Here is a 56,992-nt window from a genome sequence, read left to right on the forward strand (position 1 = left end):
GGTGGCAACAGCTACTAATGTTTTAGTTTCAGCACCACGGCCTTGCTTGCCATTACCGATCTCCGCTCCTCCAATATAAGTTTCATCTATTTCCACAGTTCCTGTTAATTGGTCTCGCCCCGGTCTCACCATTGCCCTGCGAAGTTTTTGAAGCCATGACCATGCTGTCTCATATGAACCAAAACCCATAAAATCCATCAAATTGTATGCGCTGGTTCCTGTCTTTTGGGCAACAACCCACCATATAATATGAAACCATAATAATAAAGGCTTCCTTGTTCCATGAAATATTGTTCCCGAAGTAATTGAGGTTTGATAGCCGCAGACAGAACAATGAATCAGATTTTGAGCGGTCAGCCAATACTTGGCTCCATTACATTTGGAACATCTAAAACCATCCGGCCACCGCATCTCAAACAAATAGCTATAACAGGAATCCTCATCTTTGAACTGAGCAAGAAATTCCTGAAAGTCTTTTGGATATTGTTCTTCTTTCATCTTACAAAATTAGCTATTATTTCTTACTTGACCGAAGGGGATAAGCAGTTTTATTTTATTCTGATTTATATCTACTAGTTCCAGCGGAGGGAACTCTTTGCCTAACTGCAATTCCGGATATCTTTCCTCCGAATATCTTTTCTTTAATTGAATCCCTATACCACCGGGTATCTTCATAAATGATACATCGTATTTTCCTGTCTTCAAAGAGTCTTGATATAGATTTTTATCTAAATGGTTCCCTGATGAATCGAGATATATCATCGTATCAGCAATAATGGACACACTACCATCTTCATTCTTTATTATTTCTTGTGAAAACAGAAAAACAGGACAGATGAAGAGTAAAAAAATGAATTCTAATCTCATTATGTTGTTGTTTGATTATATTTATTGCGTAACTGCATTATTTTTCGACAAAAAAATCAATCATTATTCTTCCTATTATCTGTTTGTGCAGTTAATCACCAGCTTATGTTTGTTCGGTACCATTTTGAGATCATATTCAGCCTTATCCCCCTTTTGAATGAATCCCTGTTCACAGATGACCTTATAAGGAAATCCTTTGAATTTAGCTCTCAGTACAGTCCCCTCAAACGATTCAAAAGGGAGCCGGTCTTTCCTGCTTTCCGGGACTTTTAGCGCCATCATCCATGTAAAGTCTTTTTTGTCTCCCTGGTATGATATATCGATTTTATTTTCATAAAATACAATTTCAAATCGATTACCCTTGCCGTCCGATGCCGATACACAGAGCACGTCCATTGCAGGTTCAGTCACGACAGGATCTTCCAGTATGACCTCTTTCAAAGTGCCATCATCCTCCAGTTGCATAATTCGAAGTCCGTTTTTTTCTTCAGGAGTGCTCCAGTAGAAACGATCAATAACCGGCAGTGTTTGATAGAAAAATTGATTGCCTGTTCCCGGTGTAGTCAGATAGTCCGATTGAAGATTTTCGTCAAACAAATGGATATCCCTGAAACAGAAACCATCTTTCTCCCATAGCAGACTCGCACGATAAAAACGGCTGTTGAACCAGACTGTTTTGTTCCCTTCCTTTTTGATATCTGTTAAAGTGGTAACGGCTGTTGCAGGGGTCACCGTAAAGTGGTCTTTGAACCATTTGCCCGTGCTCTCCAGTGTTTCGATCTTGATTTTCCCCTTTTTACGTAAAGATTCGAATAAGGGGAACTGCATTTTTAATCCTTCTTCCATGTTACTCCATGTGAACGAATTTTCCTGGCCTGCCTGCGCATAATTAAAAGCGAGACTCGGTTGATTGGTGATTGATTCGAGGAAATATTTTACCCATTCCCTGTTTTTCCCGGACTCCCTGTAAACCGGTTCAAGCGAGATCACGCCTTGGGCATTTGTCCCTACGCCTGTTTCATATTGATAAATCGGATCACTTCCCAGCATTCGGAATATAGGAACCGGTATTTGGTTCTCTTCTGTTTGTGCGGGCATGTAGGCATTGTATCGGCTGGGATAATAGGCCTGGTTCCAATAGCCGCCCCACAGCGTATATCCATCGGTCCCTACCTGGTCTTTACAATTAGAAGAAGCCACAATTTTGTATTTTTCAACCATATACGCCAGTGTATGGGCATCAATAAACCATGACCCAACCGATCTGGGATATTCTCCGTAGATGTCTTTAAATTTAGACATATAAACATCAACCAGTTTTTCCCTCTCTTCGGGGGTATAGCCTGTTGTAAAAGCAATATTTGCATGAGACACCCAAGAGTGCTCCCCACGCCATTTTATTCCCGCAGCTTCTACATGGGGTTGTGTAATCTCCCACCATGCCCCGATTTCGCAATTGGGACTCAACTGAGTTTTCATCAGCTTCTGGTATGCAGGATTGATCAATGCATCATACTGGAAGAGGAATGTTGCCGGAAAATTATATTCATTAACCAGTTTAATCTGATTTTCCACAGCTTCAAACAACAGATTTTCCGAGTTTTCGATCCTATAATCGGTCTGCCGGATAAAATTGATTATGTTGATAATCCGTGGAGAGTCTGAAAATGATTCCCCCGGTATCCCAATTTCAGAGGAGTGGCTGTTGCAGTTAAGATGCACACCGAGAAATACTGTTAATAATAAATAGATGTATTCGTATTTTACAAAAACCAACGTTGAATTTTTTCTATTTTTATTTTCCATAAATTTCAATTTAAGATGCTTGGATTTTTTAATTTGTAAGATGACGCTATGAAAAGGCTTCTTTTTTTCTGATAATAAAATATTTGGCACCTGAAAGAATTATTTCCTGCAGGCAATATGAATTATTTAGAATAAATATCAAATTCTCCGATAGACATTATATTTGTTCCATTTAAACCGCTGGGTGCATACATTTTTAAATATCTGACAGGTATAGGGTTCTCAATAACAAATGTTTGTTCGCCGCCCCTATTTTCATAATAATACTCTCCTAACTTAGTCCAACCCATCTCATCAATCAGATTTCCGTTTGGGGCGTCATTCCTTCCCCAAAGGGAAAATTTATCAGGCAGTCTTACGTCATAGGTTTCTCCTGCATTTAAACCGAATATGGAAGGCCATATCGAAAATCTACTAAAAGGTACATCTCCACCTAAATCAAATACCATCCAGTGCGGGTAATTAGCCGAGACCAGTGTGTGCCATCTATTATTATAATTATCATCCAGCACATTTTTTGCTGCATTGTCACCCGAATCATGCTGGTTTGAATATCCTAAGATGATAATTTCAGATTTTATCATTGAGTAGTCACCGTCGTATGTAAGAGTGGTTTCTTTGAAATCAGTATAGAACACTTCAAAAGCCATTTCATCAGGTATATATATTGTTCGATACTTCGGCATATTCCCAGGCTTGAGGTCTGTTATAACAGACCTTTCGTCAGAGAGAGGTACCTGTAAAATAACATTTTCGTTCTCATTGTTAATATAGGATACTTCTGTATATTTGGCATCTGATGATTCATCTACGTTTCCCCATATCAAGATTCTGTTTCCGGAACTATTTGTGCGAATGGAGGTAATCCGTCTATCGATCATGGTACTTTCGTATTTTTCTCCTAAAGTTCGTCCTGACACTTCATAAGGTAAAGATCTATTCCCATACTGATCTATATTCACCAAATTAAACACATAACTTTGCTCAGGCAGGTTTTCTATGATTTTATAGAAGACACCGTCTTTATTTTCTATTTCCACATCTACTGAATCGGTATAGTTATTCCAATAAATACGTGTTGTTTTTACCCTATTCGTTTGTATGAATATTTCAAATTGTAAACGTTCTTTCCCAGCTCCAATGGTAACAGAATCGGGTAGAACTGCATAGGTGATCTCACCGTCTTTTAAGAACTTATCACTTAGTTCGTTCATGTCTGAACAGGAGACCAATAGAAATATCCCTATCGCAGTATAAATTGCCTTCATTAAATTCTTCATATGTATTGTAATTTGTAAGCTATGAATATTTTTTATTATTGTAAGACGGACGGTCGGTTATCCCCATATATTTCCACCTCGCCGATTTGAAAATTTGCACCATTGGCCCAGGTCCGTTTTGCTAATATTCTTATATAGCGGACCGGCGGGTTATTGGGGTCATTTATAAAATCCTCTCCGTTTCGAGCCTGTTCTTCATCTTCAATGGACAGTTGTCCAAGAGGTAACCCTGAGGGTTTAATAGATTCACAATCCATTAACTTGGTCCATTGTTCCCAGCCTGATTCTGCAGGGTTATAGGCTACACATCCCCATACTTCAAAGTTTCTCAAATTCCCCTCGTGAAAAATGTAATTCGTATTCGATGTTCTTTGAAACAGCCGTAAACGACTAATCTTTCCTGTTACTCCCAAATCAAAAGAGACAGATTGAGGCCATATACCCGTTCCGGCCGGAGAACTATAGCACGGGTCTCCTCCATTGTTTCCATCCCATATTCTATGGATATCGTAATTCGAATTATATGGGGGGATATCTCCTGCTGTGGTTACTTTAGCAAATTTCAATTTATCAAATTCCGTTTCGTAGATAGGAGTGATTGTATCGTATCTGAAAGTACTTTTATTTCCCCAATGATCCTGAAGATAAGTGCGAAAATAGGAGGGAATGGTATCCATACCTCTGATTGTACCTTTTCCATTGATTGTGGAGCTATAAAATATTTCTTTAGGGACATACTCTTTGTTATCATCCAATACTTCGATATTAACGGAAATATCCGCCCTGCCGGGATTTTTCCAGATGGCCAGTAATCCCCCGAAATCAGGTACTATGGACAATGTTTTCGAGATCGAAATAATATTAGGAGTGAGTGGCTTTATCATTTCTATATGAGCCGGCGATTCATTCCGGCTTTTATCCACTGCAATTAATTTTACTTGATATTGGATAGTATCTCCAAAACCTTGTACGACCAGTGAATCCACAAAAGCAGAAGCTTTACTTTCTACTTCTGTTTCTTCATTGATAGAGTAAACTGCTTTAATATATAATAAATCCTCATCTGCAGGAAGTGTATAACGAAAAACTGCTCCTCCTGCAATGCTTTTCACACTTACATTCGTTACTATTCCTGGTGGAACATTGTCTATAGGTTGTTGACCCACAGTCTCTTCATTTCCGCACGAATAAAGAAATATTGTCCCTAAAAATCCAGATAGAATAATTTTTTTCAATTTCATATCTTTATAATTATAGTATGTGCTTAATTAATTTACCAACCGTAGTTTTGGACGAGATTCTTATTCACAAACAAATTGGACTCTTTTATCGGCCAAAAATAATCTTTTACAGTAAATCTCACTGATTCGTTTCTTAAAGGAAGGATGACATAAAAATCTTCCGGAGTCCCCCCCATGATATTCCATCCTAAAGGATCCGAATTATAAATATCGATCTCTTTCCATCTGCGTATGTCCCAGAAACGTTTTCCTTCAAAGGCCAGTTCTATGGATCTTTCTCTGTGTATGATGTTTCTCCGGCCATCTTTTGTGTTGACTTTTTCCGGGTTGGTAGAATATTTTGTCCATGAATCAACTATTCCCTCCAATCCTGCACGGGCACGGATCATATCCATATATTTGAATATCTCTTCGGCGGGACCATCAGCTTCATTGAGAGCTTCAGCATACATGAGATACAGGTCAGCCAACCGATATATTGGAAATGGATAATATTCCCACGTGGTCCTATCATACTGTTGCGTATTTTTGAAATGACTCATTTTTTTTGCACCATATCCTGTAATAGAGTTCGCTTCCCCGGCCTGGAAACCAGATATCTGAGTATCCATGAATTCACAATGCTTAGCATCTTTGAACATGTTATATCCTGCTCCCAGATAAATACCTTTATCAAAAGCAATGCTTGCATAAAAACGAGGTTCCCTATTATAATGCAGATAAACAGTCTTTTCACCTTCTTTTATATAGTATACCTCATCCCCGGAAGAAGGCTCCGAACGAATGGAATATCTATTCTGATACCAACCTTTCGCTTGCCAATCTTTATCTTCCTCTATAGGAACACCGTTAGATGAATAATACCTGTTAACCAATCCCAGAGTAGGCGACCACTCACTTGTAACAGTAGTTAAAGTAGTAGGACTCATTCGGATAATTCTCGTTGAAGCATCTCTTGCCAGAATTCCACAATCATTATTAGTTCCACCCCATATTAATTCTGAATTCCATCTATCACAAATTGCCTGTCTGTAGTTTGTTTGCAATTTCAATACTTCCGGCTCATTGATTAATAATGGCTCAACTTGGTTATACAGCCTCTTTCCCTGGGCATGGCTGGCCTCTATAGCTTCGAGACAGGCATCAGCAGCTATTTTCCATTTATTTGGATCATAATTCTGAGGAAATAATTGACGGTCCTTATTATCCTTCATTCCAGAGAAATCAGTGTTACCGTTAAATAATGGACTTGCAGCAAAGAGCAGAACCTCCGCTTTTAACGTCATGGCAACTAATTGATCAACTCTTCCAGCTTCGGTTCCTTCTACTATTTCTTTTGCTTCAGGAAGATCAACCATAGCCTCCTCTATCAGCCCTGTGATATAGTTTACAACATCCTCAACAGGTTCTCTATAAACTTGTACATCCTGTACATTTGCTGAGACGGGAAGATTTACATCCACAATGGGGATAGGTCCATATCTCTTCATTAAAGAGTAATGATAATAGGCTTTTAAGAATTTAACTTCTGCAATCCATCTTCTTCGATTATGCTCCATCAAATCCCTCACATTACCGATATTTTCAAGAAAGATATTGCAGTCACGAATACCTACCCATAATGAGCGATTACCATCCCATGTATTCATTATAGGATCATTAGTGTTCTGAAGTCCGCGTGTTATCCTTGTTCCACCCCATGTGACAAATCTTGTTCCCAGTTCTGACTGAACGTATCTTTGTGTTGTTTCATCGGAACCGGTCATCGCAGGATCATTTTGTATGTCTCCAATGGCTGGTCTGTAGCTGTAACACCCGTATAAATATTTTTCCGCAGCAATACTATTTTTAAATGCATAATCTATTGTTGCGACATTGTCGGGGACAACATCCAGATAATCGCAGGACAATACGGTAAATGCTATTAGAATATAAACCAGTATATCTTTTATTCTTTTCGTTTTCATTTTTATTTCATTTTAAAAATTTAAAAACTTAGCTGGATACCTACATTCGCTACTCTCTGAACCGGATAGCCTAAGCCATTGCCTCCCATTTCCGGATCCCACAGCTTGAATTTGCTGAATGTCAGTAGATTTGTACCACTTATATATATGCGTAGATTTGACATATGGGCTTTGGACGCAATATGATTGGGTAATGTATAACCCAATTCAACGGATTTCAGACGAAGAAAAGTTCCATCCCGCATTAACCATGTTGAGGTCTTGTTATTGTTCTCTATAGGAGTGGGCGAAAGACGTGGCCACATAGCATACATATCCCTGTTTGTTTCTGACCAGTGACTATCTGCAATTGCTTTTAGTAATCCCTGTTGGCCGCCAATGAAAGGAGTTACATCAACCACACCATTATTAAAATCATTGTAGGTTGCCAACCAAAATGAAGTCCGTGCATTTCCCTGGAAAAAGAAGGAGAAGTCGAACTTTTTATATCCGGATGACAATCCGAATCCGTATGTTATTTCAGGAGTCGTGGGATAACCTATTGGCGCCATATCCAATTCTGTAATCTTGCCATCGCCGTTCAAATCCTTATATTTGATATCCCCGGCTTTATAATTTCCGAACTGTGCCGGAGAATTACGCACTTCTTCTTCATCTACAAACAAACGTTCCGCAATATAACCCCAGGTTTGAGTCAATGGATAACCTATACGAGATCTCCAGGGTGCATTGGGGTAATCGGGTTCTTCATATACTTTAAATTCGCTTGTGGCATAAGTGAAATTTGCAATACCGCTTATCCATGCATTTTTATTGAAAGAATGATTCAGGTTGATAGAAATATCAATCCCATGGGCTGCGGCCTCTCCAACGTTTGAGCGAGATGGAGCCTGGAGGCCCATAGTGGAAGGAATGAAAGCCCTGTTCATCAGTATATTGTCTCGATCTTCCTTGAAGTATTCTGCTTGGATATCTATTTTTTCAAACAAGCCAATTTCCGCCGAGACATTGAACTTCCTAGAAGTTTCCCAGGTAATTAGATCATTCGCATATCGACTCACAGATATACCACTTTTAGTCAAACCTCCACTATTTCCAAATGTTCCAAATGAAGAACGATGGCTGTCACTATTCATATTCACATTGGAGAGGTAAAAGAATCTGTCATTGGCATCACCTATAGCATCATTACCTGATAACCCGTATGTAGACTTTAATTTAAGGCTGCTAACTATTTTTCGTAATCCATCCCCATAAAAAGTTTCGTTTGAGACATTCCATCCGATACCGGCAGAAGGGAAAAATCCAAAACGTTCTGCTTTTGAAAAACGCTCCGAGCCATTGTATCCGAAATTACCTTCAAACAAATACCGGGAATCATAACTGTAGGTGAATCTGCCGGCAAGATTCATGTTCCGATAGGGAAGGGATTTTTGCAGATCTCCTGCATTGCCAACCAGTTCATTGCGTATGGTATATACTAAAAGTGCCCCCACATCGTGTATTTTATCAAACTCACGGTTCCAGGTCAGGGCACTCTCGAAGTAAGTTACTGCATGTACATTTTTTGGACCTTCGTTATATGAGAGATAATCTGTTCCTTGTTCTTCATTGAGGGGAGAAAGGGTATATGTGTTTTTTTCCTTATTATAACTTCCGACGGTATAGTAAAACGGAGTGTATTGCCTTACCACGTCGAAATAAGCATATCTGTTTGTATTAAACATGGCCCTGAATGAAAGTCCTTCTGTGATGAGAGTAAGATCTTGTTTTAGCTCAATTTGGGCACTCATCTGGCTTTCCGAGTATTCCTTGTATCCTTTCACCATTTCGGCATAAGGGTTATAATATTGCATGTTGTCATAATTTCCGAACAATACGTGTTCCGTATATTCATTTGCCGCGTCAGGAGTATAATAAGGAGGAAACAACACGGGATTTGTATGCATTACCATTTGAAAAATACGTTGTCCGCCTTCGGGAGGTCCTTTATAGTCGTCAAAGGCTCCGGATAGGCGTACGATAGCCTCTGTTGTAGGAGTGATATTGATGTTTACGTTCGACCGTAGCATGTATCGATTCAACTTGACATTATTATTGAAATTATTTTTCTTGTCAACATTTAAAACGCCATTATCGTTAATAATACTACCTGCAAGATAATAACGGGCAATTTCACCTCCCCCGGACACGTTAAGATTCAGACGGTGATTATTGGAATAATCCTTAAATAACATGTCATACCAATCGGTTGCCGGATACACATAGGGATTGGTGCCGTCTATGGTATTTTGTATTTTATGCTCCGAATACATCAATTTGCCAAGGGGATCTCTTGTCCTGATAGCTTCGTTATGTAATTTCATATAAGTAATAGGATCCGCCATTTCAACCATTTTAGTGGGCTGTGAGAAGGCTTCTTCAAATCTGATATTTATTTTTGCTTTTCCTTCCCGGCCTTCTTTAGTAGAAACGAGGATTACGCCGTTAGCCCCTCTTGAACCGTAAAGAGCTGTTGCCGTCGCATCTTTCAATATCGAGAAACTCGCGATATCGTCCGGTTGCATTCTTGCCAATTCTGTACTGGACGATTCATTATTATCTATAAGGATCAAAGGATCTTTTTTGTATCCAAAAGTCGTTACTCCGCGAATGAAGAATTCGGCATTGTCCAGACCCGGTTCACCGCTTCTCTGATAAGCTATTAAACCAGACATACGTCCTGCTAAGGCGGTTGTTAAATTGCTTGAAGGTACTTTTAAATCATCCGGTCTTACTGTTGTAATAGATCCAATTACACTCTCTTTCTTTTGCTTCCCGAAAGCTACAATTGTGACCTCATCAAGTTCACTTGTAGCTTGGCTCATGACTACCTCAATGTATGTTTGTGATCCTACTGCGATGGTTTGAGATTCCAATCCGAGGAAAGAGAATACCAGTTTATTAGAGGGGGCAGCCCTTATCTCAAAAGTTCCATCGATATCGGTAGTAACTCCCCGGGTTGAATTTTCAATCTGAACCGTGGCACCCGGCAAAGGTTCGCCTGTTGCCGATTCTATCACTTTCCCGCTTACCTGCTTCTCTTGTGCAGATAAATAGAAAGGGAAAAATAGCAAAACACACAGCAAAAAATTTAGCTTCTTTTTCATCTTAAACTTCCATTTGTATTAATAATTGAATTTCACCTAAAATATTACAGAAGAGTTGGTATTGAAGAACGAATTTATTTATATGTAAACATCTTTATATTAGAATATTAATGTGCAATAACGGGAAACAGAACCCTACCTCTAATATTTATTTATTTGGGGAAATATTAGAAATTTAAACACATAGCAAAGATAGATAGGCCTAATTGCGCATAGATGCAAAAAATGATTTAAAAACAGCGTGATGTGCTGCTTTTGTGTTAAATTACATAATATAAAGATTGATTGTCACCTACCCAAATAAACTTCTAATAATCAGCTATTTTCTGTAGTTAGAGGGTGACTGGCCTGTTCTTTTTTCGAAGAAGGATAGAAAGTAATCATAAGTGCCAAAGCCTAGTTCATCGGCAATCTTTTTGAGCGGTTTAGAAGTCTCTGTCAGTAATTTTTTTGCTCTCCTCAATTTTAATTCATGAAAAAACTGTAATGGAGCATAACCTGTGTATTCTTTAAATACCTTTCTGAATGCTGAATAGCTGATACCTAAACTCACCGCAATCTCTCTCATATTGATATTTTCATTGAGATGTTCAATCATGATGATTTTGGCTAGTTCAATCTTTTGGATTGATTCTTTTGACCGGAAGTTCTTATTTTGACTCAATGATAAAACAGTCCCCAATATATTAAGGGCAATACCGGCCAAATATTGCTGGCTGGCTCTTTTATCCTCTTTTGCTGCTTTTATGGCAGTAGTATATAAATTTACCAAATCTCCATTTACCCCTACGTTGAGGATCTGATTCGCAGGGGAAATAAAATCATGGGTAACAATGTTGTCTATAATCTTTCCGGTAAACCCAATATAATATTCGTCCCAGCCATATTCTTCCGAGGGATTGTAAGTGTGCCACTGCCCCGGAAACAGAAGAATAACCTGGCCTTTGGTGATATCTGTTTTTCCGGTTGTGTCGGAGGAAAATGAACCTTTGCCTTTACTGATATATACGATGTGGTATGATGATAAAATACGACCTCTATCAGGTCTGAAAAAATGGCTTTTAGGATGTTTGGTGGGAGGATAGGGTGTATGGGGAAGGATTGTTTGGAACCCAACTGAATCGACCGTTAGTCCAAACTTCTTATCCTTTTCATTGACTAATAGATATTTAAAATCTATGCCTGAATCATTATATCCCATAATTTTTCAATTGAAAATTACAAAGTTATAACTTATTTAAATAGATTATTCATTAATTATTCGAATTATTTTAGAGCAGATCGTAAGGAAAAAAGAACAAAAAACAGAGTTCTTCTTGCTCAAAAAGGCGTAAATTGCGTCTTTTTACATTATATGATTACACGCTAAACATAATTTAAAAGCAACATGGATAAAAATAAGTATTCCTTTTCCAGACGTTCATTTATAAAATCCGGATTAGCCCTAACCGCGCTTCCTCTTGTAAATCCATCCTCTTTATTTGCTTATGAAAACTCGACAGAGGTGAAAGATAATTTGTATGATCTATTTCAAGATCCCCCTGTAACAGCCAAACCCTTTGTGCGATGGTGGTGGAATGGTAATAAACTTACGGCAAAAGAAATATTGAGAGAGTTGGATATAATGAAAGAAGCCGGTATAGGAGGTGTGGAAATAAACCCAATAGCTTTTCCGGGGGGTGATGATTTGGGTATTCCTTCCTTACGCTGGCTCAGCCCGGAGTGGATAGAAATGGTAAAAGCGGCATTAAAAGGAGCTGAAGAACGTGGTATTGTGTGTGATATTATTGTAGGTTCAGGTTGGCCTTTCGGAGGGGAATTCTTACAAACGGAAGAACGAAGCCAGTTGATGACCATTGTCAGTTACCATGTGAAAGGTGCCGGAGTGCAAAAGTTACTTGCGAAGGATATATTTAAAGAAGCTACCCCTGTTATTCATTCGCCCTATGATAAACCCTCTTACGAGATTTATTCGGCTTATCTGGCTCCTACAAAATTAGACCGTTTTGTTGCTCCCTCGGAGATCCCCATTGATCAGAATGCAGATTCACTTAATTTTGAAATTCCTGAAGGGGAACACATATTGTATATTCTGGTAAAGATATCCGGCTTTCAGGCTGTCATAAACGGTTCACCGGGAGCAGCCGGACCGGTGTTGAATCATTTTGACCGGGAAGCAGTTGAGACTTTCCTGAACCGCATGTCTGACAATCTGTTTCCTGCCCTGAAAGGATTAAAAGGATTCAGGGCCCTGTTTTGCGACAGTATGGAATTGGAAGGAGCAAACTGGTGCAAAGATTTTAAAGAACAGTATATCACGCGTAGAGGGTACGACGTCACACCTTATCTCCCTTTTATTTTATATAAAGTAGGCCATATGGGGCATGCAGTGGAGGGTGGTGCAGTAACTGAATTGACCGGAGAAGCAAAAGAAGAGGTAGCCAGAGTTAAATATGATTTCTATGTGACTTGTATGGAAATTATTCGTGATAACTTTGTGAAGCCCTATACAGCGTGGTGCAATAAGCATGGCTTCCAATCGAGGATGCAACCTTATGGCCGCGAATTTCATCCGTTAGAAGGATCGTTGTATGTCGACATTCCTGAATGTGAGACATGGCTTTTTCAGGCAGGCACAGACGAAGAGAGAAAGTTTATCGGCCGGACAGCCTATACCAATGTGAACAAATTTGTAGCGTCGGCAACACGTTTGTCAGGAAAGAAGATTATTAGTTGTGAAGAAGTCACCAATACGGATGATGTTTTTAATGTACCCTTGCAGACTGTTAAATTAGGGGGTGATCAGAGTAATTTATCAGGAGTAACGCATTCTATTCTACATGGTTTTAATTATAGTCCGGTAGAGGCCCCCTTCCCCGGCTGGGTACGTTATGGCACGTTTTTCAACGAACGTAATACGTGGTGGCCTTACTTCAAGCTATGGTCGGCATATAAAACACGACTTTCTATCTTATTGCAGGAAACAGAGCCTTACGCTGACATTGCCGTTATGCACCCCTTGGCTGATATGTGGACTATTTATGGTCCACAACGTGATCCATTTCCGTCTCTTCATTATCCCAAGTACCAATATAGGGTATGGGAAGCAATCCACCAAAATGGATGTAGTTGCGATTACACCTGCGAGAGCGTAATACAACAAAGTGTGACGAAAAACGGATTCCTTCAATACAACAGCAGAAAATATCATACCCTTATCCTTTTAGAAGTGGAGTCGATGCAGCCTGAAACGGCAAAAGCGTTGGAACGTTTTGTAGAAGGTGGCGGTAAATTAATTTTCGTGGCCAAAGAACCTTATAAATCGACCGGATTAAAAGATTACCAACAGAGAGATAAGGAAGTCAGCGATATCATATCTTCGATGAAGCATAACTATCCTTCGCAAATTTACCATATTCCTGCTCCTGAAGATGATATGCATGCATGGTTCAGGATGATGCAACAACAGTGCGGCATTGTTCCCTATGTGAAGATCGAGAATCCCAATCCATTTATAAGTCAGATCCGTCATATGGTAGATGGAAAAGAGATTTTCTTTTTTGCCAACTGTCACATATCAAAAAGCTTCCCTCTCACATTGGCTTTCCCATACAAAGGAAAGACTGTGTGGTTATGGGACCCTGAAACAGGTGAACGATTTATCTGTCCGGGGGTCTCGAAGAATAATACGACAACGGTATCCTTTGAAATAGAGCCTGCAGGCTCTAAACTACTTGTATTTGAGAAATACGATAAAGGTAAAAAGTTACCGGAATATCCGAAGGAGAGAAGAGATTACAAAGAATTAAAAAACTGGAATGTACGGATGGAGCATATTAACGGAAGTATAGAGGAACGGAATATTGTAGAGATGATAGATTGGTCGAAACAGGAAGATACCCATTCTTTTGCCGGAGATATATTCTACGAAAAAAAGATGGAAGGCAGCATCTCACCGTATAATTACATCGATTTAGGCCTTGTTGTCGGTATTTCGGAGGTAAGTATAGGAGGTGAAAAAATCGGGACTAAATGGTACGGGAGACATCTGTATCGCATACCTGAACATCTGGCCGGAAAAAAGGACCTTACTCTTCAGGTAAAGATTATCACTACGGTAGGTAATTATTTAAAATCGTCAGAAGATAATAAGGTCGGTCAGAACTGGACCAGGCGTCAGCAATGGCATCGCATGGGAATGCTGGGACCCGTGAGGTTAATATAGAATATTGCAGTGGAATCACGAGGGAAGCCCATGTGTAGCGTGATGATAAAAAGAAAGCTGCCTCGTTTTGAGACAGCTCCCTCCACTTTTCATCTTTACGGTTTTGGTTATTGTAATCTAATAAGCCTGTAAAGGAGCTGCTGAATAGCTTCTTGAATATCATCTATAATCGATTCAGAAAAGTCTTCACTGAATAATTCACGTTTTGACTCCACATAATCATAGAATCCCGAGGCATGTTTTACTATATCACCCGGAATGGAGGTCTGCGGGATTACGACGTTCAAATCACCTTTCAACGCATAAGTGGTTTCGGTAAGCCGGTCAAGGCAGTCAGGTAAAACCGCCAACGCTTGATCCAATGCGATATGCTGAGCGTAACTTCCTTTTCCTGACACATGCCAATGATACAGTTTTAAACTGTTATTAAACGAATAGAGTTCTCCTATAAACGCTCCGAGTTCTTTATTTCCTGTGTTGGTCTTTGTCTTGGGTTCTTTTACTGTTGTTGTATTCATAACTATTATTTTTTAGTTTGTTAATATATATCTAACAATCGACAAGAAAAAAAGTGCTCTTATTTTCATTGAAGATATTGATATTTCATTATTTTCATCTATACATTTGAATCCTTCTTTTGTTTTTAGTTATTTTTTATTCTTCTTAACGTCCCAAATCGTTTCTGTAACAGCATTATAATTTAATTTTATATCTTTGGGTTATATTTGAGAACCAGGAATAGTATTACATTATATTTTTAAGGATGGGTTATAAATTAGAAATTTGTGCTAATTCTGTCGCCAGTTGTATAGAGGCACAAAAGGGAGGTGCTTACAGGGTAGAATTATGTGCAGCCATTCCCGAAGGGGGCACTACCCCCTCATACGGCAATATTGTCATGGCGAGGAAATTAGCGAATATCAAGTTGAATGTGATTATCCGCCCCCGGGGGGGTGATTTTCTCTATTCCCCCCTCGAGCATAAGATTATGCTAAAAGATATTGAAATGTCCCGTCAACTGGGTGCAGATGGTATTGTAATAGGTTGTCTCACGGCAGATGGCGAAATAGATATGGTCCGAAACCGGGAGTTAGTCAATGCCGCAGGAGGTATGAGTGTCACCTTCCACCGCGCATTCGATATGTGTCGTGATCCATTCGATAGTATGGAAAAGATTATCTCTTTAGGGTGCCATAGGATACTCACTTCTGGACAACAGCCTGATGCAGAGCAAGGGATTCCACTCCTGAAAGAATTGGTACAACGTTCTGGAGACCGCATTATCATCATGCCCGGAAGTGGTATCAATATGCACAATATAACCACCATTGCAAAAGAGACCGGTGCCCGGGAATTCCATCTTTCTGCAAGAAAACCCATTGAAAGCGGGATGATCTACCGCAATTCTCATATAAAAATGGGAGGTACAGCGGTAGTAATCAAGGAATACGAGCAGCAGATTACCTGCTCAGAAGTGGTAAAAAACACGATTCAAGCACTGAATAGGTAAGGAGCCGGCAAACTGCCCGGTTCTTCCCGTCCTGAAATGATGAGGAACACTTATTTCTGCAGCGAATAAAGTAATTTAATTTCCTCGGGCCAGAGCGACTCGACGGGCGTCTCAAGGATGAGGGGCATGTCGTCAAGCCGGGAATCATTCACAATAAAAGAAAAAAGATCCATAGTCATCAATCCTTTTCCAAGACTGTCATGGCGATCCACCCGCGATCCCAGTTCCTTTTTCGAGTCGTTGATATGTATTCCTTTCAAATAACGGAATCCCACTATCCGATCAAACTGACTCATTGTTCCATCATACCCCTCTTCCGTCCTGATCTCATAACCGGCAGCAAGCGTATGTGCCGTGTCGAGGCATACCCCTACCCTGCTTTTGTCTTCCACTTTGTCAATAATATGGGCTATTTGTTCGAAAGTATACCCGAGATTAGTTCCCTGGCCGGCGGTATTCTCTATGACGGCCGTCACGCCACGGGTCTTTTCGAGTGCGATATCTATTGATTCGGCAATCCTGTCGAGACAAGCATCAATCGGTATCTTGTGCAAGTGGCTTCCCGGATGAAAGTTCAACCGGTTAATACCCAACTGCTCGCATCGTTTCATTTCATCATTGAAAGCATTCCTCGATTTATTCAGCCCGTCCTCTTCCGGATGTCCCAGATTAATCAGGTAACTGGCATGTGGCAGGATGTGATCGGGAGAATAACCCAATTCCCCGCAACGCGACTTGAAGAGATCGATATTTTGCTGTGTATAAGGAGAGGCAAACCACTGGCGTTGATTTTTAGTAAAGAATGCAAATGCCTTTGCCCCGATGGCATATGCATTAAGCGGTGCGTTTTCTACTCCACCCCCTGCGCTGATATGAGCTCCGATAAATTTCATATTGTTTATTTTATTTTGATCGTATATTGGTGATTGAATGTATAATGTGTCGAAAACAGTGATCGGCATCCGACAAAGATACAACGTTAAGGCCAATTACGAAAGAAGTACGCAAATGCTTCAGAAAAAAAGAGTCCGCATAGAAAATATTTTTTCGCCTTTTATCGCCGAGTTGAAATCCTCGATCATTTCAGGATAATTGTTTTTCAGATGTGATCTCACAACCGACAACGACTCCGAATACTTATTGTATACTGTTTTCTTACTTACTGCCAATACTTTTGCAGTTTCTTCAACCGACCAATCATTGATCCGTAACCAGAAGGTCTTCCGCACCACATAAGGCTGTTTATCCAATGCTTCACGGATTACCACTAACAATTCCCGTTCATCCAGACCGGCAGTAATATTGTTATAATCCAATTCCATAGTTTCTTCCAATTGATCTATGGAAATCATATTTTTTAATGTTTCCCGATATACATTCATCACCCTGAAACGAAGGTTCTGTAACATATAGGACTGTACAGACCCCTCTTGATTACATCTCAGAAAAGAAGGATCTACCCACACTTTCATCCAAAATTCCTGAATAAGATCATCAGTACGTTCCTGATCTTTCAATGCTTCATAAACAAACTTATAGATTAGTTTAATGTAACGCTCATAGAACAAAGCAAAGGCCTTTCGATCCTTTTCAGAAATTAATTTAAGCAATGAATAATCCGTATCTCTCATCATCATTTACTTTCCATTCACATATCTTATTCCATTGTACAAAGAAACATATTTCATCTATAAAAAAGAAGATGAACCCTATTAAGTTTTTACTAAGAAAAAATTACAAAAATGCCATTATTTTTCACTCATTGAAAATATTTTGACCTGAAATTACCACAATGATAAGGATTATGACATAAACACAATCATTAATTAATTTTTATTAACTAAAAATCCAGGGAAAAATAGTAATTAAATTATTTAATATATATAGAGAGAGGGAGTATCTGCCTAAATTTATAAGATCTGCATATATCAGTTTGCTACAGCCGGCGTTAAAAAGTAATAATTGGAATGCACCTGAAAATGAAAATGAGTAAAAATAAATCGCCTGAAAAAAATTTGCGACACTATGAAGAGAAAATTTTACTAAAATATTTTCTTCGACACATTCATAACAACGAAGCGACCCAAAAGGAGAAAAATGTCATTGAGTTATTGAAGGAATCCTATGAGCCGGCAGGAGGCGTAAGAGAATTAACTGACAAGGAATTAAAGAAAGCTATCGCCAGAAACCGGAAAGAAATCATGAGAAAAATTGGGACATCCCCTTCTTTCTCGAAAAAGAGTGTACGCCATGCTCTTTTAATTATAGGGAGCAGCGCTGCTGCAATAACTTTGCTTCTCATCGTATTGACATCACCATTTACGAAAGATTCTTCACGTATAAATACCACAACGGCACAAAACGAACTCCCGGTAATTGAGAGACAATTTATTACCGGCAATGAAATGAAAAAGATCGTACTACCCGACGGCTCCGCCATTTTCCTCAATCAGGGCACTACCGTCAGCCTGCGGCAGGGAAGATTTAATGCACATACCCGTGAAATATGGCTGGATGAAGGGGAAGCATTTTTCGAAGTAAAAAAAGAAGTAAACAGGCCTTTTATTGTTCATATCCCCCATGGAGTCAGCACACAGGTATTAGGTACTTCCTTCAACATAAGAACATATGCTCAACTGGAAGAACAGGTAATATCGGTCAATACGGGGCGCGTTCAGGTATATGATGAGAAAGAGAACATTATTCTGGATCCCAATTATAAAGTCTCTATTAAACAAGGCAATGAACTCATTTCCAGCAAAACAGATGCCGCAAACATATCAGCATGGCGGTCAAGAACAATTATGTTGGACCAGGCCACTATCCGAGAAGTGGCTTTCAGGTTAAAGCAAGCTTTTAATATTGACCTGATCTACAATCAGGCCGTAAGTGAAAACGAAAAGATAGTGACCTCATTTACCATGGATACACCACAAGAAGAAGTACTCACCACCATCTGCAAATTATATAATGTTCATTATAAGAAAGATAATAACAGAGTTGAATTGATTAAATAAGACAAAAATTATGGGAATAAAAATGGATAAAATGCGAAGGATTATTCTCTCAGTCGCACTATTATGCTGGGTAGGCATTGGAAATTTGTCTGCCATGATACAGAATATCGCCAGTTTTCCGGCTGAGTCGATGCTGCACAGGCTGGAACGGCTCAATGAAATAGGAAAGGCTACCGGACAGTCGGTATCGTACAATGCCACTGAAATTCAGAATGAAAATGCACCGGCATTCAATGCCGAGACCAACAATATGGAAGAATGGCTCTATAAATCACTGGGACAGTCAGAATTTACTTATGAAAAAAGAAACAATAATCACTATCTTGTAATCCGTAACAGACAGGCGAAGCCCGAACCTGAAGAAATACAACAGGTATCTGTGCTTTCCGGACGTGTGACGGATATTCAGAACGAACCCCTTATCGGTGTAAATATTGTAGAAAAAGGTACTTCGAACGGTACCGTGACTGATATAGACGGACGATATTCTTTATCCGTCCCTGCCGACGTAGTGATCGTATTCTCTTATATCGGATACACTACTCGGGAAACTCCCCGTAATGGACGGAATTTGATCGACATTGTACTCAACGAAGATTCCGAATTGCTTGAGGAGGTAGTCGTAGTTGGATATGGCACACAACGAAAAATTAATTTGACCGGAGCCGTAGCCTCCCTTGATGGTAACACTTTAAGCGACAGGTCGGGTTATTCTGTAAGTCAAATGATTCAGGGAAAGGTGCCCGGTCTGACCATCACTCCTACGTCGGGACGCCCGGGTGCCGGATCAGGAATCAATATCAGGGGAGTAAACTCTATTAATAAAGGAAATCCCCTTGTGATTGTTGACGGTATAGAAGGTGATCTTGAAACCATTAACGCCAATGATATTGAGAGCATATCTGTGTTAAAAGATGCTTCGGCTTCAGCAATATATGGAGCAAGAGCAGCTTTTGGTGTAATTCTTGTGACTACCAAAGCCGGTGAAACAGGAAAGACCCAGATAAAATATAATGGACAGTTTGGTTGGTCAAAAAACACCACCTCCACCGATTATGAAACCAGAGGATATTATTCTGTCTATTTAAATGATCTGTTTTGGAGATCCTATGCAGGTAATTCCTATACTTTATACAATGAAGACGATTATAACGAATTGTGGATTAGAAGAAACGATAAAGTAGAGAATCCAGAAAGACCATGGGTAGTAATAGACCAACGCGATGGTCGCGACTCCTACACCTATTATGGCAATACCGATTGGTATGGTTACCTATATAACAGAACACGCCCTTCAATGAATCACAATATATCATTAAGAGGAGGAACGGAAACTGCTTCTTATTTTGTATCAATAGGCTATCATCAATCCGATGGTATCATGAAAACCAATACCGACAGGTATAGAAAATTTGACTTCAGGGCTAAGATGAACTTCAAGATCAACGAAAAAATGGACTTCTCTACCAATGTCAGCTATTTGAATAATTCGTACAAGTACCCCGGTGTGGGAGGGGTAAACACAGCCTTCTCACTGGACAAAGTGCATGGTCTCGCCAGTATCGTCCCGGAAAATCCGGATGGATCGATGGTATATTCAACCTCTTTATCGAGATATGTAGTCATGGACGGACTACCCCTTGTACTGAAAAATCCGGGGAATAAGAATGAAGATAAAAGGGATCAGACATCTTTAATCGGTGAATACACCTATCGCCCTATTGAAGGATTGCAATTAAAAACTAATTTTAATTACCGGTATAATAGCCAAGGATTTATGAACCGGCAAACCAATGGGGTTTATTCCAAGTATCCGGGAGTAAAAGAAACATTAACTACCGGACGTTTTGAGGATAAGCTTTATGAAAGGATAAACACCCATAACTATTATGCTTTCAACGCCTTCAGCACATATACCAAATCATTGGCAGAGAAGAATAATTTTCAATTGATGTTGGGTTATAACTGGGAAAAACAGACCTACAAGGACCTCAAAGCAACGGGGTGGAACCTGACGGATGATTCGTTAAGTGACCTGAACCTTGTAGGACAGGATGCAGACGGCAACAAGCGTACTGAAGTAGGCGGTGGTTATAACGAATTCTCTATCATGGGTTTCTTCGGACGATTGAACTACAATTATGACGGTAAATATCTTTTTGAATTCAGCGGGAGATATGACGGCACCTCACGCTTTAGACGGGATAACAGGTGGGCATTCAGTCCTTCGGCATCAGCCGGATGGAGAATCAGTGAAGAAGAATTTTTTGGAGGAGCTAAAAAATGGCTCGAAGATGTGAAAATAAGACTCTCTTACGGAACATTGGGAAATCAGCAAGTGGGTTATTATGATCATTTAAGGTTGATTACTATCGAAACCCAGAATAATTATCTGTTTGGTGGTGATAACAAACCCGTACAGGCCAAAATCGGCGCCCCCACCACTGCTGATTTAACTTGGGAGAAAGCCATACACTACAATGCGGGAGTAGACATGTCAACCCTAAGGAACAGGCTGAATTTCACGGGTGATTTTTATATCAGGGATACCAAAGATATGCTCGGGGAAAGCGTTGCATTACCAGGAGTATACGGTGCTTCTGCACCACGTGCCAATTCGGCCGACCTCCGCTCCAGGGGATATGAACTGACCCTCAGTTGGCGGGATTCCCACACGGTATTGGGCGAAAAACTATCCTATGGAGTTACACTGACATTTAATGATTATATTAGTTTTATTACTAAGTATGACAATCCTGATAAATCTTTTGCTAAAAAACATTATAAAGGAAAACGCCTGGGAGAAATCTGGGGTTACAGGGTCGGAGGACTGTTCGCTTCGGATGAAGAGGCTGCCCAATATACTTCTGTAGTAGATCAAAGTTATGTAAACGAAATCATCCTTCAATCCCCGGGACCGGAAGGAAAGCCAAGAGGTGGTGATCTTAAGTTCCTGGATCTTGATGGAGATAACATAATCCTGCCGGGGACTTCGGTGAATAACCCGAGAGACCAGGTTATTATTGGTAATTCAGAACCAAGGTATCATTATGGCGCTACATTTAATGCGTCGTGGTATGGTATGGATTTTTCAGCGTTCTTTCAAGGAATAGGTAAGAGGGACTGGTATCCGGAACCCAATACTATGGCGTTCTGGCACATGTATGCCCGTCCCTATGCGACTTACATACCCAAAAACTTCCACACACAATTCTGGACTGAGGAAAACCCCGGTGCATACTTCCCCCGCCCCAGAGGATATACGGCGCTTCAAGGAAGCAAAAGGCAACTTACTGCAGTGAATGACAGATATCTTCAAAGTCTGGCTTACCTCCGGTTAAAAAATCTTACGATTGGATATACTTTGCCCAAAAGGTGGACAAAAGCAGCAAAAATCGAGAACATGAGGATATACATTACCGGAGAGAATCTGGTAACCTGGTCCCCCGGACTTAAATCAGATTACATTGACCCCGAATCGGTAGTAACGAACAGTATTTATGGAGACGAAAGCAATCTCGCACGGAATTATCCCTGGTCAAAAACATATACTGTGGGAATTGATATAAGCTTCTAACTAAAAAACGATTGTAAAGATGAAACGAGCATAAAATGATTTCAACCCAGTTCATAATTATCGCAAGTTCCATTACAGCAAAATAAAAAATAAAATAATCGTATGAAAACATTGATTAAAAATCGACTGCCACTCTCTATATTCACACTTGCACTGATACTGAGTGTAGCATCATGTAACGATGCGTTGGATGTAATGCCAAAGGACAGGAAGATTCCTGAAAATTACTTCAGGAATGAGAATGAATTGCAAATGTTCAGCAATAAATTTTACACACAACTTCCGGATGAAGCAGCCATTATAAGGGAGGGGGTGGATCATATTGCAAAGAGCGATATGAGCGACGAACTCAAAGGAACCCGTATTATTCCCGGATCAGGAAGCGGTTGGACATGGACACAATTGCGGGATATCAATACCTTATTGGAATATTCGGTCAATTGTCCCGATCGGGATGTACGAAATAAATATAATGCGGTTGCGCGTTTTTTCAGGGCTTATTTCTATTTCGAAAAAGTGAAACGTTTTGGAGATGTACCATGGTACGACACTCAATTGGCTTCAAACGATCCGGAACTGAAGAAACCCCAAGACTCACGTGAATTTATCATGGCTAAAATGATGGAAGACCTCGATTTTGCCATTCAATATCTTCCCGCTCAAAAAGAATTGTATAAGATTACCAAATGGACTGCACTTTCCTTAAAATCAAGAGTTTGTCTTTTTGAAGGGACATTCAGAAAATATCACGAACTGACGATAGAAGGCGTTGGATACGAATATTATCTGGAACAGGCTGTGAAAGCAAGTGAAGATTTTATCAACCAGAGTGGCTACGGACTTTATAAAGGAGATACTAAAACAGTATACAGAGATTTGTTTGCATCATTGAATGCCCGCGGAGAAGAAATTATCCTGGCAAGGAATTACAATAAGTCGTTAGGCCAGGCTCACAACGCCAACTTTTATACGTTGGGCTCTACTTACGGCAGGCCGGGGCTCACCAAACGGATGGTGAACAGCTATTTAATGACAGATGGATCCCGTTTCACGGATAAAGATGGCTATGAAACTTACAGTTTCGCAGAAGAGACTAAAGATCGCGATCCCCGTTTGTCACAAACCATCAGAACACCGGGATACACACGTATCGGAGGAACGACCTCACTTGCTCCGGATTTGCTAACCAGTGTAACAGGTTATCAACCCATCAAATATGTAATGGAAACTAAATATGACGGACCCAATACCGAGAGCGAATGTGACTTGCCTATCTTCCGGACAGCCGAGGTATATCTGAATCTCGCAGAAGCAAAAGCCGAATTGGGCACACTCACCCAAGGTGATTTGGATAAAACAATAGGCCAACTCAGGGCTCGTGTAGGCATGCCGGCACTGGATATGGCTGAAGCCAATACAAATCCCGACCCTTATCTGATGGATACCAAAACAGGTTACCCGCAGGTAAAAGGGCAGAACCAGGGAGTTATCCTGGAAATAAGGAGAGAACGGACCATCGAACTTATTATGGAAGGATTCCGCTACTACGACATGATGAGATGGAAAGAGGGTAAAACCTTCGAATCTGATTATTACGGAATATATATACCCGGTCTTGGACTCTATGACCTGGATGGCGATGGGAAAGACGATGTATACTTTTACAAAGGATCTCAACCAACCATTCCCGCCGGTGTCCTCGGACGAAAGGTGGACGAAGAAACTTTCCTTTCCAATGGAGAGAGTGGATATATATCTCCCTATGAAAACTTTGTGGCAAAATGGAACGAAGAGAGGGATTATTTATATCCCATACCTACCGACGAAAGACAATTAACGAATGGGAACCTGAAACAAAACCCCGGATGGAATGACGGGTTGGAATTTTAATAACAACATATAAATAAAGTAATGCAATGAGAAATAATATAAGATTCTATATTCTTTCAGCGCTATCAGCACTTGTGTGCTTTAGCGCTTGCGGTAACAGTGACAAAGATATGGATTTCGAAATACCGCCCCATATCAAGAATGTAAAAAAGCCGGAAGGCGCCATCCGGTTAATGACTTATAACGTGCTCCGGTTTGTGTATGACAAGGGTAACCCTTACAACTACCAAACTATTGCCAATATGGTGAACGAAAAAGAAGCTGATGCTGTATGTATCAACGAATTGGATAAAAACACCACCCGGTCAAGAGGCGACTACCAACTCGAGATATTTGCGCAAGCCCTGGGTAATTGGGATTTTGAATTTGGCAGTGCCATGCCTTACTCTGCTGGCGACTATGGAGAAGGGATTGCGACCAAAGAAAAAGCGGTAAGGAAATTTTCAGTCCCCCTTCCTATTGGTGTGGGGGCGGAACCACGCGTATTGGTGGTGATGGAGATGGAAGATTACGTAATTGCTACAACCCATCTGGATCATGTGAGTTCAGTAGCCCAGATCGATCAGGTAAGAACCATTACTACGGCTATAGAGGAGCAGTATAAAGAATCGGACAAGCCGGTCTTCCTGGGAGGCGACCTCAATGCCAAGCCGGATAGTGAAACAATAGCACTTTTCAAAGAAAACTGGATCCTGCTTTCCGGTACACAACCCACATTCCCTTCACATAATCCCAGCAGCTGTATCGATTATATATTTCAATACAACAATGGGGTAAAATGTGAAGTATTACATGCAGAGGTAATAAGATTCCTCAAATCAGGAAATCCGGCAACTGCATCAGACCACTTACCTGTCATTGTAGACGTAAAGATTATAGGAAGGGAATAATAGGTGCGCCTTAATATAAAACAGAAGAATCATATGAACAGAAATACAATATTAAACTTCATCCTTGGTATAGTACTGATCAGTACAATCATAGGCTGTAATGATGATAAGAATATATATGAGACAGGGCAAAAGAAGGTATCACTGATCGCAACGGATGAAGGCAATGAGATAGAAGTCGTTGTGGATCCCGCCAAGCAGAACAGGATCACACTGCAAGCCCAAATAGATCAATCCAGTGCCTTTGGGATTGTTGTTGGCGTAGAGGCCAAATCCAACCTGATAGAGGAGTATAATAAAAAACATCAAACCAATTATCTGGAACTCCCTCCCAGTGCTTATTCCATTGAGGTGGCTGAATTTATATTTCCCAAATATAGTAATGTTTCATCTCACGTAAATATTTCCCTGACTTCTACAGGAATGCAGGATGACATTACTTATTTATTACCCGTACAAATGATTCTGATCAGCGGGGATGAGAATGCCTCGATAGATCCGTCACAAGATGTGATGTACCTTGTGGTATCCAGACTACCACCCCCAAAACTGATCCATCTTGAAGACGTTGAATTGACGACAGAGATAGGACCGGATAAGAAGAACTGGTTTGCCGCTTATGCAACAAACAGCGAAGGAGAGCATACATTTACTATTGAAGAAGCCGCAGAGCAATCGCAGATGATGGATTTTGTGCTTCTGAAACATGGTACAAACCTACGGTTGCATCCATCCATTATAGGATGGCAGCATGGGGGTGATTATATGAGATATGTCCTACCTTATATCAAAGGGTTCGAAAAATTGACGATGACCACCAATATGAATAAGTTGTACACCACATCACTGTTCAATGAGATAAATACTACCGAAGAATTGATCAACAAAATAGCTGAATTGACAAAGACGGATAAATATAATTTCAACGCATCGGACAGGATGACCAGCCACAACTTACAAAGTCAGATAAGCGGAGAGGATCGGGTTCTTATTCAAGGATGGGGTCCGAGAATCGGTCAGAATGAGCAATACTCACTACTGTACATCAAAGAAGTCACTTCTCTCCCCGGAGGAGAATATACAATAAAATTTGACATAAAATATGTCGATCATGATATCAGGAGCGAAGTGGCCAACGTAAGCGGACAAAACGTGGTAATAGACAATCCCGGCTATGATCCATCCAATGAAATTATGGAATACAAAGGGGTTGAACTTACCACGGAAATCGGGACCGGCAAGAAAAACTGGTTCTCTGCCTATGCCGATAAAAACATGGTCGCTTTCACCCAGGAAGAAGCCAAGACAAAATCCCAGATGATGGATTTCACGGTAGTTATTGATAAACCCGATGAGATAAAACTTTACTCGGCCTATATCGGCGTTAAGGATGCCAATTATAAGGATCGTATTGCGCCTTATACCCAAGGTTTCTCCAAGTTAACCTATTTAATGATAGGTGGATGGAGAGAGGGGTCAGCTGACGCGACAAAACCGGAACATTACGATGGTGTGACCGACGTGAATTCCCTCACAAGTTTAATTGATTTTTACAGCAAAACTTATGCATATCCCTGGGGAGCCGATAGAGTGCTTAGCGATAAGTTGGCCAAAAACGCTGTCGGTGTTATTGGCTGGGGACATAAAGTAAAATTCAACAACAGATTTGGAATTTATATTGTACGTGACATTCAACCTACTACAGGAGGGAATTATAAGGTGGTATTGGATATCAAGGTTCCAAAGTCGGACGCAAGAACTCCCAATAATGACAGTACGGTTGCCAACACTGTCAATTAATCAGTTGAATATATGAGAATAAAAGAGGCTGTCCCTTGCGAAACAGCCTCTTTTATGTTTATTGTATGATCTTCGGGAAAGTCATCAGGAATTGTAATCCCCCTTCGGGGCGATTCTTTGCCACTATACTTCCTTTATGGAACAATATGGCGTTCCTGACAATGGAGAGTCCCAACCCCGAACCGCCGGTATTACGAGTCCGTCCTTCATTCACCCTGTAAAAACGCTCAAAGATACGCACCAGGTGCTTTTCATCAACGCCTATACCGGTATCGTAGAACTCAAAGAAATAACTATCCTCATTTTCATTGTAACAACGCACCACAATCTCTATATTTTCGCCACCATAGGAAAGGGAGTTTTCAGTCAGATTCCGGAAGATAGAATAAAGAAGAGTGCGGCTACCGTAAATCACCACGTTGTTATTCACCTCTATTTTGAATGTATTATCTTTCTCCCGGATCTTATCGGACAGATCATTTTTTAGCTCATCCAGCAATTCACTGATGTTCACCTGTTCCAATTCGAACCTGTCGGATGCTTCTTCGATCTTGGTCAGCATACTGATATCCTGTATCAGTTCCGAAAGGCGGATAGTCTGCAAATAAGCCCTGTCGAGAAAACCGCGGATACGTTCCCTGTTATCGCCCTTATCATCATAAAGAGTAAGGATTGTTTCAAGATAACCGCGAATACTGGTAACCGGCGTACGAAGTTCATGTGCGATATTATTGGTCATCTCTTGTTTAAGCAGGCGCGTCTTTTCAGATTTAGTGATATCACTGATATAGAATTCAAAACTCTCATCCTCAAAAATAATAATCCGCACATTAAATTGCCTGCCACTTTTTTCTATCCGTTTAGAAAAAATATTCCCTTCCCTGGGTTTTACATTGAGAAAAGCAACAAATTCCTCAAAAACAGGATTGTCGAAAATCAGTTCAGTCTCCAATGTAGGACTGTCTAATATCATATTCAGGAATTGCAGGAAATGAGAGTTGGCATAAATCTCCCGGCGATCTCTCGAAAAGATAGCAATTCCCTCTTCCGAAAGCTGAAAATGTTGCAGCAGCTTTTCACGCTCTGCGGCCAGTCTTCGTCGGTTTTCCTGCAACAGATTATAATTTTCGACAATATCAGCACTCACTTCCCCTACCTCATCATCGGCAAAAGCAAAATCAGCAGGTATATTTGAGCCGTTCTTCACATTGAGCGAGAATTCCTTTAGCTCCTTCAACGATCTTGAAAACCGGTTGGAAAAATAAAGCATCATCAATATACACAACACGAAAAAGAGGAGAATATAGATGATAAACGAGCTGCCGGAATTGATGAACGATTGCAGTTGTATATTGTATGGCATTGCCAGCCGGATGAAATAACCTTCATTGTATTTTTTAGAGTAATAAAGGTATTTGATATTGTTACTGGTAGATACACGAATATTGGCACCTTCACCAAAACCAATTGACTTCCGGATTTCGGAACGTTGAAGATGATTCTCCATCTGACTAGCATCCAATGAATTATCATAAAGGACTTCTCCTTCCCAACTTATCAGAGTAAGCCGTATATCCGAAGGCATATAGTGCAATAATTGACTGATCTGTGCAGGCTCTTTTCCCGGGTCGATATTATTGACATGTATATATCGATGTATAATATCGGCATTATTCTCGAGTGTCCTTTCCAGATTGTGCGTACGCTCATTTTTGAATTGTTGCTGCTCAAACAAAATGATTCCTGCAGTAAAAAGGGCAATAATTACTGTGAATATGAGCACAATACGTGTTTTAAAAGATATTTTCCGTCGCATTTTTTCCAGAGATTTTATTTTTTGCATTCACCTCTCCACTTTTTCACTCAAATACCGGAGTCGATATTCAAATAATAGCCGAAGCCGGAACGGTTCACAATAATAGAGCCATAATCTCCCAACTTTTTTCTCAAACGGGTGATATGCACATCAACTGTACGATCGAGAACAAACTCATTCATCCCCCATACATTGTTCAGTATTTCCTCACGGGTAAGGACACTGGGTGAAGTCCGTGCCAACAGTGAAAGTATTTCAAATTCTTTTTTCGTGAGAGCCACCTCGTTACCCCCGATAGTCACGCGGGTACCGGACAGATCAATATTCAATTCTTTATATTTCCAGTTTGTTTCCACAGGTTCTGCCGGAGGAACTGTGGAGAGTGAGACACGTTTGAGCAATGCTTTGACACGTACAAGCACTTCTTTTACAGAGAACGGTTTGGCAATATAATCATCTCCTCCTAATGAAAAACCTGTCAGCATATCATTTTCCCTGTTTTTGGCGGTAAGGAAAATGATGGGTACAAAGTTCCCCGATTCACGTAATTTTCCGGCCACTTTAAACCCGGATATGCCTCCCATCATCACATCGAGTATGATAAGCCGGTGTATATCGGTAATCATCTTCAGAGCCTCCTCTCCCGAATTAGCCACATCTACGATATATCCTTCGCTCTCCAGATTGAATTGCAGGATATCACAAATATCTTTTTCGTCATCGACCACAAGGATCCTTGCCTTCATTTCTTTCATCCTATTCACCTCCCGACTTTCCTCCGTTAGCCGTCTTTTTTGACTCCTTCACATGACGTATGTCTCTCCCTTCAATCACATAGACCGCCGATTCGGCTATGTCAACCGCCTTATCACCAATTCGTTCCAGATAATAAGATATACTATTCAGATTCATAATATTGACCAGTGACTGTGTACTTTGTACTTCGTTGTGAAAATCTTCCGCCAGCCTACGTTCAATTTTTTTTTCCAGTTTATCTACTTTGTCATCCATCTGTATTGTGTCATAAGCCATTTCGTTACTTACGCCGGTAAAGGCGAAAAGAGCATTCTTCATCATCTTGTCGGTTTGCACAAACATCTTATCGATCGGCTTTTTATATTTTTCAAAACCTGTCAGTGAGAAGTCAATTTCTTCCAATGCAAAAGCGATATTTTCGATCAGGTCACCCACCCGTTCCATCGATATAGTCATATCATGATAGGCCATCAACCGGCGCAGGTCGGAGGCACGGGGTGTAAAAAGCATGATTGCGTTAATCACCTTTTCCTTGATAGTCACATCCAACGAATTGATAATCTTCTCATTCCGGTTCAATTGAGGGATAATTTCCTTATTCCGGTTATCGTGTACCAGATCTGATGCCAATTTTATTTGCGTCAATACCATTTCAGAGATCAATTGAAAATCGCCATGCAACTGATCTATGTAGTTATCTTTTATCCCCTTCACATAGGGGGCATCGCCCTTTTCATTCCCGCTATTCATCGTTTTTCTTGTTTATATTAATACATAGAAACAGGATAATCACCGACCTTCCCACGGCAAAAATAATTGTTTTTATTTATCCTGGCACAACAACGGCGCCTAACGTTAGTCATTTTCCTGTTTTATTATCCAAATACACCCGTCAGGTATTCTTCAGTACGTTTATTCCTGGGCTTGGTAAACATCTGCGTCGTATTTCCATGTTCCACCAACTCCCCCAAGTACATGAACATGGATTTGTCTGATATACGCGCAGCCTGTGACATATTATGCGTCACTATAATAATGGTGAAATCTTTTTGCAATTGTAATAACAATTCTTCAATCTTGTTCGTCGAGATCGGATCGAGTGCCGAAGTAGGTTCGTCCATCAACAACACTTCCGGATTCAATGCAAGTGCACGGGCTATACAAAGTCGTTGTTGCTGTCCTCCGGAGAGGAACGATCCCCTTTTAGTCATTACATCCTTCACCTCGCCCCACAATCCTACACTCTGCAGGCTCTGTGCTACAATTTCTTCTTTCTCACTCTTTTTTAATCGGATTCCGTTGAGTGTGTAACCTGCCAGCACGTTATCATAAATACTCATCGTAGGAAAAGGGTTGGGCTGTTGAAATACCATACCGGCCATACGGCGTACTTCCATCGGATCCATTGCCAATATATTCCTTCCTTTTAAAAAGATCTCGCCGGTAGTCTTAATATGGGGATAGAGATCATGCATACGGTTGATGGCACGTAAGAGTGTACTTTTTCCGCACCCCGACGGTCCCATGATCGCTGTAATCGTATTGGGATAAATATCGGCAGTTACTCTGTTCACCGCAAAACTACCGGGAGAATAGGAAACCGATACCTCCTTCAATTGAAGGACAGGATTTTCCTTGCTTATATTATTTATATTTTCCATTTGCGTGCTACAATTTTGGCGATCCAGTTTAACAGGAATATAACGATTAATAAGAGGAGTGATGACGACCAAATCAGATCTACCAGGTTGGGATCATTATAGAAATCCCAGATCAGCAGAGGAACAGCGCTGGTAGGTTCCATCACTTTCCAGTTCACAACGGATGCACCGAGGGCAGTCAGCATCAACGGTGCAGTCTCTCCCATCACGCGCGATACAGCAAGAAGTATCCCTGTAAAGATCCCCCCGAATCCGGAAGGAATCAATATCCTGAATACCACATTCGTATAAGAAGAGCCCAAAGCAAGTCCCGCCTCTTTATAAGCCGGGGGTAACATTTTCAAGGTCTCTTCGGTAGAGCGTACAATCATGGGTAACATCATAATAGTGAGTGCCACGCTACCCGCCAAGGCCGAATAACCTCCTAATGGTTTCACAATCCACGCATAAGCGATAATACCAATCACGATGGAGGGCATTCCCTGTAACAGGTCGGTCAGATAACTCACTACCGCTGCAAGCTTTTTTCCCCGGTTATCGGCAAGATAAATCCCAATGAACAGGCCCAAAAATACAGAGAAGAGAATGGCCATACCCACAATTAGTATCGTTCCTGTGATTCCGTTCAATATTCCACCGGGAATAGGCTCTCCGTTCATCTTTGCCAGCATGGCGTCCATTGATGAAGGGGTTACCTCGGTAAAAAGGCGGAGGTTGAAATTCTTATATCCTTTTGAGGCAACCTCCCATAGGATAAAGAACAAGGGAAACATAGCTATCAATGAAAAGAGGCAAACCAGCACAAAGGCTATTTTATCTTTTCCTTTCCGCCATCCCATGTATGTTGTTTTATTTCGACTCATACCCTTGCTAATTTTTTCATTACCATCTTAGCTACCAAATTGATAAGTGCTGTAATGATAAACAGCAGCAGGCCGATAGCGATCAGTGCACTGAGTTTCAAACCATCAGCTTCACCAAATTGGTTGGCAATCACGCTCGCCATGGTATTTCCCGTATCACGTAAGCCTTGTGGTATCTTGTTGGTATTCCCGATCAACATAGTCACCGCCATGGTTTCGCCCAATGCACGTCCTAATGCCAAAATGAATGAGGCCAGTATCCCTGATGCCGCCGTGGGCAGGTTAATATGTCGTACCACCTCTAAACGTGTGGCGCCAAGACTATAAGCCCCCTCTTTCAGTTTGTTGGGAACCATAGACAAGAATTCGGTACTCAACGACGAAGCATAAGGAATAATCATAATAGCCAGTACGACTGAAGAAAGAAAAATCCCAAAACCCTGCGCATTTATCCCCATTTCAATAATGATAGGGCGAACCGTATAGAACCCCCACAAACCATACACAATGGAAGGAATACCGGCCAACAAATCGACAATGGAACGGACGAAGGAAGATAGTTTACTACCTCTGAAGTATTCACCATTCAACAGTGCCACTGACAATGCGAAAGGGATACAAAGCAAAAGGGAAAAGAATGCCGTATAAAACGTTCCCATAATAAAAGAGAATGCTCCATACTCTTCCGTGACCGGACGGGGATCCCATTCCGCATTCGCCACAAATCCCCAGATGCCATATTCTCCGAATACTTCCAAAGAACGGTTCACCAGTGCGTAAATAATCCCTGCCGATAAAAACAGGATCGCCAATGCCGCTGCAAATAATAGTATCCGGAATATTTTATCTTTCACAAACTATAAATTACAAATTACTAATCATCTGTTAACCAAGCATCCAATCTGATCCATTGTCATATTGACATTACTTGACCCTACTTATCGAGATTAATTACATTGGTACATTAATTACTTCCTCCCCGTAATGAATCTCCTCCATCAACTTTCTTGTCTTTTCCACCGCCTGTATCGAAAGCGGCGCATAATTTATTTGTACAGCCACTTTTTGTCCTTCGTCGCTGATTATATAATCCAGAAGACTCACAAGTGCTTCCGCCTCTTTTTTAGTTCGGTTTCCATATTGCTGATCTTTATACACAAGAATCCAGGTAAATAGGCTGATAGGATAAGCACCGGGATCATCTGAGTCGGTAATAGTAGCCCGTATATCATCGGGTAGCTCTACATTCGCAGCAGCAGAAATAGTTTCAAGGGTAGCATCCACATAGTTCCCCACCCTATTTTTAAGCTTAGCTACCGGAAGTTTCAGCGTAAGCGCATATTCAGAGCCGATATATCCGATGGCACCTTCAGTCTGCTGTACAATACCCGCCACACCGGGATTTCCTTTTGCCGCGATACCCGCTTCCCATTTCAAAGCTTTTCCCTTTCCCATGATGGTGTTCCATTCAGGGCTTACTATCGACAGGTATTCTGAAAAGTTATAAGTAGTACCGCTGCCGTCGGATCGATACACCGGTGTGATATCCAAGTCGGGGAATGACACGCCCGGATTCACGGCTTTTAGTCTGGAGTCATTCCATTTCCTGATTTTCCCCAGATAGATATCGGCGATAAGAGGTCCCGTGAGTCGGAGGCTATCCACCCCTTCGAGCGTATATGCCATTACCACCGCGCCCATGCAAGTAGGTATATGAATCACTTCCCCACTCATTGATGCGATTTCTTTGTTATTCAGGAAGGCGTCACTTGCACCGAAGTCAACCGAACGGTCACGTAAGCTGCGGATTCCCCCACCACTACCAATGGCTCCATAATTGACTGTCACCTTGCCATTCAAACGCATATAATCCCGAAAAACTATATTATAAAAAGGATAGGGAAAAGTGGCACCGGCACCGGACAAGGTGGCTTCTGAACTACCGCTATGAACATGGGCAGAATTGTTGTTACAAGATATGAGTAAAACGACAAGAAGTATAAACAGATATATTCGTTGCATCAATAAATGAATTATCTTGTTCGGATATTTGACACAAATGTACGATAGCAATGTTACAATGCGGTTACAAAAATGTTACATATTTGTTAAGTCTGACATCTTACCTTGGCTTGCCTATAATCCGATAAAACGTAAGGCGCTGTATGATCTCAATACTGTTAATTTGAACTCAGCCTTCGATGGTAGCTGAATTTTCGATTGATTGAACTGTTTTCTTTACAATTTTTTCGTACTTTTGTAGTGAAAGTGCGACATGAGTATCTTTTGCCGCTTTTCTGTGTAGCTTAGGAAACCACATAAAAAACAAAGAAGAATGAAAGATTATAAAGAACAGGATGCTCTTGTCCTCTTTTCCGGTGGTCAGGACTCCACTACATGCCTCTATTGGGCAAAACAACACTTCAGGAACACTTTTGCGCTTTGCTTTACTTACGGACAACGTCACTCCCAGGAAGTAGAGAATGCGCGCCGGATTGCAGATATGTCCGACACTCCTTTTCAGGTATTGGACGCAAGCATTATCTCCCGATTAGCCCCCAACTCGCTTACCGATTTCACGGTACAAATGGATGAAGAGAAGCCGGCTGATTCTTATCCCAACACCTTTGTGCCGGGTCGGAACCTGCTATTCCTCACTTTTGCCGCTACAATAGCCTATGCAAAAGGGATCCGACATCTGGTGACCGGCGTTTCAGAAGCCGATTATAGTGGTTATCCCGATTGCCGGGATACTTTTATCCGATCTGCCAACGCCACTCTTAACCTCGCCATGGATAAACAGTTTGTAATCCATACGCCGCTTATGTGGCGTAATAAAAAGGAAGTATGGCATCTGGCTGATGAACTGGGCGTATTTGATATGGTAAAAAATGAAACCCTCACCTGCTATAACGGTGTATTGGCCGAGGGTTGCGGTCACTGCCCGGCCTGCCGACTAAGGAATAAAGGTCTACAGGACTATCTTGTGGAACGAGGAAACAAATTATAAAATCTCTCAAAAACAAAAAAACGGTATGCAGTACGAAGGATTGAGCCATCTGGGTGGCAAAACAGAATACAGGCAGGATTATGCGCCGGAGGTGCTGGAAGCGTTCGAGAACAAGCATCCCGGAAATGACTATTGGGTTACATTCGATTGTCCCGAATTCACCAGCCTCTGCCCTATCACGGGACAACCCGATTTTGCCACTATCCGCATCGATTATATTCCCGATGTGAAGATGGTCGAAAGCAAAAGCCTCAAACTCTATCTTTTCAGTTTCCGTAATCACGGTGCATTTCATGAAGATTGTGTAAATATTATCCTGAAAGACCTAATCCGGCTTATGGATCCCAAATATATTGAAGTGACCGGTATATTCACTCCGCGTGGTGGCATCAGTATCTACCCCTATGCCAATTACGGACGTAAGGGTACGAGATTTGAAAAACTGGCCGAAGAACGGCTTTTTAATTATTCGTTTCCGGCTCGTAATACCGTACCCAGTCGATAAACAGATCCACCGGTAACTCTTCCGCATTGACCTCTTTGTTCAGCCTGACACCGATAAAAAGATCGAGATCCAGGTCATTGAATGGGAACTGCCCCGGTATATCGGTCAATATGCGGGGATATTTTTTTGTACGGTTATTATCGACAAAGAATACGACACTGTCGGGATAGGTCTCTACACCATAAATATGGTATTGATTCGGATTTATTCCGACTAATGCGCTGGAAGGAGGGTTATCAGGCATTCCCTGGGTAGTGGTGTATTCCGAAGTAACCGATTGATAAATAAACTCATCATATCCATACCGTTCCATAATTTCAATGGAAATATTTTCGGTAATATCTGAAGGCAGCAAGGTAATAAATGGCACTGCTCCCGTAACCGGATTCATGCGAGCCCTTACCTCAATCCTGTTCACACTGTTTCGTTTTACCCCTTCCCGGGTAATTCCTCCTGTAAGGAAAGGTACTTCCGCATTTTCTCCCACATTTTCTACCCCCCTGAGTACAAGTAGTCCATCTTCCAAAACATAAAGCGCATCGTTATTGCTCATGTATTTATTCATGATTTGTTTCGTCCGTGAAATTTTCGACCAGTGAGCCAATCCGGCCCCCTTGTCAAAATTGTCTTCCCATGTTAATGTCCATCCTTTTCTGAATTTTTCCTGACCATCATTTTTTTGTCCTCCACAAGAGGCCAACCCGACCGCAAGTACAAAGACCATTCCCAAGATTGTGTTATTTTTCCGCATACAATTATTATCTCTTATCCTTTTTAATTGAAAGATGCAAAATTAGGCATAATCCTTTTCATATGACTTACAACGCCGTGATATAAATGTTAATCATTCGAAAAGTCAGTGAGAAGCGCTGCTCTTTCTCCACTTTCATCGGTTTCATACAATCATTACTACTCGTCCCGATTTATCGGGATCAATAAATCATCACATCAACCATTTTTTTTACTACCTTTGCCCCTATCGTGTTAAAGGAAAAAAGATTTATACAAGGTTACACTCAACACAAATAAATATGCCTCAGATATCACAACGGGGGATTGATATGCCCCCCTCACCCATACGAAAGCTGGCTCCGCTTTCTGATTCGGCCAAAGCAGAGGGAATCAAGGTTTACCATCTGAATATCGGCCAGCCCGATCTTCCTTCTCCCGCATCTGCCATTGAGGCCATCCGGCACATCGACCGTATCACATTGGAATATAGTCCCAGCGATGGTTACCGTTTTTACAGAAAAAATCTGGTGGGATATTACAAGCAGTTTGATATTGATCTTGCTCCCGAAGAGATTATAATAACCGCAGGCGGATCAGAAGCAGTGCTCTATGCCTTTATGGCCTGCCTTAACCCTGATGACGAGATTATCGTTCCTGAACCGGCTTATGCCAATTACATGGCTTTTGCCATCTCTGCCGGAGCGATTATCCGCACGATCCCCTCTACCATGGAATCGGGGTTTGCTCTCCCGCCGGTTGAAGAGTTTGAAAAGTTAATCAACGAGCGTACCAAAGGAATACTTATCTGTAACCCCAACAACCCCACCGGCTATGTCTATACCCCCCGGGAGATGGAACAGATCAGGCAACTGGTGAAGAAACATGACCTTTATCTTTTTTCCGATGAGGTATACAGAGAATTTATATACAACGACACGCCATATATATCGGCCTGTCACCTGAAAGAAGTAGAAGAGAATGTGGTGCTGATCGATTCGGTTTCCAAACGGTACAGCGAATGTGGTATTCGTATTGGAGCGCTTATCACCAAAAACCGCAAAGTACACGATACCGTTATGAAGTTTTGCCAGGCCCGTTTAAGCCCTCCGCTTATAGGACAGATCGCCGCCAATGCTTCATTACAGGAAAACGGTGATTACACGCAACGCAATTTCGAGGAGTATAAGAGTCGCCGCGATTTCCTGATAGAACGGCTGAATAAAATTCCGGGGGTTTATTCGCCCATGCCGCAGGGTGCTTTTTATACGCTGGCGAGGCTTCCCCTTGAAGATGCCGATGCTTTCTGTTCGTGGTGTCTCTCCGATTTTCGATATGAGGGACAAACCGTTTTCATGGCGCCTGCCTCCGGCTTTTACGTTACTCCCGGTCTGGGCAGGAATGAAGTCCGTATTGCCTATGTGCTCAATAAAGACGATTTAAACAATGCGCTCACCGTGCTTGAAAAAGCACTGGAAGCATATCCATATACTAACAGAACATGAATGCGGAGCTCTTTATAGCGAGGCGAATTTATAAAGGCGATAAGAAGAACGACAAACAGGTTTCACCACCTGCCATCAAGATAGCCATTGCCGGCATCGCGCTGGGGTTGGCTGTAATGATTGTGGCAGTATGTATCATCGTTGGCTTTAAGAAGGAAGTACGGGCCAAAGTGGTTGGTTTCGGTTCACATATCCAAATTACAGCGTTCGAGAGCAGCTCTTCTTATGAACATACGCCCATTTCCTTTTCCGATACCCTTGCCAATAAATTAAAAGCCAACTCCGATATCCTTCACTTCCAGGAATTCATCACCAAACCTTCTATTATCAAAACGGATGATGATTTTATGGGTGTGGTATTAAAAGGAGTATCAGAAGAGTATAATTGGGATTTTTTCAGGAAAAACCTGACAGAAGGAACCATTATTCATCCCGATGATACCACTGCCGGCAATCAAGCCATCATCTCGAACGTAATTGCCGACAAACTCCGACTGAAGACCGGCGACAGTTTTACCTGTTATTTTGTGCAGGAACCCGTGCGTGCCCGCCGTTTTCATATCAGTGGTATCTACAGTACCAATTTTGAGGATTACGATAAGCTCTATATAATCGTGGAAAAAAAAGTACTTGCCAACCTCAACGGCTGGGAGAGCGATATGGTGAGCGGGATTGAAGTACTGGTACACGATTATGATAATCTTGACCGTGTAGCACAGGATCTTTTCTTCGATATGTCATCCTACAAAGACCGCTTTGGTAATTCTCTTTATACCCGTTCTATCAAGGATATCAATCCCATGATCTTCAACTGGCTCAATCTGCTCGATATGAATGTGTGGGTCATTATTATCCTTATGTTGGTGGTATCGGGCTTCACAATGATTTCCGGGCTGCTTATCATTATTCTGGAACGGACCAATATGATTGGTATGCTCAAGTCGATGGGTGCAAGAGATTTTAGTATCCGTAAGGTCTTCTTGTATCTTTCCGCTTTCCTGATCGGACAAGGAATGTTATGGGGTAATATTATCGCATTGATTTTCTGTTTAATTCAAGAGCAATTTCAACTGCTCACCCTTGACCCAGCCACCTATTACCTATCCGCCGTGCCAATCGATCTTAATCCCCTCTATATTATTCTTCTTAATATCGGAACACTTATTGTTTCTTTATTGATGATGATCGGTCCCTCCTATCTGGTTGCCAGGATTACCCCCGCCAAGTCCATCCGGTTTGAATAAATAGAATCTTGCCGGCAATTCCAAATATCCAGCAAACTTTCATTATCTTTGAAGCCAAATATTTAGTGAATAATGAGTTTTAATTGGATAATCCTGATTATCGGGGGCTTATTTGAATCGATTTTTGCGATGAGTCTGGGAAAAATGCAACAGGCGTCAGACAAAGAGATATGGTCATGGCTCGTCATATTTCTTGCCAGTGTGAGCCTGAGTATGTTCCTGCTGTTCAAATCGATGGGTGGCACACACCCTATCCCGACGGGAACTGCATATGCTGTCTGGGCCGGTATTGGTGCCGTGGGAACGGTCGTTCTGGGCATTTTGGTATTCAGGGAACCGGCCAATTTCTGGAGGATCTTTTTTCTCAGTACACTGATTATCTCCATCGTGGGGCTACAATTCACATCCACGCATCATTAAAACTAAATCTCTCCCATCTCCCAATTTCAAAGTCTCCCATCTCCTTATCCCCCGTCTCAAAGTCCCGCTCCAGTATTAACATAGAGTCTATTGTTCACAACCTGTTGATAAGTTGTTCATAAAAACGACCAAAAATATTTGCAATTTATTTGGCCGGTATGTTATATTTGCAAAACAACATTGAGAGATAAAGTACGAATTCGTACACAAGACATACATAGGAGTTCATTGACATTTTGTACACAACGGGAAGAGTTTCATTCAGGAGATCGGCAAATCCGTTTGTTTTTCTCTTTGTTCATAACGTGTGAGACATTCAATGTTTCTATCGGATGAACCTGAAGTTTTTCGTTACGCGATCCCCTTGATAGCAGTTTAATCTGTATATTTAAGGAAATGATTGCAAAATAGCGACCGACTCAGACGGATGATTCCTCTTCAGGCATAGGCAGAATTTGTGACTACTTTTGTATTCTATTTTGGTTAAGGTAAACCTTCACAGGCAAGCCGGAAATACCGAAGCAAATACAAGAGTTTGTAAATTCAGGGAATAGGAATTAAATCCGGTCTCAAGTATTGATTTTTACTACATCGTCCTTCTCCAAACCGGAAAAGTATCGATGGTAAAAAATTGAAGGGTTGAAATACAAGATTACATTCGTATGACTGATTCTGCTTCACAATCCGGAGAAAATTATATCAAACGATGAAATGTTATCGAATTGGATGATATAAAAACTTCTCAGAGCAGCTTTAGCAGCGTAAAATCTGTTTCAGATGTTTTTTGAAGTATCCGCATTCTGAAGTATACGCCCCTGTAGAAATTATCAAATTGACTTTTTAGGCAGTTTCAATCTCTACAGCATTTGGGATTTTCTCGGCAATTGAACACATTTTCAGTTTCTGCACTGTTCGGTACAGAACGATTTGAACTCCTACCATATACAAAGGGACTGTCTCACTTATATTGAGTCGGTCTCTTTTTTTATGTCTCGGGCGGGTATTTGCATTATGGAGATATTTTTCTGATGAAAATTTTAATTATTGAAGACGAACAAAATATTAGTTCATTTATAGAACGGGGATTAAATATCAGCGGATATACAACCGAAGTATGTGGGGATGGTTTACAGGCGTGGGAAAAGCTGCAGGCTATCGTTTACAATTTAATTATTGTTGATATCATGATGCCCTTCATGTCGGGTCTGGAGCTTTGCAAGGCTTACCGACAAAAATTTGGCTATTCCACTCCCATCATTTTGCTTACCGCCCTGTCAACAACTGAAGATATAGTGAATGGACTTAATGCCGGCGCCGATGATTATATCACAAAGCCATTTAAACTGTCAGAGCTGGAAGCCCGGATCAAGGCGTTATTACGCCGATCGAATATAAATCCGGAAAAACAGGATAATGGATTACTACAATTTTCTGATTTAACGCTTGATCTGAACACAAAGCAGGCTTATAGAAGTGGTAATACAGTTCATCTTACCGCGAAAGAGTATTTATTACTGAAATATTTTATGCAAAATCCCAACAGGGTACTTTCACGTCAGACCCTACTTGAAAATGTGTGGGATATGAATTTCGATACCAATACCAATATTGTGGATGTATATGTCAATTACATCCGGAATAAAATTCAACCCGACGGAACATCCAAATTAATCCATACCGTGATCGGCTTGGGATATATTTTGAAAGAGGAATGAAGATAAAAACAAAATTAGCTCTGTTATATACCTCAATTACAGTGGGAATACTGGTAATTGTATTTATTTTTGTTTATCTGCTCACATCAAAAAATATTGACAATAATTACTACACGCTTTTATTCGACAAGGCATTGATCACAGCCCAGAAGCATTTTGAAAAAGACGAACTAAATCAACATGCTTATCAAAAAATTATCGACGCCTACCAAAGCCTATTGCCTGAGACATCTGAGAGGGTGATCATTGCCAATGACCGGCAGCAGGCCACAAAGGAACTTGAGACCTTTCTTACCGATCGGCAAGTGAAGGGCCTGTTCCAGAATTATCAGGTAAAATTCGAGCTGGATAACCAAAGCGGGGTTGGCATATATTATCCCGATAACGAAGGTAATTTCATTATCATAGTTACTGCCAGAAATCTCCAGGGAGAGTATTTAATAAGCTCTTTGAAGAAAATATTGATCGTCATATTAGTCGTAAGCAGTGTGATTATTTTCGGATTACTCTGGTGGAATGCCAAAATAATTACCAAACCGTTACAGGAAATGGTTAACCGTATGCAGGAAATAACCCCCAAAGCACTGCATCTACGTCTGGCACAAAGGAACGGGAACGACGAGTTGGCACAAACCATTAATTATTTCAACCGGATGATAGAACGGCTGGAGATAAGCTTTAACTCACAAAAAACATTTATCGCCAACGCCTCTCATGAACTGAAAAACCCCCTCACGGCCATTATGGGAGAGTGTGAGGTAATGCAACTCAAGGAATTTACTCCTGACGAATACAAAATATCCCTCCGTCGGATAGAGAGCGAGATGGAGCGATTAAATATACTGGTGAACAACCTGTTCCAATTGGCTCAGACCGACTTGGATATTTCAGAATCGGGAAGGGAGCAGCTTAATCTGGTGGATGAACTACAATCCGTAGTGCATCATTTTGAATACTCGAAATACAAAGGACGTATTTCGCTCGTAAGAAATACTACCCCCTTTTATATCAAATCCAATAACCATTTGTTGTTTGTGGCATTACAAAATATCATAGATAACGCTTGCAAATATTCTGAGGAGACAGTCACTGTCCGTGCCTTCAAAACCAAATCGGAATTTCAAATCACAGTCAGTGACAAGGGAATAGGCATACCTTCCGATGAAAAGGAAAAAATTTTCGATACTTTCTACCGGGGGCGGAACACACATGGATATAAAGGGGCGGGAATCGGATTATCACTCGCGCACAAAATCTTAACGCTTTCGGGAGCCGTTATGGAGATCACCTCCACCGAAAACAGAGGTACCACTATCTCGATCATCTGGAAAAACAGTTTCTAATCTAATTCTAATCTCTCTTTAATGGGCTTCTAATTTCAGAAATCTACCTTTGCCGAAAATTTTCAGATTATATAGATAGCATAACGGTAAAGATGAAAAAATGAAAATAATCCCGCAATTATTCCTTTTAAGTTTTCTATTGATATTTCTCCCATTCGATACTTTCGCTCAGCAAGAGGAGGTAAAGCGATATACACCCTCACAGATCGAGACCCTGTTTCTCGAACAAAACCTGCAACTGATAGCCGAAAAGATGAATATCAGCCTCGCCGATGCTGAAATAGCACAAGCTAAACTTTGGGATAATCCCGAACTGTCGATCGGATCGGTAAATTTTTGGGGAAGCGACAGGCAAAGGAAAGAGTTGGAGATGGGCTCCTTTCCTAAAAACGTTCAGTTCAGCGTAGAGCTCAATCAAATTATCCGGACCGCCCGCAAACGGAGCAAACTCGTAAAACAGACGGAAGTAACCAAAGAAATAGCCATTGAGGAGTTTGAAGAGATATTGAGAGGATTAAAAGCGGAACTGAGAAAGCTAATTGGAGAAGCAGCATACCTGCAATCGTACCGTGAAGTATTATCCACCCAGCAAAAATCGCTGGAACAATTGATCGCCGCTTATAAGAAACAGGTGGCGCAGGGAAACATAGCAAAGACCGAACTGCTCAGGCTGCAGTCCGGCTTGTTGGAGTTGGAAAAGGAAATGAACGAGACGGAAGTCGATTTCAATGCACAACAGAAAGAGCTCAAGTCCCTGTTGAATATTTCTCCTTTCATACGGATTGAGATTAAACCGGGTGAAGAGAACATGCCCGATCCCGATCCGATGCAGTTGGCCTCTTTATTCGAAATCGCTTTCGAGTCACGTCCCGACCTGAAACGGAGTGAGCTACAAACCCATTTCTATGAAAAATCATTGATTTACGAAAAATCGCAACGCATCCCCGACATTACGTTAAACGTTAGTTACGACCGCTACGGAGGTATCTGGAAAGATTTTGCGGGTGTGGGCTTCAGTTTCGACCTCCCTTTTCTGAACAGGAATCAAGGCAATATAAAAGCGGCCAAGATTGGCCTTTACCAAAGCCGTTATCTTGTTCAGCAACAGCAGAATACCGTCCTGCACGAAATTACGGAAGCCTTTACCAATTACGTCCAGGCATACAATTTTCACCAAAAAATTGCGGACAACGAACTATTGACCGAACTGGACAAGATGTTCGAGCTATACACCAAAAACCTGCTCAACAAAAATATCAGCATGCTGGAATATATCGACTTTATGGAATCGTACCGCAGTAATAAGCAAACACTGCTTACAGCACGTAAAAACAGGTACGTTTCGTTCAGCGAACTTCAATATGCTACAGGATCCGACATACAATAGACAAAGCTTTATGACAGTAAAAAAATTTGTGTTGCTCACGCTCACACCACTTATTTTCCTATCCAATTCCTGCACGGGGGACCGTACAGAAAATGCAGGAGACCGCCCGGTAATCAATCCCGATTTCCTTTCGACCGTAAAAACGGTAAAAGCTGCTGCCGGTCGTCAGAAAGAGACACTAACCCTCAATGGGAAGGTAGAGTACGATCCCGACAAAGTAGTCCATTATTTTCCATTGATCGGAGGAATAGTAGAGAAAGTCTATTTCTCGATGGGCGACAAGGTAGGGAAAGGGGAAACGCTTTTAGATGTCCGCAGTGCAGATTTATCAGCCTTGCAATCTGAACTTGTCTCGTTACAGGCAGAAATCAATGTGGTGGAAAGAGAAGTAAAAACCGCCCGGGAGATGTTCAACGACAATATGCTTTCCGAGAGGGAGTTGATGGAGGCCGAGTCTAAACTCAAGCAAACCCAAGCCACATTGGCAAGGATCCAAAACGACATGTGCCTCTTTGGCTCGGATAAAGGGGGTGGCGTTTTTTCACTCAAAGCTCCCGCTTCGGGTTATATCGTCTCTAAAAGAGTCTCTTCAGGCAGTACTATATCATCAGGCGACGAGGCGTTGTTTACCATCGCCGATCTGAGTGAGGTGTGGGTGATGGCCAATGTATATGCCGGAAACCTGCAATTCGTAAAAGAAGGGATGGAAGTTAATTTCACCACCCTATCCTATCCCGGAGAAGTTTTTGATGGCAAAATAGACAGACTTTCACAAGTGTTCGATCCCGACGACAAAGTCCTGAAAGCAAGGATTACCATGCCTAATCAAGACCTGAAACTGAAACCGGAAATGCCGGTCGTAGTATATCTAAGAAATGAAACGGACGAACGGGTTATCGCCATTCCGTCTGACGCACTGATTTTTGATGACAACCGCCATTTCGTCGTGATAAAAAGTGACGGGGATGATTTTCAAATAAAAGAAGTGCAATTACAGGGTCACAATGAAAACATCTCTTACGTGCATAGCGGCATTTCGGAGGGCGACGAGGTGGTTGTGAGTGGCCAATTGCTTATTTATTCAGGACTTAACGAAAAATAGCCATGCACAAATTTGTTGAAAATATCATCGCCTTCTCACTCAGAAACCATGTCCTTATTCTGTTCCTTACTGCCATACTGTTGGTTGCCGGAATCGTCTGCTTTATCAACACACCGATAGAAGCTTATCCCGACGTCACTAACACACGGGTACGGGTAATCACCCAATGGCCTGGACGTAGTGCCGAGGAGGTGGAGAAATTCGTGACCCTGCCCATCATGCGGGAAATGAACACCATTCCGCGCAAGACAGAAGTACGTTCCACGTCCCTCTTCGGCTTGTCGGTCGTTACTGTTATTTTTGAAGATGGTGTCGATGATTTTTTCGCACAGCAATATTCATCCAACCGGATGCAAGACCTCGATCTGCCCGAGGGAGCCGAAGCCTCCATTGAGCCGCCGTCAGGTGCCACAGGTGAAATATACCGTTATGTGATCAAAAGTGACCTGCCGATACGCGAAGTCACGGCAATTAACGAATGGGTCATCGAACGGGAATTGCTTTCCGTGCCCGGGGTGGCAAGTATCAATACCTTCGGCGGCGAGGACAAGATTTTCGAAATAAAAGTAAACCCAACCGAATTGGCCAACTACAACCTTTCTCCTTTAGATGTCTATGAAGCCGTTTCAAACAGCAATATCAACGTGGGAGGAGACATTATACAGAAAGGAAGCCAAGCTTTCGTAGTGCGGGGAGTCGGGCTGCTGGAAAGCATCGAAGACATTGAAAACATCCTGATTGAGGTCAGAGGTAGCACTCCCATCCGGGTGAAACAGGTGGCCACGGTGGATATATCGTCCAAACCTCGCTTGGGGCAGGTGGGTCTTGATAATGAAAACGATTTGGTACAGGGGATCGTGGTAATGCTTCGCGGGCAAAATCCGGGAGAGGTTATCAAACACCTGAAAGAGAAAATAACGGAACTGAATGAACATATCCTGCCTGAGAATGTAAAGATAGAACCCTTTCTAGACCGTACAACCTTAGTCGATGCTACCGTCAACACGGTATTGAAAAATCTTTTGGAGGGCGTCGTACTTGTCTCTATCGTAGTATTCATCTTTCTGTTCAACTGGCGCACAACGCTCATTGTCGCAACGGTTATTCCGCTTTCATTCCTGTTTGCCATTATCATGTTACGGATACAAGGGCTTCCCGCAAACCTGATCTCAATGGGTTCGCTCGACTTCGGATTATTGCTGGAAGGGACATTGGTGATTGTGGAAGTAATCTTTGTAGCAGTGGTCAAACGCTCCGAGAAGTTGGGAAGCCGTTATATGAATAGCGCGAAATCGGGACTAATCAAAAAAAGTGCGGGAAGTGTGGCTTCACATATCTTCTTTGCCCAAATCATTCTGGTCGTGGCTCTATTCCCCATCTTCTCTTTTCAAAAAGTGGAAGGGAAGATGTTTTCTCCTCTGGCTTTCACATTGGGGTATGCGCTTTTAGGCTCATTGACGCTGTCATTAACTTATGTCCCTGTAATGTGTAAAATAATGCTCAATAAACCTGTCAAAGAGAGGACAAATGCAATCAGCAGGTTTTTTATCCACATTATACAATCCATCTATACCTTTAGCTGCCGATACAGGAAAGGTGCCATCGCTGCTTTTTGCGTTTTATTGCTCCTGTGTATCGTCCGCTTTTTATTTTGGGGAACGGAATTTATACCAAGTATGAACGAAGGAGCTATTTACATCCGGGCAACCCTCCCCAACAGTGTCAATCTCGACGAATCGGTGGAAATAACCAAACAGATGAAACAGAAGATACGCTCTTTTGATGAAGTGCAGTTTGTGCTATCGCAAACGGGAAGGCCTAACGACGGGACTGATGCGACGGGTTTTTTCAATATTGAATTTCACACTCAGCTGAAACCCGACAAGGAATGGAAACGGAAAATAAAGAAAGAAGACCTTATCACGGAAATAAAAGAGGCGATAGATATCTATCCGGGTGTCATACTTGGCTTCAGTCAGCCGATACAGGATAATGTAGAAGAATATGTGGCTGGGGTAAAAAGCTCCCTTGTCATCAAGATCTTCGGAGAAGACCTTCAACAGCTGGAGGCATTGGCTGACCAAACAGCGACAACGATCAAGCAGGTCAGGGGCGTGGAAGATGTCAATGTCTTCCGAAGTATCGGCCTACCCGAATTACAGATAAAACTGGACGAGGCGAAAATGGCCCGTTATGCCGTCTCGATGGCCGATGCACAGTCGGTGACGGAGATGGCAATCGGCGGGAAAGCCGCCACGCAGTTCTATGAGGGAGAGCGTATCTTTGACGTGCGACTGCGTTTCCAAAAGGAATACCGCGACAATGAAGACAAAATCGGCAATATATTAATTCCCACGATGGACGGGAAGTACGTTCCATTGAAAGAAATTGCGGACATCGACTTCATTACGGGGCCCACTTTTATTTACCGCGATGGTAGCAGTCGCTATGTGGGGGTAGGATTCAGCATTCGTGACAGGGATATGGGCTCCACCATTGCCGAAGCACAAAAAAAAGTGAGTGAAAAAGTGGAATTGGGAGCTAAAAATAAAATGGAATGGGCAGGTGAATTCGAAAGCCAGCAGCGTGCCACAAAACGGCTTATGGTGATTGTACCCTCAGTGCTTGTCCTGATCCTGTTCCTTCTATATCTCCACTTCGGGACAGTAAAAGACACGCTGATAGCCGCGAGTGCTATGCCTTACGCTTTTATCGGCGGCTTTATATCACTTTGGGTGACAGGGACGGTGTTTGGCATATCAGCAGGCGTGGGATTTATCATTCTTTTCGGTATTACAGCCATTGACAGCATATTACTCATCTCCTTCATGAAACAGCGCATGCAAAATTCACGAAACCTAAGATTGGCGATAGATGAAGCGGTAAACATAAGGATACGCCCTGTTTTAATGATTGCATTGATGGGGTCAATGGGATTGTTGCCTGCTGCCTTATCTTCAGGTATGGGTTCCGAAATTCAAAAGCCTTTGGCAATTATGATTGTCGGCGGAATAGTAATATGCATGATACTTTCTTTTACTGTATTGCCACAGGTATTTTATTTTGCTTACCGGAGAGACAAGAGATTGAATTCCCCTGCAGCAAACTGACAAAATAAGAAGCAAAGGAAAATTAAAGTTTCATACGTCGTACGATGTGCTACTAAATGATTCGTCTAACAATATTTGTGAATCTTGAGTAAAAGAATGTTAGTATAACAATTTTTCATTTCATGCACTTGGAAATGCCTTAATTTTCATGTACTTTTGTTTACACAGGATAACTCTTAACACCATAAGCTGTATGAAACGCCTTTATATCTCGCTTCTAATAGTTCTCCTCTTCACCCAGGTGAGGATTTTTGCACAGGAAATTCCGGTGAAACAAGATAGCCTGGAACTGAAAACCGGCGTTTCGGGAGATTTACCCTCACTCCCCGACTCCCTTCAATCCGGACAACTTCCGTTAAGACTGCCCCGACTGAACCCGATGGAGAATTTTATGCCGCAGTTCACTCCCTATCAAAAATTTACACTATCACCGCAACATACAGATGAAGAAGGAATATTTCCTCCCATTTATTGGGACGGTGCCATGTCCGATTTTATCAATAGCAAGAGCAGGACAGCCATTGCCAGCATGATGCCAACCCCTAATCTTCTGCTGCATTCTTCGACCACCCTCGGCATGGTGGAGACTCCCATGTTCGGCAAAGGATATTACTATATATTGGACGCGGGGGCCCGCTATATGATTGATCCGGCGTTGATGATGGGCATCAGTGGAGGTTACAACTCCAATTTCGACGAGATACCGTTCTGGAATATTGGCATGAACGCAAGCTACCAGGTGAATCGTAACCTGATGTTTGATGGAGGAGCAACCTATTTAAAGACCGCTGGCAATCAGTACAATGTTAACCAGTCGGCAGTGATGCTCGACCTGCACGGCCGTTATCGGATTAATGACGACTGGTATCTGAATGCCTACGGGGGTATGCCTGTCATGAAGCGCAATAACCAGTCCGGCCCCATGCTTCCGATGATGAATGCGCCTTATTATGGCGGCTCAGCAGAGTATTGGTTCAAGCCTACCATGGGCGTGGAAGGAGGTATGATCTGGGTACGTGATATGTTCTCTGGCAAAATGCGGCCTCAGCCCAAACTGGAACTGCTCTTCAGACCGGGAAAAAAATAATCACCCATCAATTGATTGTCAAGATCATTTTATGGTCAACGGCCAGTTTACGCATGTTGAGAATGGCGTAACGCATACGTCCAAGGGCAGTATTGATACTCACTCCTGTGACTTCCGCGATCTCCTTGAAACTCAAATCCCCATAATACCGCATCTGTAACACTTCACGTTGCTCGTCCGGTAAAAAATCAATCAGCCTTTTCACATCGCTGAGTACCTGAGCTTTCACCATTTTCATCTCCACGGTATCATCACACAGGGAAGAATTATTGAACAGGTCGAACTCGTAGTCATCATTGGAGACGGTGTTCTCGTTTTTTCTCTGACGGAAATAATCGATGATCAAATTACGGGCAATCCGCATGATCCATGCCTTGAATTTTCCGGTCTCAGTGTACCCACCCTGCCTGATATTGGTGATGGCCTTGAAGAAGGTATCTTGAAAGATGTCTTCAGCCAGCCCCTGATCGCGGACCGTGTAATAAATATAAGTGTAAAGAGATTGCTTATGCCGGTTGAGGAGCAGATCAAACGCATAATTATTGCCATCGGCATACGAAACGACCAATTCTTCATCGGTCATCATGCAGAAAGTTTCCATTACTTTACTTCTTAATTGTTATGTTCGTTCAATTGAGTAAAGAGGACTTATAGGCAAATAATTTTAATGTTTGTTCCTGAAAATGCTTGCATTAAGATAATTTGAATTATCCTACTTTGCAAACGAATAATTTATGAAAGCAAAGAAAAGCAAAAAAGATACAACTACCAAATAGAAGATGGAATAATTTAAATCGAAAATGTTACTATATTTGTATTTTTATAAGCTGATAATTCTATCACTCATCTCTACAATATTTAATAATAGCGATCAATAAAAATGACTATGAAACAGTTATAGTCAAGAAGCACACACATATGGGAAACAAGACCATTTTAAATTTGCTGAAAGAAGCTGTAGAAAAATACGGTGAAAACCCTTATTTATACGAAGCGAGAAAAGGCACACAATACACCTCTTTAAGCTACAAGCAAGTAGAAGAGCGAACGCTGCAATTCGCCGCCGGCCTACTGTCATTGGGGATTGAGTCGGGCGACCGTGTAGCTCTTATTTCAGAAGGAAAAAATAATTGGGTAATCGGTGAACTGGGTATCCTCCATGCCGACGCTGTCAGTGTACCATTGTCGGTAAAACTACAATCCGCGCAGGATTTGAGTTTCCGGATCAATCATTCCGAATGTGTAGCCATACTGGCCTCCGACCAGCAAATAGCCAAGTTGCGTCCGATAAAGAACCTGTTCCCCACCGTAAAGCATTATATATTACTTGACCCGGATGATAATCCCGAGAAAGATGAATTTTTATTTGAGGGAGTGATTGAAGCCGGAAAAAAATTCATGGAGACCAATCCTTCCGCTTTAAAAGAGAGAATGAAAGGTGTGGCACCCGATTCACTGGCCAATATATCCTACACGTCAGGTACGACCGCCAATCCGAAAGGGATCATGCTCACCCATGGCAATTACGTATGCAATGCCGAACAGGCAGTGGGTATCCTCCATGGTATTCCTCCTTATTTCCGCACGTTGCTGATATTACCCTGGGATCACTCCTTCGGCCATACCGCCGGCATATACACCTTCATGAAATGCGGGGCTTCCATCGCTTCTGTCGCTATGGGAAAGACCGCCATGGAGATACTGCGGAACGTACCTAAAAGTCTTAAAGCCATTAACCCTCATTTATTGATGAGTGTTCCCGCCCTTGCTTCCAATTTCAGAAAAAGTATAGAGGCCGAGATTGAGAAAAAAGGCAAAATCACTGCTTCTTTATTTAAGCAAGCACTCAAAACCGCTTATGCTTATAACAAAGAAGGATTTAACAAGGGAGGACGCGGACGCTTGATGCTCTCCATTTATGATAAATTGATTTTCGCCAAGATACGACAATCATTCGCCGGCAATATGGAATTCTTCATCGGAGGCGGGGCACTCCTCGATATCGAGTTGCAGCGGTTTTTTTATGCGATTGGCATCCCGATGTACCAGGGGTATGGATTATCGGAAGCCACACCCATTATATCGGCAAACAGTCAATATGCGCATAAACTGGGGTCATCAGGTAAACCGGTTCCCAATATGGATATCAAAATTGTGGATGATAACTTGCAAGAGTTGCCCATTGGTGAGAAGGGTGAAATTATTGTCCGTGGAGGAAATGTGATGAAGGGATATTGGAAAAACCCGCAGGCAACAGCCGAAACTATTGTGAACGGGTGGCTCAGAACCGGTGATATGGGATATATCGATAAAGATGGATTTCTCTATGTGCTCGGACGTACCAAATCGTTGCTGATCAGTGATGACGGTGAAAAATTCTCACCCGAAGGGATTGAAGAGTCTATTACCTCCACCTCTCCCATCATTGAACAATGTGTGTTGTACAACAACCAAAGTCCTTATACCTCCGCGCTGATCGTTCCCAATGCGGCAGCATTGAAAAAGATAAATGCCGGTCCGGAACAAGCGGCGCTTCTGATAGAAAAAGAGATTAATGAGTATAGGAGTGGCGGCAAACACGACGGTTTATTTCCTCATCGCTGGATTCCTTCTGCCTTTGCAGTGATTGAAGAGCCTTTCTCCGAACAGAACGGGTTCATGAACTCCACCATGAAGATCGTGAAGCACAAGGTATATGAAGCATACGCTCCAAGGATCGATTCACTCTATACTCCCGAAGGAAAGCAGGCCATTTCACCGGAAAATCTGGAAGCATTGAAGAAACTATTATAATGAAATATGAAAGGTTTTAATTTCCCGGCTTCATAAAGTCCGCCTTACTGATTTTGGCATAATGTTCTTTTTCATCACTTGTCCTGATCTGAATCGTAACTGTATCATTCCAGGATTGAAGTGTTGCAAGACCCGAAATATCACATGACACAGCACTATAATCAGGAGTGGTCTTTGACCAATTGGAAGGGATATTCAGATTACAGTAAAGCTTTAACTTAAGAGTATCAGGAGTTTGTTCATTGGAATCGTACACCAAATTCAATGTAGCAGGAACCTTTTCTCCATTCACCAAGTTCACTGTGCCAACACCTCCATGCAAATTGAAATAACCCCGATAACCATATCCCATCCCCAGCAACGATGGTACTTCTTTATCAGCAATAAGATCGCCTTCAAATTCATCTTTATCAACGGGACGAATCACATCATATACTGTCCATGGATTGACATGGGCATTATTGATAAACTGCGTGCCGTCAACGGATGTCGTCCAATCATCCTCCATATAACTGAAACTGAAATATCCTCTCTCGACATTTGCCAATCTTGCATCATAGGAAATCACCAGACCGCCGCCATCCAGATAGCAGGCGTATCCTCTTTTGGAATCACCTATAATCGTGGCATTGCTCATAAACCCTCTGGAGCCATCGTCTTTATTATCATCGCAGCTTGTATAAGCAATCAAACTGATAGAAAAAGCGATAATAATCAAAAATTTATTCTTCATAATCTTTATTTTTATTATATGCGCAGTGGACAATCTTATTTCCCTGTCAATTCTACAAATTTACTCCGATCATTCTATATACAGTTATATAGATGAAATTTTAACTAAAACGATGCACCAGTTTTATCTCTTTAACCATATTCTGGCACTCAACAATCATCTCTTTTACAAGAGACTTCTCCATATTCTACCTAATAGAAAAAAATAATTCCATATTATTTTGATTATTAGCGCAATGCGACCTAACTTTAACTAAAAAAAGGTCATCCTTTGCCGCTATCTTAGACAGCAAAAGCGGGAAAATTAAGTTTCTCCCGCTGTATCAATATCCGGAAAAAGCAAGTAACTACTCGCCAAGAACCGGTTTATAATAACCCAAATCTTCGATACGCGACTTGGATATGAAATTCCAATTCTTCATCACTTCTATCTCACCATAATGGACATACACTTCCGCGCTGCGACGGAACAGTTCCTGGTCTCTATTGGCATCCTGCAAGAGAAGATGTCCCATAATAATATGGGCGGCACTCTCCACGAGGCGGCGCGCATGGAAATCGAGATAATCGACATCTTTGGCAGAAGTAACCGCTTCCACCATTTTCTCATAAGTCTCCGCCATGTTAGCCAGATCACGTTTCAACGATTCTAGTTCGGGGACTATAGGCATCGCAGCGTATTCCTTGATCTGCTGCAGATAAGTGCCGGTGGTGACGTGACGAATAGCGGCTACCACCTGCAACTGGGTAGTCCCTTCGTAAATATTGGTGATGCGTGCATCGCGATAGAGCCGCTCGCACTTGTAATCTTTCATAAATCCCGAACCGCCATGGACCTGGATAGAATCATACGCATTTTGATTGGCATACTCGCTGCTCATTCCCTTACCAAGGGGAGTAAAAGCATCAGCCAAGCGGGAGAAATGTTTCATCTCATCCCGTTCTTCCGGAGTCAGTTTACGTTCCCGGCTGATATCTTCCAGTGTTTTGTACATGTCTACGAAACGGCAGGTTTCATAAAGCAATGCGCGTGACGCATCGGTCTTGGCACGCATATTGGCCAGCATTTCATACACCGGAGGGAACTCGATAATGGCCTTGCCAAACTGACGGCGCTCCAAAGCATAGTCATAAGCCTCACGAGTAGCCGCTTCAGAAAGTCCTACCGACTGTGCCATGATTCCCAGACGGGCCCCGTTCATCAACGACATCACGTACTTGATGAGCCCCATACGGCGTGTCCCGACCAATTCCGCTTTGGCATTCTTGAACACCAGTTCGCAAGTAGGCGCTCCCTTGATTCCCATCTTATTTTCGATACGGCGTACATTCACACCTCCACTTTTCTTGTCGTAGATAAACATCGACAAGCCACGGGCATCCTTGGTTCCCTCTTCAGAGCGGGCAAGCACCAGGTGAATATCGGCATCACCATTGGTAATGAATCGCTTCACGCCATTCAGGTACCACTGATTCTCCTTTTCGTTATAGCTTGCTTTCAGCATCACCGCCTGCAAATCCGATCCGGCATCGGGTTCGGTAAGGTCCATCGACATGGTTTCACCTTTCACGATACGAGGCAGGTATTTATCCCTCTGCGCCGGATCGGCAAATTCATAGATAGTCTCACCACAGTCCTGCAGCATCCAGATATTCTGGAAGCTGGCGTCGGCGCGGCTGACAATATCGGCACTCATCATATAGGGCACCATCGGAAAGTTGAGGCCGCCATATTTACGGGCAAGTCCCATCCCCATCAGTTCCGCCTTATTGAGCGCATCGAGGTTCTCCTGCGTGGCTGCTGCATAAGTCACACGTCCATCATGCACGGTAGGACCGCTCTGGTCTACCGTTTCTGAATTCGGTTCTATAATATCACCGCAGATCTCACCCACCACTTCCAATACTTTGTCGTAGCTGTCCATAGCGTCCTCAAAATCCATCGGGGCATAATCATAAGTCTCACGGTCTGCGTAGTTCCTCTCTTTCAATTCCACAATCCGTTTCATCAGCGGATGCTGAAGATAATGACGGAATTGCGGTGTATCTGTATAAAAGTTTGCCATTTCGTTTTAGGTATGTTGTTATTTCGAATTCTTCTTATAATACTTGATCATCTTCGGAATCACCTTCTCGATCTCTCCGGTAATCACATAATCGGCGATTGAGTTGATTGGAGCGGTTGGATCATTGTTGATAGAAATGATGATAGAGCTGTCCTGCATACCGGCGATATGTTGTATCTGTCCCGATATACCACAAGCTATATATACTTTAGGACGGACAGTAACCCCTGTTTGTCCCACCTGACGTTCATGCTCAGCGAAGCCGGCATCTACGGCGGCACGTGAAGCACCTACTTCGGCACCCAAGACATCGGCAAGTTGGTAAAGCAGTTGGAAGTTCTCTTTTGATCCCACACCATATCCACCGGAAACGATGATAGGTGAATTTTTGATATTCACTTTCGATTTTTCGATATGGCGATCGATAATGGAAACTATAAAATCTTTCTCTTTCACATAATCAGTCACATTATGTTCCACTGTCTTACCTTTATAATAAGGGTCGAAAATCTCTTTCTTCATCACCCCTTCACGTACGGTAGCCATCTGTGGGCGGCAATCGGGATTAATGATCCAAGCCACGATGTTTCCCCCGAATGCGGGCCGTATCTGGTAAAGCAAATTTTCATAGGTCTTTCCTGCTTTCCGGTCTTCGTGATCCCCTATCTCGAGGGAAGTACAGTCGGCGGTAAGCCCGCTTCCCAAAAGGGATGAGACACGAGGGCCCAAGTCGCGTCCAATGATGGTGGCACCCATCAGGCATATCTGTGGCTGTTCTTTCCTGAAAAGTTCTGCCAAAATGGAAGTATGCGGTAGTGTAGTATATGGTGACAAACGGTCGTCCTTAAAAATATGCAGCACATCCACTCCATAAGGGAATGCCTGTTCTTCTATTTTTTCGAGGTCGGCGGCAGAAGCAGCGGCAATGGCTTCGAGTTTACAATTTAGCTGACCGGCAAGTGAACGTCCTTTGGTGAGTAGTTCGAGGCTCACATCGGCTACTACCCCATCCTCTATTTCCAAATATACAAATAAGTTGTTCATGTTGTTCCTTCTTATGTTATCCAATCGTGTGATTATCTATCAGTTCCTTCATCAATTCTTCGATATCGACATCGTCGTCAGTGAGGTGTCGACTCTCTTTGGCCTGAAACACCACGTTCTCTATCTTCTTCACTTTAGTAGGAGAGCCGGAAAGTCCGCATTGCACAGGATCGGCTTCTACATCAGCTACACTCCACTCTATCAGATTCAGATAGGGGCGGCTGTTATAGATATCGATATAATCGATATTTTCTGTCTGACGTTCGGTCACCGTTTTGGCATGTTTGTACTTCAACAGCAACTTCGCATTGCGGGGACGGCATGCGCGTGCGGATCCGTTCACGGTAATAAGCGTCGGGAGTGGGCATTCCACCACTTCCACTCCGTTTGCCAATCGGCGTTTCACAGTTATCTTACCGTTTTTAATCTTTTCAATATTCTCTGCATAGGTGATTTGCGGAATTCCCAACTTTTCAGCCACCTGAGGCCCGACTTGTGCCGTATCACCGTCAATAGCCTGACGTCCGGAGACAATAATATCGAACTTCCCTATCTTGCGGATCGCCATAGCCAAGGCATATGAAGTAGCCAAGGTATCCGCACCGGCAAAAGCCCTGTCGGTCAATAGTACTCCATCATCAGCTCCGCGAAACAACCCTTCGCGTAAAACCTCAGCTGCACGACCGGGTCCCATTGTCAGCACGGTAATCTTCGAACCGGGAAACCGATCCTTGATATCCAATGCCTGTTCCATCGCGTTCAAATCCTCTGGATTAAAAATGGCGGGCAAGGCCGCTCTGTTCACTGTCCCGTCAGCCTTCATCGCATCTTTTCCCACGTTTCTCGTATCGGGAACTTGCTTAGCCAACACAATAATGTTAAATG

Annotated in this window: 43 protein-coding genes; 19 read left to right on the forward strand and 24 right to left on the reverse strand. The window is 42.0% G+C overall.

The features are described from left to right. The 8 genes from B4G81_RS12560 to B4G81_RS12595 all read right to left on the reverse strand — a co-directional run. Positions 1-498 (reverse strand): IS1595 family transposase (locus B4G81_RS12560; protein WP_294083027.1); only part of this gene is annotated, 498 nt, incomplete at its 3' end. 9 nt (positions 499-507) lie between these two features. Next, entirely contained in the window at positions 508-867 is a 360-nt protein-coding gene (locus B4G81_RS12565; protein ID WP_294083029.1) for a hypothetical protein, read from the reverse strand. A 75-nt stretch (positions 868-942) separates the two neighbouring features. Further along, complete coding sequence (locus B4G81_RS12570; protein WP_294083031.1) at positions 943-2,673, reverse strand: hypothetical protein; 1,731 nt, start codon at positions 2,671-2,673, stop codon at positions 943-945. A gap of 122 nt (positions 2,674-2,795) precedes the next feature. Next, on the reverse strand, positions 2,796-3,953 hold the full coding sequence (locus B4G81_RS12575; protein ID WP_294083033.1) for a DUF4998 domain-containing protein: 1,158 nt from the start codon (positions 3,951-3,953) through the stop codon (positions 2,796-2,798). 35 nt (positions 3,954-3,988) lie between these two features. Continuing rightward, complete coding sequence (locus B4G81_RS12580) at positions 3,989-5,194, reverse strand: DUF5000 domain-containing lipoprotein (RefSeq protein ID WP_294083035.1); 1,206 nt, start codon at positions 5,192-5,194, stop codon at positions 3,989-3,991. 32 nt (positions 5,195-5,226) lie between these two features. After that, on the reverse strand, positions 5,227-7,161 hold the full coding sequence (locus tag B4G81_RS12585; RefSeq protein ID WP_294083037.1) for a RagB/SusD family nutrient uptake outer membrane protein: 1,935 nt from the start codon (positions 7,159-7,161) through the stop codon (positions 5,227-5,229). A 20-nt stretch (positions 7,162-7,181) separates the two neighbouring features. Then, positions 7,182-10,310, reverse strand: a complete 3,129-nt coding sequence (locus B4G81_RS12590) for a SusC/RagA family TonB-linked outer membrane protein (protein ID WP_294083039.1) — start codon at positions 10,308-10,310, stop codon at positions 7,182-7,184. A 319-nt stretch (positions 10,311-10,629) separates the two neighbouring features. After that, positions 10,630-11,511: a helix-turn-helix domain-containing protein gene (locus tag B4G81_RS12595; protein WP_294083041.1), complete on the reverse strand. Its 882-nt coding sequence runs from the start codon at positions 11,509-11,511 to the stop codon at positions 10,630-10,632. 186 nt (positions 11,512-11,697) lie between these two features. On the opposite strand from B4G81_RS12595, the gene B4G81_RS12600 reads away from it, so the two are divergent. Further along, positions 11,698-14,535 carry a glycosyl hydrolase gene (locus B4G81_RS12600; protein WP_294083042.1) on the forward strand — a complete coding sequence of 946 codons (2,838 nt, stop codon included), beginning with the start codon at positions 11,698-11,700 and terminating at the stop codon, positions 14,533-14,535. 107 nt (positions 14,536-14,642) lie between these two features. Here B4G81_RS12600 and B4G81_RS12605 read toward each other — a convergent pair whose 3' ends face one another. Continuing rightward, a complete protein-coding gene (locus B4G81_RS12605) occupies positions 14,643-15,053 on the reverse strand; it encodes a DUF5856 family protein (RefSeq protein ID WP_294083044.1) in 411 nt (136 codons plus the stop codon). A 245-nt stretch (positions 15,054-15,298) separates the two neighbouring features. On the opposite strand from B4G81_RS12605, the gene B4G81_RS12610 reads away from it, so the two are divergent. After that, the gene (locus B4G81_RS12610) at positions 15,299-16,045 is read left to right on the forward strand and encodes a copper homeostasis protein CutC (RefSeq protein ID WP_294083046.1); all 747 of its coding nucleotides are present in this window, start codon (positions 15,299-15,301) and stop codon (positions 16,043-16,045) included. 50 nt (positions 16,046-16,095) lie between these two features. Here the strand turns inward: B4G81_RS12610 and nfo are convergent, their stop codons facing one another. Next, a complete protein-coding gene (nfo, locus tag B4G81_RS12615) occupies positions 16,096-16,938 on the reverse strand; it encodes a deoxyribonuclease IV (protein WP_294083048.1) in 843 nt (280 codons plus the stop codon). Positions 16,939-17,058: 120 nt separating this feature from the next. Continuing rightward, positions 17,059-17,682: an RNA polymerase sigma factor gene (locus B4G81_RS12620; protein ID WP_294083050.1), complete on the reverse strand. Its 624-nt coding sequence runs from the start codon at positions 17,680-17,682 to the stop codon at positions 17,059-17,061. Between the two features lie 348 nt (positions 17,683-18,030). On the opposite strand from B4G81_RS12620, the gene B4G81_RS12625 reads away from it, so the two are divergent. The 5 genes from B4G81_RS12625 (at position 18,031) to B4G81_RS12645 (ending at position 27,219) form a co-directional block, all read left to right on the forward strand. Beyond that, entirely contained in the window at positions 18,031-19,062 is a 1,032-nt protein-coding gene (locus B4G81_RS12625) for a FecR family protein (RefSeq protein WP_294083052.1), read from the forward strand. Between the two features lie 10 nt (positions 19,063-19,072). After that, complete coding sequence (locus B4G81_RS12630; RefSeq protein ID WP_294083054.1) at positions 19,073-22,639, forward strand: SusC/RagA family TonB-linked outer membrane protein; 3,567 nt, start codon at positions 19,073-19,075, stop codon at positions 22,637-22,639. Between the two features lie 102 nt (positions 22,640-22,741). After that, positions 22,742-24,529 (forward strand): RagB/SusD family nutrient uptake outer membrane protein, encoded by a 1,788-nt coding sequence (locus B4G81_RS12635; protein ID WP_294083056.1) that lies wholly within the window; start codon positions 22,742-22,744, stop codon positions 24,527-24,529. Positions 24,530-24,555: 26 nt separating this feature from the next. Beyond that, a complete protein-coding gene (locus B4G81_RS12640) occupies positions 24,556-25,419 on the forward strand; it encodes an endonuclease/exonuclease/phosphatase family protein (RefSeq protein ID WP_294083058.1) in 864 nt (287 codons plus the stop codon). Between the two features lie 33 nt (positions 25,420-25,452). Continuing rightward, positions 25,453-27,219 (forward strand): DUF1735 domain-containing protein, encoded by a 1,767-nt coding sequence (locus B4G81_RS12645; RefSeq protein ID WP_294083060.1) that lies wholly within the window; start codon positions 25,453-25,455, stop codon positions 27,217-27,219. A 58-nt stretch (positions 27,220-27,277) separates the two neighbouring features. Here the strand turns inward: B4G81_RS12645 and B4G81_RS12650 are convergent, their stop codons facing one another. The 7 genes from B4G81_RS12650 to pstS all read right to left on the reverse strand — a co-directional run bounded on the left by B4G81_RS12650 (position 27,278) and on the right by pstS (position 34,337). After that, entirely contained in the window at positions 27,278-29,062 is a 1,785-nt protein-coding gene (locus B4G81_RS12650) for a sensor histidine kinase (RefSeq protein ID WP_294083063.1), read from the reverse strand. Positions 29,063-29,082: 20 nt separating this feature from the next. Then, positions 29,083-29,781 carry a response regulator transcription factor gene (locus B4G81_RS12655; protein ID WP_294083064.1) on the reverse strand — a complete coding sequence of 233 codons (699 nt, stop codon included), beginning with the start codon at positions 29,779-29,781 and terminating at the stop codon, positions 29,083-29,085. A 10-nt stretch (positions 29,782-29,791) separates the two neighbouring features. Continuing rightward, complete coding sequence (locus B4G81_RS12660; RefSeq protein WP_294083066.1) at positions 29,792-30,541, reverse strand: phosphate signaling complex PhoU family protein; 750 nt, start codon at positions 30,539-30,541, stop codon at positions 29,792-29,794. A gap of 125 nt (positions 30,542-30,666) precedes the next feature. Next, positions 30,667-31,452 (reverse strand): phosphate ABC transporter ATP-binding protein PstB, encoded by a 786-nt coding sequence (gene pstB, locus B4G81_RS12665; protein WP_294083068.1) that lies wholly within the window; start codon positions 31,450-31,452, stop codon positions 30,667-30,669. Continuing rightward, the gene (gene pstA / locus B4G81_RS12670) at positions 31,440-32,315 is read right to left on the reverse strand and encodes a phosphate ABC transporter permease PstA (protein WP_294083070.1); all 876 of its coding nucleotides are present in this window, start codon (positions 32,313-32,315) and stop codon (positions 31,440-31,442) included. Before pstA ends, pstB begins: the two co-directional genes overlap by 13 nt. Next, on the reverse strand, positions 32,312-33,169 hold the full coding sequence (gene pstC / locus B4G81_RS12675; RefSeq protein ID WP_294083072.1) for a phosphate ABC transporter permease subunit PstC: 858 nt from the start codon (positions 33,167-33,169) through the stop codon (positions 32,312-32,314). The genes pstA and pstC overlap by 4 nt, the downstream gene beginning before the upstream one ends. Positions 33,170-33,266: 97 nt before the next feature. Further along, positions 33,267-34,337, reverse strand: a complete 1,071-nt coding sequence (gene pstS / locus B4G81_RS12680; protein ID WP_294083075.1) for a phosphate ABC transporter substrate-binding protein PstS — start codon at positions 34,335-34,337, stop codon at positions 33,267-33,269. Positions 34,338-34,650: 313 nt separating this feature from the next. Between pstS and queC the strand changes: the two genes are divergently transcribed. After that, the gene (gene queC, locus B4G81_RS12685; protein ID WP_294083077.1) at positions 34,651-35,325 is read left to right on the forward strand and encodes a 7-cyano-7-deazaguanine synthase QueC; all 675 of its coding nucleotides are present in this window, start codon (positions 34,651-34,653) and stop codon (positions 35,323-35,325) included. 25 nt (positions 35,326-35,350) lie between these two features. Continuing rightward, positions 35,351-35,830, forward strand: a complete 480-nt coding sequence (queF, locus tag B4G81_RS12690; protein ID WP_294083079.1) for a preQ(1) synthase — start codon at positions 35,351-35,353, stop codon at positions 35,828-35,830. Here queF and B4G81_RS12695 read toward each other — a convergent pair. Next, positions 35,787-36,554, reverse strand: coding sequence for a glycoside hydrolase family 16 protein (locus B4G81_RS12695; protein ID WP_294083081.1), 768 nt, complete (start codon positions 36,552-36,554; stop codon positions 35,787-35,789). The genes queF and B4G81_RS12695 overlap by 44 nt on opposite strands. Positions 36,555-36,861: 307 nt before the next feature. Between B4G81_RS12695 and B4G81_RS12700 the strand changes: the two genes are divergently transcribed. The 9 genes from B4G81_RS12700 to B4G81_RS12740 all read left to right on the forward strand — a co-directional run bounded on the left by B4G81_RS12700 (position 36,862) and on the right by B4G81_RS12740 (position 49,472). Beyond that, positions 36,862-38,064 (forward strand): pyridoxal phosphate-dependent aminotransferase, encoded by a 1,203-nt coding sequence (locus B4G81_RS12700; protein WP_294083083.1) that lies wholly within the window; start codon positions 36,862-36,864, stop codon positions 38,062-38,064. Next, the gene (locus B4G81_RS12705) at positions 38,061-39,308 is read left to right on the forward strand and encodes an ABC transporter permease (protein ID WP_294083085.1); all 1,248 of its coding nucleotides are present in this window, start codon (positions 38,061-38,063) and stop codon (positions 39,306-39,308) included. Before B4G81_RS12700 ends, B4G81_RS12705 begins: the two co-directional genes overlap by 4 nt. 72 nt (positions 39,309-39,380) lie before the next feature. Further along, a complete protein-coding gene (locus B4G81_RS12710; RefSeq protein ID WP_294083087.1) occupies positions 39,381-39,728 on the forward strand; it encodes a DMT family transporter in 348 nt (115 codons plus the stop codon). A gap of 1,025 nt (positions 39,729-40,753) precedes the next feature. Next, positions 40,754-41,443, forward strand: coding sequence for a response regulator transcription factor (locus tag B4G81_RS12715; RefSeq protein ID WP_294083315.1), 690 nt, complete (start codon positions 40,754-40,756; stop codon positions 41,441-41,443). After that, positions 41,440-42,786: a HAMP domain-containing sensor histidine kinase gene (locus tag B4G81_RS12720; protein ID WP_294083089.1), complete on the forward strand. Its 1,347-nt coding sequence runs from the start codon at positions 41,440-41,442 to the stop codon at positions 42,784-42,786. The genes B4G81_RS12715 and B4G81_RS12720 overlap by 4 nt, the downstream gene beginning before the upstream one ends. A gap of 100 nt (positions 42,787-42,886) precedes the next feature. Continuing rightward, positions 42,887-44,173: a TolC family protein gene (locus tag B4G81_RS12725; protein ID WP_294083091.1), complete on the forward strand. Its 1,287-nt coding sequence runs from the start codon at positions 42,887-42,889 to the stop codon at positions 44,171-44,173. Between the two features lie 10 nt (positions 44,174-44,183). After that, a complete protein-coding gene (locus B4G81_RS12730; RefSeq protein WP_294083093.1) occupies positions 44,184-45,275 on the forward strand; it encodes an efflux RND transporter periplasmic adaptor subunit in 1,092 nt (363 codons plus the stop codon). A 2-nt stretch (positions 45,276-45,277) separates the two neighbouring features. Next, entirely contained in the window at positions 45,278-48,385 is a 3,108-nt protein-coding gene (locus B4G81_RS12735; protein ID WP_294083095.1) for an efflux RND transporter permease subunit, read from the forward strand. Positions 48,386-48,578: 193 nt separating this feature from the next. After that, on the forward strand, positions 48,579-49,472 hold the full coding sequence (locus B4G81_RS12740; protein WP_294083097.1) for a hypothetical protein: 894 nt from the start codon (positions 48,579-48,581) through the stop codon (positions 49,470-49,472). Between the two features lie 7 nt (positions 49,473-49,479). On the opposite strand, the gene B4G81_RS12745 is transcribed toward B4G81_RS12740, so the two are convergent. Next, on the reverse strand, positions 49,480-50,073 hold the full coding sequence (locus tag B4G81_RS12745; RefSeq protein ID WP_294083099.1) for an RNA polymerase sigma factor: 594 nt from the start codon (positions 50,071-50,073) through the stop codon (positions 49,480-49,482). 317 nt (positions 50,074-50,390) lie between these two features. Here B4G81_RS12745 and B4G81_RS12750 point away from each other — a divergent pair, with 317 nt between their 5' ends. Then, positions 50,391-52,265 carry an AMP-dependent synthetase/ligase gene (locus tag B4G81_RS12750; RefSeq protein WP_294083102.1) on the forward strand — a complete coding sequence of 625 codons (1,875 nt, stop codon included), beginning with the start codon at positions 50,391-50,393 and terminating at the stop codon, positions 52,263-52,265. Positions 52,266-52,281: 16 nt separating this feature from the next. On the opposite strand, the gene B4G81_RS12755 is transcribed toward B4G81_RS12750, so the two are convergent. From B4G81_RS12755 to B4G81_RS12770, 4 genes are all read right to left on the reverse strand, one after another. Beyond that, a complete protein-coding gene (locus B4G81_RS12755) occupies positions 52,282-52,998 on the reverse strand; it encodes a hypothetical protein (RefSeq protein WP_294083104.1) in 717 nt (238 codons plus the stop codon). A 346-nt stretch (positions 52,999-53,344) separates the two neighbouring features. Continuing rightward, positions 53,345-55,063 carry an acyl-CoA dehydrogenase family protein gene (locus B4G81_RS12760; RefSeq protein WP_294083106.1) on the reverse strand — a complete coding sequence of 573 codons (1,719 nt, stop codon included), beginning with the start codon at positions 55,061-55,063 and terminating at the stop codon, positions 53,345-53,347. 18 nt (positions 55,064-55,081) lie between these two features. Next, complete coding sequence (locus B4G81_RS12765) at positions 55,082-56,107, reverse strand: electron transfer flavoprotein subunit alpha/FixB family protein (RefSeq protein WP_294083108.1); 1,026 nt, start codon at positions 56,105-56,107, stop codon at positions 55,082-55,084. Positions 56,108-56,123: 16 nt separating this feature from the next. Next, positions 56,124-56,984, reverse strand: coding sequence for an electron transfer flavoprotein subunit beta/FixA family protein (locus tag B4G81_RS12770; protein WP_294083317.1), 861 nt, complete (start codon positions 56,982-56,984; stop codon positions 56,124-56,126). Positions 56,985-56,992: the final 8 nt, after the last annotated feature.

The organism is Proteiniphilum sp. UBA5384, from assembly GCF_002410825.1.
Lineage (GTDB): Bacteria > Bacteroidota > Bacteroidia > Bacteroidales > Dysgonomonadaceae > Proteiniphilum.

Coding starts and splice junctions, on each gene's coding strand:
- B4G81_RS12565 (WP_294083029.1), bottom strand. CDS start 867: ATGAGATTAGAATTCATTTTTTTACTCTTCATCTGTCCTGTTTTTCTG.
- B4G81_RS12570 (WP_294083031.1), bottom strand. CDS start 2,673: ATGGAAAATAAAAATAGAAAAAATTCAACGTTGGTTTTTGTAAAATAC.
- B4G81_RS12575 (WP_294083033.1), bottom strand. CDS start 3,953: ATGAAGAATTTAATGAAGGCAATTTATACTGCGATAGGGATATTTCTA.
- B4G81_RS12580 (WP_294083035.1), bottom strand. CDS start 5,194: ATGAAATTGAAAAAAATTATTCTATCTGGATTTTTAGGGACAATATTT.
- B4G81_RS12585 (WP_294083037.1), bottom strand. CDS start 7,161: ATGAAAACGAAAAGAATAAAAGATATACTGGTTTATATTCTAATAGCA.
- B4G81_RS12590 (WP_294083039.1), bottom strand. CDS start 10,310: ATGAAAAAGAAGCTAAATTTTTTGCTGTGTGTTTTGCTATTTTTCCCT.
- B4G81_RS12595 (WP_294083041.1), bottom strand. CDS start 11,511: ATGGGATATAATGATTCAGGCATAGATTTTAAATATCTATTAGTCAAT.
- B4G81_RS12600 (WP_294083042.1), top strand. CDS start 11,698: ATGGATAAAAATAAGTATTCCTTTTCCAGACGTTCATTTATAAAATCC.
- B4G81_RS12605 (WP_294083044.1), bottom strand. CDS start 15,053: ATGAATACAACAACAGTAAAAGAACCCAAGACAAAGACCAACACAGGA.
- B4G81_RS12610 (WP_294083046.1), top strand. CDS start 15,299: ATGGGTTATAAATTAGAAATTTGTGCTAATTCTGTCGCCAGTTGTATA.
- nfo (WP_294083048.1), bottom strand. CDS start 16,938: ATGAAATTTATCGGAGCTCATATCAGCGCAGGGGGTGGAGTAGAAAAC.
- B4G81_RS12620 (WP_294083050.1), bottom strand. CDS start 17,682: ATGATGATGAGAGATACGGATTATTCATTGCTTAAATTAATTTCTGAA.
- B4G81_RS12625 (WP_294083052.1), top strand. CDS start 18,031: ATGAGTAAAAATAAATCGCCTGAAAAAAATTTGCGACACTATGAAGAG.
- B4G81_RS12630 (WP_294083054.1), top strand. CDS start 19,073: ATGGGAATAAAAATGGATAAAATGCGAAGGATTATTCTCTCAGTCGCA.
- B4G81_RS12635 (WP_294083056.1), top strand. CDS start 22,742: ATGAAAACATTGATTAAAAATCGACTGCCACTCTCTATATTCACACTT.
- B4G81_RS12640 (WP_294083058.1), top strand. CDS start 24,556: ATGAGAAATAATATAAGATTCTATATTCTTTCAGCGCTATCAGCACTT.
- B4G81_RS12645 (WP_294083060.1), top strand. CDS start 25,453: ATGAACAGAAATACAATATTAAACTTCATCCTTGGTATAGTACTGATC.
- B4G81_RS12650 (WP_294083063.1), bottom strand. CDS start 29,062: ATGCAAAAAATAAAATCTCTGGAAAAAATGCGACGGAAAATATCTTTT.
- B4G81_RS12655 (WP_294083064.1), bottom strand. CDS start 29,781: ATGAAGGCAAGGATCCTTGTGGTCGATGACGAAAAAGATATTTGTGAT.
- B4G81_RS12660 (WP_294083066.1), bottom strand. CDS start 30,541: ATGAATAGCGGGAATGAAAAGGGCGATGCCCCCTATGTGAAGGGGATA.
- pstB (WP_294083068.1), bottom strand. CDS start 31,452: ATGGAAAATATAAATAATATAAGCAAGGAAAATCCTGTCCTTCAATTG.
- pstA (WP_294083070.1), bottom strand. CDS start 32,315: ATGAGTCGAAATAAAACAACATACATGGGATGGCGGAAAGGAAAAGAT.
- pstS (WP_294083075.1), bottom strand. CDS start 34,337: ATGCAACGAATATATCTGTTTATACTTCTTGTCGTTTTACTCATATCT.
- queC (WP_294083077.1), top strand. CDS start 34,651: ATGAAAGATTATAAAGAACAGGATGCTCTTGTCCTCTTTTCCGGTGGT.
- queF (WP_294083079.1), top strand. CDS start 35,351: ATGCAGTACGAAGGATTGAGCCATCTGGGTGGCAAAACAGAATACAGG.
- B4G81_RS12695 (WP_294083081.1), bottom strand. CDS start 36,554: ATGGTCTTTGTACTTGCGGTCGGGTTGGCCTCTTGTGGAGGACAAAAA.
- B4G81_RS12700 (WP_294083083.1), top strand. CDS start 36,862: ATGCCTCAGATATCACAACGGGGGATTGATATGCCCCCCTCACCCATA.
- B4G81_RS12705 (WP_294083085.1), top strand. CDS start 38,061: ATGAATGCGGAGCTCTTTATAGCGAGGCGAATTTATAAAGGCGATAAG.
- B4G81_RS12710 (WP_294083087.1), top strand. CDS start 39,381: ATGAGTTTTAATTGGATAATCCTGATTATCGGGGGCTTATTTGAATCG.
- B4G81_RS12720 (WP_294083089.1), top strand. CDS start 41,440: ATGAAGATAAAAACAAAATTAGCTCTGTTATATACCTCAATTACAGTG.
- B4G81_RS12725 (WP_294083091.1), top strand. CDS start 42,887: ATGAAAATAATCCCGCAATTATTCCTTTTAAGTTTTCTATTGATATTT.
- B4G81_RS12730 (WP_294083093.1), top strand. CDS start 44,184: ATGACAGTAAAAAAATTTGTGTTGCTCACGCTCACACCACTTATTTTC.
- B4G81_RS12735 (WP_294083095.1), top strand. CDS start 45,278: ATGCACAAATTTGTTGAAAATATCATCGCCTTCTCACTCAGAAACCAT.
- B4G81_RS12740 (WP_294083097.1), top strand. CDS start 48,579: ATGAAACGCCTTTATATCTCGCTTCTAATAGTTCTCCTCTTCACCCAG.
- B4G81_RS12745 (WP_294083099.1), bottom strand. CDS start 50,073: ATGGAAACTTTCTGCATGATGACCGATGAAGAATTGGTCGTTTCGTAT.
- B4G81_RS12750 (WP_294083102.1), top strand. CDS start 50,391: ATGGGAAACAAGACCATTTTAAATTTGCTGAAAGAAGCTGTAGAAAAA.
- B4G81_RS12755 (WP_294083104.1), bottom strand. CDS start 52,998: ATGAAGAATAAATTTTTGATTATTATCGCTTTTTCTATCAGTTTGATT.
- B4G81_RS12760 (WP_294083106.1), bottom strand. CDS start 55,063: ATGGCAAACTTTTATACAGATACACCGCAATTCCGTCATTATCTTCAG.
- B4G81_RS12765 (WP_294083108.1), bottom strand. CDS start 56,107: ATGAACAACTTATTTGTATATTTGGAAATAGAGGATGGGGTAGTAGCC.